This is a genomic window from Shewanella sp. 125m-7 (assembly GCF_052977045.1).
In genome coordinates this window covers 57,672-115,342 of sequence record NZ_JBRILQ010000012.1, presented here as the reverse complement: position 1 = coordinate 115,342, position 57,671 = coordinate 57,672, and the positions used below count along the sequence as shown (strand labels likewise).

Annotated in this window: 57 protein-coding genes and 1 riboswitch (2 of these 58 cut by a window edge); of the genes, 13 read left to right on the top strand and 44 right to left on the bottom strand. The window is 45.6% G+C overall.

The window, feature by feature from the left end:
• A protein-coding gene (locus ACVBIL_RS08240; RefSeq protein WP_447166493.1) for a sensor histidine kinase crosses the window boundary here: on the bottom strand, positions 1–1,073 show its 5' portion. 1,066 nt of this gene lie to the left of the window's left edge; only the first 1,073 of its 2,139 coding nucleotides appear in the window; it begins with the start codon at positions 1,071–1,073; its stop codon lies beyond the left edge, outside the window.
• A 21-nt stretch (positions 1,074–1,094) separates the two neighbouring features.
• The gene (locus ACVBIL_RS08235; RefSeq protein ID WP_447166498.1) at positions 1,095–2,477 is read right to left on the bottom strand and encodes a sigma-54-dependent transcriptional regulator; all 1,383 of its coding nucleotides are present in this window, start codon (positions 2,475–2,477) and stop codon (positions 1,095–1,097) included.
• Between the two features lie 279 nt (positions 2,478–2,756).
• On the opposite strand from ACVBIL_RS08235, the gene ACVBIL_RS08230 reads away from it, so the two are divergent.
• The 6 genes from ACVBIL_RS08230 to moaA (ACVBIL_RS08205) are packed head-to-tail and all read left to right on the top strand — an operon-like array spanning position 2,757 to position 8,508.
• A complete protein-coding gene (locus tag ACVBIL_RS08230) occupies positions 2,757–3,569 on the top strand; it encodes a substrate-binding domain-containing protein (RefSeq protein WP_447166492.1) in 813 nt (270 codons plus the stop codon).
• Positions 3,566–4,273, top strand: coding sequence for an ABC transporter permease (locus ACVBIL_RS08225; RefSeq protein ID WP_447166491.1), 708 nt, complete (start codon positions 3,566–3,568; stop codon positions 4,271–4,273). Before ACVBIL_RS08230 ends, ACVBIL_RS08225 begins: the two co-directional genes overlap by 4 nt.
• A 3-nt stretch (positions 4,274–4,276) precedes the next feature.
• Positions 4,277–5,038: an ABC transporter ATP-binding protein gene (locus tag ACVBIL_RS08220; RefSeq protein ID WP_447166490.1), complete on the top strand. Its 762-nt coding sequence runs from the start codon at positions 4,277–4,279 to the stop codon at positions 5,036–5,038.
• Positions 5,039–5,090: 52 nt separating this feature from the next.
• Positions 5,091–5,693, top strand: coding sequence for a molybdenum cofactor guanylyltransferase MobA (mobA, locus tag ACVBIL_RS08215; protein ID WP_447166489.1), 603 nt, complete (start codon positions 5,091–5,093; stop codon positions 5,691–5,693).
• Between the two features lie 8 nt (positions 5,694–5,701).
• Positions 5,702–7,501 (top strand): bifunctional molybdopterin-guanine dinucleotide biosynthesis adaptor protein MobB/molybdopterin molybdotransferase MoeA, encoded by a 1,800-nt coding sequence (locus ACVBIL_RS08210; RefSeq protein WP_447166488.1) that lies wholly within the window; start codon positions 5,702–5,704, stop codon positions 7,499–7,501.
• 20 nt (positions 7,502–7,521) lie between these two features.
• Positions 7,522–8,508, top strand: coding sequence for a GTP 3',8-cyclase MoaA (moaA, locus tag ACVBIL_RS08205; RefSeq protein WP_447166487.1), 987 nt, complete (start codon positions 7,522–7,524; stop codon positions 8,506–8,508).
• Between the two features lie 185 nt (positions 8,509–8,693).
• Here moaA (ACVBIL_RS08205) and ACVBIL_RS08200 read toward each other — a convergent pair whose 3' ends face one another.
• Both ACVBIL_RS08200 and ACVBIL_RS08195 read right to left on the bottom strand, forming a co-directional pair.
• Complete coding sequence (locus tag ACVBIL_RS08200) at positions 8,694–9,941, bottom strand: DUF3644 domain-containing protein (protein WP_447166486.1); 1,248 nt, start codon at positions 9,939–9,941, stop codon at positions 8,694–8,696.
• 228 nt (positions 9,942–10,169) lie between these two features.
• Entirely contained in the window at positions 10,170–10,298 is a 129-nt protein-coding gene (locus ACVBIL_RS08195) for a hypothetical protein (RefSeq protein ID WP_447166485.1), read from the bottom strand.
• Positions 10,299–10,846: 548 nt separating this feature from the next.
• On the opposite strand from ACVBIL_RS08195, the gene ACVBIL_RS08190 reads away from it, so the two are divergent.
• Positions 10,847–11,299, top strand: a complete 453-nt coding sequence (locus ACVBIL_RS08190) for a hypothetical protein (RefSeq protein ID WP_447166484.1) — start codon at positions 10,847–10,849, stop codon at positions 11,297–11,299.
• Between the two features lie 71 nt (positions 11,300–11,370).
• Positions 11,371–12,186: a bifunctional DNA-formamidopyrimidine glycosylase/DNA-(apurinic or apyrimidinic site) lyase gene (gene mutM, locus ACVBIL_RS08185; RefSeq protein ID WP_447166483.1), complete on the top strand. Its 816-nt coding sequence runs from the start codon at positions 11,371–11,373 to the stop codon at positions 12,184–12,186.
• 453 nt (positions 12,187–12,639) lie between these two features.
• On the opposite strand, the gene ACVBIL_RS08180 is transcribed toward mutM, so the two are convergent.
• The 18 genes from ACVBIL_RS08180 to moaA (ACVBIL_RS08095) form a co-directional block, all read right to left on the bottom strand.
• Entirely contained in the window at positions 12,640–14,361 is a 1,722-nt protein-coding gene (locus tag ACVBIL_RS08180; protein WP_447166497.1) for an ArnT family glycosyltransferase, read from the bottom strand.
• Positions 14,362–14,382: 21 nt separating this feature from the next.
• Complete coding sequence (locus ACVBIL_RS08175) at positions 14,383–15,048, bottom strand: TVP38/TMEM64 family protein (protein ID WP_447166482.1); 666 nt, start codon at positions 15,046–15,048, stop codon at positions 14,383–14,385.
• A gap of 2 nt (positions 15,049–15,050) precedes the next feature.
• Entirely contained in the window at positions 15,051–15,782 is a 732-nt protein-coding gene (locus ACVBIL_RS08170; protein WP_447166481.1) for a glycosyltransferase family 2 protein, read from the bottom strand.
• 345 nt (positions 15,783–16,127) lie between these two features.
• A complete protein-coding gene (locus ACVBIL_RS08165; RefSeq protein ID WP_447166480.1) occupies positions 16,128–17,624 on the bottom strand; it encodes a capsule assembly Wzi family protein in 1,497 nt (498 codons plus the stop codon).
• 6 nt (positions 17,625–17,630) lie between these two features.
• Positions 17,631–18,110 carry a pantetheine-phosphate adenylyltransferase gene (gene coaD / locus ACVBIL_RS08160; RefSeq protein WP_447166479.1) on the bottom strand — a complete coding sequence of 160 codons (480 nt, stop codon included), beginning with the start codon at positions 18,108–18,110 and terminating at the stop codon, positions 17,631–17,633.
• Positions 18,111–18,315: 205 nt separating this feature from the next.
• A complete protein-coding gene (locus ACVBIL_RS08155; protein WP_447166478.1) occupies positions 18,316–18,996 on the bottom strand; it encodes a TIGR01621 family pseudouridine synthase in 681 nt (226 codons plus the stop codon).
• 46 nt (positions 18,997–19,042) lie between these two features.
• On the bottom strand, positions 19,043–20,266 hold the full coding sequence (locus ACVBIL_RS08150) for a sensor histidine kinase (protein WP_447166496.1): 1,224 nt from the start codon (positions 20,264–20,266) through the stop codon (positions 19,043–19,045).
• An 82-nt stretch (positions 20,267–20,348) separates the two neighbouring features.
• A complete protein-coding gene (locus ACVBIL_RS08145) occupies positions 20,349–21,026 on the bottom strand; it encodes a response regulator transcription factor (RefSeq protein WP_028766736.1) in 678 nt (225 codons plus the stop codon).
• Positions 21,027–21,029: 3 nt separating this feature from the next.
• The gene (locus tag ACVBIL_RS08140) at positions 21,030–21,551 is read right to left on the bottom strand and encodes a PepSY domain-containing protein (protein ID WP_447166477.1); all 522 of its coding nucleotides are present in this window, start codon (positions 21,549–21,551) and stop codon (positions 21,030–21,032) included.
• Positions 21,552–21,595: 44 nt separating this feature from the next.
• Entirely contained in the window at positions 21,596–21,946 is a 351-nt protein-coding gene (locus ACVBIL_RS08135; protein ID WP_447166476.1) for a YgiW/YdeI family stress tolerance OB fold protein, read from the bottom strand.
• 130 nt (positions 21,947–22,076) lie between these two features.
• Positions 22,077–23,183: an ABC transporter ATP-binding protein gene (locus ACVBIL_RS08130; protein ID WP_447166475.1), complete on the bottom strand. Its 1,107-nt coding sequence runs from the start codon at positions 23,181–23,183 to the stop codon at positions 22,077–22,079.
• Positions 23,164–23,844: a molybdate ABC transporter permease subunit gene (gene modB / locus ACVBIL_RS08125; RefSeq protein WP_012157302.1), complete on the bottom strand. Its 681-nt coding sequence runs from the start codon at positions 23,842–23,844 to the stop codon at positions 23,164–23,166. Before modB ends, ACVBIL_RS08130 begins: the two co-directional genes overlap by 20 nt.
• On the bottom strand, positions 23,844–24,623 hold the full coding sequence (modA, locus tag ACVBIL_RS08120; RefSeq protein WP_447166474.1) for a molybdate ABC transporter substrate-binding protein: 780 nt from the start codon (positions 24,621–24,623) through the stop codon (positions 23,844–23,846). The genes modB and modA overlap by 1 nt, the downstream gene beginning before the upstream one ends.
• Before the next feature lie 42 nt (positions 24,624–24,665).
• Positions 24,666–25,112 carry a molybdopterin synthase catalytic subunit MoaE gene (gene moaE, locus ACVBIL_RS08115; RefSeq protein WP_447166473.1) on the bottom strand — a complete coding sequence of 149 codons (447 nt, stop codon included), beginning with the start codon at positions 25,110–25,112 and terminating at the stop codon, positions 24,666–24,668.
• A gap of 1 nt (position 25,113) precedes the next feature.
• Positions 25,114–25,365: a molybdopterin synthase sulfur carrier subunit gene (moaD, locus tag ACVBIL_RS08110; protein WP_447166472.1), complete on the bottom strand. Its 252-nt coding sequence runs from the start codon at positions 25,363–25,365 to the stop codon at positions 25,114–25,116.
• 6 nt (positions 25,366–25,371) lie between these two features.
• On the bottom strand, positions 25,372–25,848 hold the full coding sequence (gene moaC, locus ACVBIL_RS08105; RefSeq protein ID WP_447166471.1) for a cyclic pyranopterin monophosphate synthase MoaC: 477 nt from the start codon (positions 25,846–25,848) through the stop codon (positions 25,372–25,374).
• A gap of 78 nt (positions 25,849–25,926) precedes the next feature.
• The gene (moaB, locus tag ACVBIL_RS08100; protein ID WP_447166470.1) at positions 25,927–26,451 is read right to left on the bottom strand and encodes a molybdenum cofactor biosynthesis protein B; all 525 of its coding nucleotides are present in this window, start codon (positions 26,449–26,451) and stop codon (positions 25,927–25,929) included.
• 81 nt (positions 26,452–26,532) lie between these two features.
• Positions 26,533–27,513, bottom strand: coding sequence for a GTP 3',8-cyclase MoaA (gene moaA / locus ACVBIL_RS08095; protein WP_447166469.1), 981 nt, complete (start codon positions 27,511–27,513; stop codon positions 26,533–26,535).
• A riboswitch (molybdenum cofactor riboswitch) is annotated at positions 27,501–27,637 on the bottom strand. (Overlaps the previous gene by 13 nt.)
• Before the next feature lie 254 nt (positions 27,638–27,891).
• On the opposite strand from moaA (ACVBIL_RS08095), the gene ACVBIL_RS08090 reads away from it, so the two are divergent.
• Entirely contained in the window at positions 27,892–29,541 is a 1,650-nt protein-coding gene (locus ACVBIL_RS08090; protein WP_447166468.1) for an electron transfer flavoprotein-ubiquinone oxidoreductase, read from the top strand.
• Positions 29,542–29,659: 118 nt separating this feature from the next.
• Here ACVBIL_RS08090 and ACVBIL_RS08085 read toward each other — a convergent pair whose 3' ends face one another.
• The 4 genes from ACVBIL_RS08085 to ACVBIL_RS08070 form a co-directional block, all read right to left on the bottom strand.
• Complete coding sequence (locus tag ACVBIL_RS08085) at positions 29,660–30,010, bottom strand: DUF4870 domain-containing protein (RefSeq protein ID WP_447166467.1); 351 nt, start codon at positions 30,008–30,010, stop codon at positions 29,660–29,662.
• A 51-nt stretch (positions 30,011–30,061) separates the two neighbouring features.
• Positions 30,062–30,760, bottom strand: coding sequence for an MOSC domain-containing protein (locus ACVBIL_RS08080; RefSeq protein WP_447166466.1), 699 nt, complete (start codon positions 30,758–30,760; stop codon positions 30,062–30,064).
• A gap of 134 nt (positions 30,761–30,894) precedes the next feature.
• A complete protein-coding gene (locus tag ACVBIL_RS08075; RefSeq protein WP_447166465.1) occupies positions 30,895–32,352 on the bottom strand; it encodes a sensor domain-containing diguanylate cyclase in 1,458 nt (485 codons plus the stop codon).
• A gap of 296 nt (positions 32,353–32,648) precedes the next feature.
• A complete protein-coding gene (locus tag ACVBIL_RS08070; RefSeq protein WP_447166464.1) occupies positions 32,649–33,491 on the bottom strand; it encodes a PfkB family carbohydrate kinase in 843 nt (280 codons plus the stop codon).
• Between the two features lie 327 nt (positions 33,492–33,818).
• Between ACVBIL_RS08070 and ACVBIL_RS08065 the strand changes: the two genes are divergently transcribed.
• Positions 33,819–34,004 (top strand): hypothetical protein, encoded by a 186-nt coding sequence (locus ACVBIL_RS08065; RefSeq protein WP_447166463.1) that lies wholly within the window; start codon positions 33,819–33,821, stop codon positions 34,002–34,004.
• A 34-nt stretch (positions 34,005–34,038) separates the two neighbouring features.
• Here ACVBIL_RS08065 and ACVBIL_RS08060 read toward each other — a convergent pair whose 3' ends face one another.
• The 13 genes from ACVBIL_RS08060 to ACVBIL_RS08000 all read right to left on the bottom strand — a co-directional run bounded on the left by ACVBIL_RS08060 (position 34,039) and on the right by ACVBIL_RS08000 (position 49,802).
• Complete coding sequence (locus tag ACVBIL_RS08060) at positions 34,039–35,367, bottom strand: coproporphyrinogen III oxidase family protein (RefSeq protein ID WP_447166462.1); 1,329 nt, start codon at positions 35,365–35,367, stop codon at positions 34,039–34,041.
• Positions 35,368–35,626: 259 nt separating this feature from the next.
• Positions 35,627–36,610, bottom strand: a complete 984-nt coding sequence (locus ACVBIL_RS08055) for a formate dehydrogenase subunit gamma (RefSeq protein ID WP_447166461.1) — start codon at positions 36,608–36,610, stop codon at positions 35,627–35,629.
• Positions 36,611–36,690: 80 nt separating this feature from the next.
• Positions 36,691–37,260, bottom strand: a complete 570-nt coding sequence (fdh3B, locus tag ACVBIL_RS08050) for a formate dehydrogenase FDH3 subunit beta (RefSeq protein ID WP_447166460.1) — start codon at positions 37,258–37,260, stop codon at positions 36,691–36,693.
• A gap of 29 nt (positions 37,261–37,289) precedes the next feature.
• Positions 37,290–40,145, bottom strand: a complete 2,856-nt coding sequence (locus ACVBIL_RS08045; protein ID WP_447166459.1) for a formate dehydrogenase subunit alpha — start codon at positions 40,143–40,145, stop codon at positions 37,290–37,292.
• Positions 40,146–40,163: 18 nt separating this feature from the next.
• Positions 40,164–40,361 (bottom strand): twin-arginine translocation signal domain-containing protein, encoded by a 198-nt coding sequence (locus ACVBIL_RS08040; RefSeq protein ID WP_447166458.1) that lies wholly within the window; start codon positions 40,359–40,361, stop codon positions 40,164–40,166.
• An 892-nt stretch (positions 40,362–41,253) separates the two neighbouring features.
• Entirely contained in the window at positions 41,254–42,261 is a 1,008-nt protein-coding gene (locus ACVBIL_RS08035; RefSeq protein ID WP_447166457.1) for a formate dehydrogenase subunit gamma, read from the bottom strand.
• A gap of 53 nt (positions 42,262–42,314) precedes the next feature.
• A complete protein-coding gene (gene fdh3B / locus ACVBIL_RS08030) occupies positions 42,315–42,902 on the bottom strand; it encodes a formate dehydrogenase FDH3 subunit beta (RefSeq protein ID WP_447166456.1) in 588 nt (195 codons plus the stop codon).
• A gap of 26 nt (positions 42,903–42,928) precedes the next feature.
• A complete protein-coding gene (locus ACVBIL_RS08025) occupies positions 42,929–45,778 on the bottom strand; it encodes a formate dehydrogenase subunit alpha (RefSeq protein WP_447166455.1) in 2,850 nt (949 codons plus the stop codon).
• A 15-nt stretch (positions 45,779–45,793) separates the two neighbouring features.
• Positions 45,794–45,994, bottom strand: a complete 201-nt coding sequence (locus tag ACVBIL_RS08020) for a twin-arginine translocation signal domain-containing protein (RefSeq protein ID WP_447166454.1) — start codon at positions 45,992–45,994, stop codon at positions 45,794–45,796.
• Between the two features lie 178 nt (positions 45,995–46,172).
• Entirely contained in the window at positions 46,173–46,847 is a 675-nt protein-coding gene (locus ACVBIL_RS08015; RefSeq protein WP_447166453.1) for a TorD/DmsD family molecular chaperone, read from the bottom strand.
• A gap of 10 nt (positions 46,848–46,857) precedes the next feature.
• Entirely contained in the window at positions 46,858–48,537 is a 1,680-nt protein-coding gene (locus ACVBIL_RS08010) for a 4Fe-4S binding protein (protein ID WP_447166452.1), read from the bottom strand.
• Between the two features lie 150 nt (positions 48,538–48,687).
• The gene (locus tag ACVBIL_RS08005) at positions 48,688–49,338 is read right to left on the bottom strand and encodes a DUF3306 domain-containing protein (RefSeq protein WP_447166451.1); all 651 of its coding nucleotides are present in this window, start codon (positions 49,336–49,338) and stop codon (positions 48,688–48,690) included.
• Positions 49,335–49,802, bottom strand: coding sequence for a DUF3305 domain-containing protein (locus tag ACVBIL_RS08000; protein ID WP_447166450.1), 468 nt, complete (start codon positions 49,800–49,802; stop codon positions 49,335–49,337). Before ACVBIL_RS08000 ends, ACVBIL_RS08005 begins: the two co-directional genes overlap by 4 nt.
• Before the next feature lie 283 nt (positions 49,803–50,085).
• On the opposite strand from ACVBIL_RS08000, the gene ACVBIL_RS07995 reads away from it, so the two are divergent.
• Positions 50,086–50,928, top strand: a complete 843-nt coding sequence (locus ACVBIL_RS07995) for a formate dehydrogenase accessory sulfurtransferase FdhD (RefSeq protein ID WP_447166449.1) — start codon at positions 50,086–50,088, stop codon at positions 50,926–50,928.
• A 47-nt stretch (positions 50,929–50,975) separates the two neighbouring features.
• A complete protein-coding gene (locus ACVBIL_RS07990; protein ID WP_447159102.1) occupies positions 50,976–51,881 on the top strand; it encodes a substrate-binding domain-containing protein in 906 nt (301 codons plus the stop codon).
• A gap of 16 nt (positions 51,882–51,897) precedes the next feature.
• Here the strand turns inward: ACVBIL_RS07990 and ACVBIL_RS07985 are convergent, their stop codons facing one another.
• The 3 genes from ACVBIL_RS07985 to ACVBIL_RS07975 form a co-directional block, all read right to left on the bottom strand.
• Positions 51,898–52,269 carry a nuclear transport factor 2 family protein gene (locus ACVBIL_RS07985; protein WP_447166448.1) on the bottom strand — a complete coding sequence of 124 codons (372 nt, stop codon included), beginning with the start codon at positions 52,267–52,269 and terminating at the stop codon, positions 51,898–51,900.
• 134 nt (positions 52,270–52,403) lie between these two features.
• Positions 52,404–53,555 (bottom strand): 23S rRNA (adenine(1618)-N(6))-methyltransferase RlmF, encoded by a 1,152-nt coding sequence (rlmF, locus tag ACVBIL_RS07980; RefSeq protein ID WP_447166447.1) that lies wholly within the window; start codon positions 53,553–53,555, stop codon positions 52,404–52,406.
• Positions 53,556–53,609: 54 nt separating this feature from the next.
• Positions 53,610–54,011, bottom strand: a complete 402-nt coding sequence (locus tag ACVBIL_RS07975; RefSeq protein WP_447166446.1) for a flagellar basal body-associated protein FliL — start codon at positions 54,009–54,011, stop codon at positions 53,610–53,612.
• A gap of 152 nt (positions 54,012–54,163) precedes the next feature.
• Here ACVBIL_RS07975 and ACVBIL_RS07970 point away from each other — a divergent pair, with 152 nt between their 5' ends.
• Complete coding sequence (locus ACVBIL_RS07970; protein WP_447166445.1) at positions 54,164–54,727, top strand: chorismate--pyruvate lyase family protein; 564 nt, start codon at positions 54,164–54,166, stop codon at positions 54,725–54,727.
• 57 nt (positions 54,728–54,784) lie between these two features.
• On the opposite strand, the gene ACVBIL_RS07965 is transcribed toward ACVBIL_RS07970, so the two are convergent.
• Both ACVBIL_RS07965 and ACVBIL_RS07960 read right to left on the bottom strand, forming a co-directional pair.
• Positions 54,785–57,595, bottom strand: a complete 2,811-nt coding sequence (locus ACVBIL_RS07965; protein ID WP_447166444.1) for an immune inhibitor A domain-containing protein — start codon at positions 57,593–57,595, stop codon at positions 54,785–54,787.
• Between the two features lies 1 nt (position 57,596).
• Positions 57,597–57,671: the final stretch of a hypothetical protein gene (locus ACVBIL_RS07960; protein ID WP_447166443.1), read on the bottom strand. It continues 228 nt past the right edge of the window; the window shows 75 of its 303 coding nt (coding positions 229–303); its start codon lies beyond the right edge, outside the window — the gene reads right to left on this strand; it ends in the stop codon at positions 57,597–57,599.

Below are 57,671 nucleotides of genomic sequence, written 5' to 3'. Positions count from 1 at the left end.
AGCCAACCCGATACCAGCAATACCAACATCAAGATGGTGCCCAATTCGATAATGTTCAGCAGGTAATTATGGATAAACGGCGACTCAGAAAATCCGGTATAGATCATACCAATACGTTTGCCATTGATATCTTTAAGTGGCGCATAGGCCGAAATAAACCAATCATTAAACACAAAGGCTCTATCGACCCAGAGTAGGCCCTGATTCAGCACTTTTTCGCGCACTTCAGATGACACCAAACTACCGAGCGCACGGCCCTGTTGATCATCCCCTTGCGGGAAGAAATGCAAAGGTACGTTAGTACTGATACGAATATTGTCGAGAAAGATGGTCACGGTACCGATTGAACGTTCCGGCAGAGTGCCCTTGTCGTACACTAGGTCGCGAATATGATCGACGATGCGAGTATCACGATTAAGCATGATGCCGCCATCGAGATACCAAGCCACGTTACCATTGATATCGGCAACAGGCAGCAAACTACGACTTAACAGACCCCGCTTCTCTTCATGCTTACTCGGCTCTTGTGCCCGCAAGGTCTTCATCACAGGAATAATGGCGCGTTCGGCAAGCTCAGGATCGATACGTGCCAAACGGCTTGGCTCAAGCACCATTAACCCAGAGAAGGGGGCTACGCCTTCGATATGCGGCAACATCTGTCTTAGATCGGGGTCGGCTGCGGCTTCAGACACGCTAAGTAGTCGCAAAAAGTCTAAATTAAGATCTTTTTTGGCTTGGTCCAAACCTTGTTGCAGCAGATTGCGTTGCAGATTGGAGTCATTACCGATTTGGCGAAAATCATTCTGAAACTGCCAAGATTCCATCACCAGTTCAAGCTGTTTTTCTTGATTATCCTGAACGGTAACAAGGGTGCTGTTGGCCACGGTCAAATCAGCTTTGACCTTCATAAACAGCTGCTTACCTGTGTAGCTTATATTCCAATATATGGTAATAAAAACCAAACTGACTAAGGTCAGCAAGATTGGCAACAAGGTTAAAATCAAGATGCGATAACGCACCTTAGCCTGCATTTGTTGCCAAGTCACACCAAACATATTAGAAAAAAACGACACCTATACTCCCCTTAGCGTTTTCTAGTCTTCTTTGGCGGCGTCACCGCCAAACCACTCTTTATATTTTCTATCTAGTGTTTTACGTGACACACCAAGGTCCCGCGCTGCCGCTGACTTGTTACCGCCGTGTGCGTCAACCACTCGGGTGACATGGTCACGCTCAACATCTTTTAGCGCCCATTGTAATGGATAACCCGATTCGACCACCATTTCGGCTTTTGGCTGAACCTTCCAGTACTCGGCTGGCGGCTTGCCTAACAAGATGCAACGCTCAATCATATTTCGCAGTTCGCGAATATTACCTGGCCATTCGTGTTGTTGCAGCTTTAATAAGTCTTCATGACTCCAAACGACCTCTTTAACCCCCAGCTCTGCAGCTAACTGGCAGGTAAAGTGATGCGTAAGCTCAACGATGTCTTCTGGGCGCTCACGCAGTGGCGGGATCACAATATCCAGCACGTTGAGGCGATAGTACAAGTCACGTCTAAAGTTGCCCGCTTCCACTTCTTCTGAAAGCTTACGATTGGTTGCGGCTAATACGCGCACATCGATGTTAATTTCTTTTTCACTGCCGACAGGTCGAATAGTACGCTGCTCAAGCACACGCAATAATGCGGTTTGCATCTTAAGCGGCATTTCACCAATTTCGTCGAGGAAGATAGTACCACCTGAGGCAAAGCTAAATAAGCCTTCTCTGTTTCCTTTCGCGCCAGTAAAAGCACCGGCAGAGTGCCCAAATAGCTCACTTTCTAACAGTTCAGGGGCTATAGCGCCACAGTTAACCGGAACAAATGGACCTTGGCGGCCACTGAGAATATGTAGCTGTCTGGCCACCAGCTCTTTACCTGTGCCAGACTCGCCTTCAATTAATACCACCGCATTGGTTGGCGCTACGCGCTCAATAACATGCTTAACCTCTGTCATCGCATCGCTTTGGCCAATAATGGTCGAAGACTGATTAAAAGACACCTCACGGCGCAGCATTAGATTTTCACGCTTAAGCAGACGTCGTTCAATACAGCGGTCAACCGCTTTCATCATCTGTTCTAAATGAAACGGTTTCATGATGAAGTCAGACGCACCCGCACGCAGCGCTTTAATAGCCACATCCATATCGGCGTAACCCGTCATAAAGATGATGTCTGAGCGTCTTTCTTGATCGTTAAGCGCCTCATGCCATTCAATACCCGAGCGGCCAGGCAGACGAATATCAACAATTAACAGATCGAAATGACAACGTGAACGCAGTTGCTCAGCATCTTCGACGCTAGAGGCTGTTTCAACTAAGGCAAACTTCTTCGCAAGCGCTTTCTTTAAAAAGCTGCGCATGCCGGGTTCGTCATCAACAATCAATACAGATACAGCGGAAGGAAGTGGCTTCATATTATTCATTCTCTGTCCCATCTTGTCTGTCTGAGGGACATTTTGACTCATTATGCAACAAGTCTATCATCTAACCAGTCTAAATAGGTCACTATGAACCATGTAATCGCGACCTTGGGACATAATGTCTGCGTTTTTTTTACCATTGATGGGATGTAGATCGCACAAGTGTTACAAATGTGAGCTCAAATAATACAATTTAAGCATGGCATCAAACTTGCTTTTCTATGGAGTGAATTCGATTTCAACCAGGCACTCAGGTATCGAGAGAGGCCTATTTTATTTTCCCAAGGAGTAAAAATGCTAAACCTTAAACGCGTTATTGGTCTTGCGGTTACCGCTGCGCTATTTGTTGGTATGCCAGCTCAAGCCAACGAAGTCATCAAGCTTGCGACAACAACGAGTACTGAAAACTCGGGGCTACTTAAAAATCTACTACCAAAATTTGAAGCTGAAACAGGCTATCAGGTACAAGTTATCGCAACAGGTACGGGAAAGGCACTTAAACTTGCTCGCCAAGGTGACGTTGATGTTGTGATGACTCATGCTCCAGGTGCTGAAGCTAAGTTTGTTGAAGAAGGTTACGGCCGCCTACCACGCGGCATTATGGAAAACGATTTCGTGGTTCTTGGACCAAAGAACGACCCGGCTCAAATCCGCTCAAGCAAAACAGCTGAAGACGCATTTGCTAAAATCGAAAAATCGGGTGTACCTTTTATTTCACGTGGTGACAATTCAGGCACCAACATGAAAGAATTACTAATCTGGGAAAACGCAAAAATCACTCCTGATTTCAAAGGCTACACTGCAGTTGGTCAAGGTATGGGCAAAACCCTACTAATGGCTAGTGAATTAGAAGCTTATACACTGTCTGACCGTGGCACTTTTGTCGCTTATTCAGGTAAAATAGACCTAGCAGTAGATTTTGATGGCGGTGCAGCACTTGCTAACCCATACCAAATCATACTTATCAGTGAAACCAAGTACCCGACACTAAACCATAAGGGTGCCAAGGCATTGAGCGACTGGCTGATCGGCGCTGAAGCGCAAGGCATGATCAACGATTATAAAGTTCAGGGAGAGCAATTGTTCAAGGCAACATATAGCGAATGAATGAAGGCTGGTTAGCCCTTATACAGCAGGCATTAAGCCTGCTGTTTTCAATGGACCCTGAAGTGTGGTCCATTATAGCAGTATCTTTTTCAGTATCATTTGCGGCGCTAGCGATCACGCTATTGCCTTCGATGATATTGGGCTTTCTGCTGGCCTTTGCACGCTTCCCCGGCCGCTGGTTAGTCACCAATCTGATTCAAACTCTGCAATCGATCCCTACCGTTGTAATAGGCCTGTTAGTTTATTTACTGCTGACACGTATGGGGCCTCTTGGGGATCTCAAATGGCTGTTCACTCAAAAAGGCATGATTTTAGGCCAGATGCTAATCTGTGCTCCCGTCCTTGTTGCCATGAGCCAGGCCGCTTTTACCAGTGTCGATCGCCGCGCTTGGGAAACCTCGCGAACATTGGGCGCTCCCGCACTTAACGCGATATGGGCTGTCTGCAGAGAACTTAAAGTTCCACTATTATTAGCTATTGTAGCCGCATTTAGTCGTATTTTGACTGAAATAGGCTGCTCAATGATGGTGGGGGGCAACATTGCAGGCGTCACACGTAACATTCCCACTGCGATTGCACTGGAAACCAGTAAAGGTGATTTTGCACAAGCGATTGCACTAGGGATTGTACTACTGGTCCTAGCACTCATTTTAAACTTTGCACTTGGTACATTAAGAGGCAAAGCTGAGCCGAGGAGTCATTAAAAAATGGCGACTACAATGGCAACAGCCAATACCAGCGCTACAGCAAAGATCATTGCACAAAATCTTAAGATGTGTTTTGAAGACAAGCACCTATTTAGCGCTGACAAATTGGTTTTTGAACAAAACCGAGTCATTCATCTGCAAGGCGATAATGGCTGTGGTAAAACCACATTAATGAAGTTGCTCGCAGGTTTTATCCCACCAACATCTGGCAGCATTCACGCTGAAGGGTTTGCTATTGCCCCATGGTGGCGTAGCGGTTCGATTACTGGTAAGGCGATTTATTTGCACCAGCACCCTTACCTGTTTGAAGGCTCAGTGCTGTACAACCTGACTTATCCATTACGGTTTTTAAGTACAGATAAAGCACTTATCAAAGCCCGCACAGAACACGCTATCGATAGGGCGCAACTACGTCACTTGTTAACCCAAGCCGCCTCCAGCCTATCAGGCGGAGAAAAGCAGCGTCTAGCCATTGCTAGAGCCTGGATTGTCCAGCCGAAACTATTAATGCTAGATGAACCGACGTCCAATATGGATAAACATTCTCAGCAATTAGTTTTACAGATGATCAGCGACTTGAAACAACAAGGCACTGGCATGCTAATTAGTAGCCATCAGACTTGTATGTTAACTAAAGTATGCGATCATGCCTGGCTGGTTAGCGATAAAACAATTACCACTGACAGCATCGATGTATTAAAGAGCAGTAATGATGATGCTCATACCGATGCGTCAATGACGTTAACTATTTCGGTTGGATAACGGGATTACCAAATTTTGGTAAAAGACTGCAATAAACAAAAAGGTAACAGTGATGGCGGTAAAAGTTGATGCAGTAATCCTTGCTGGCGGTATGGCCAGACGCATGGGTGGCAATGACAAGGGTTTAGTCGAGCTAGACAATCAGCCGATGATTAAACATGCAATTGATCGGATACAACCTCAGGTTAAGGAGATCCTGATCAACGCAAATCGTAACCAAAACCGTTATTCTGAGTTCGGTTTTAAGGTGATCAGCGACCAAGATAGCGGCTACTTAGGCCCATTAGCAGGCATGATCACCGCGATGAGCAATACAGACGCGCAATATTTATTAGTCGTTCCTTGCGATTGCCCACTGTTACCAAAAGATTTAGTCGCTAGAATGCTAGCGAAATTAACGGCTGAAGATGCCGAACTCGCTGTGGCGAGTGACGGTAAACGCGAGCAACCTGTCGTCATGCTGCTCAAGCCAAGTTTACGCGCATCCATGAAAGCATTTTTAGATGCTGGCGAACGCAAAATCGATTTTTGGTACGCCAAGCATCACTATGTGGTCGCTGAGTTTGCAGATCAGCCTAATGCGTTTGTAAACGTAAACACACCAGAACAAAAACAGCAGCTTGGCGATGCCATAGCGAATGAAAAAAATCACTAGAGGTGTAAATGAGCATACCTTTTACTAATCCGTTATCGATTCCTGTACTCGGATTCTGTGCTTATAGCGGTACAGGCAAGACCACATTATTAACGCAATTAATCCCAGAGCTTAATCGCCGAGGTGTGCGACTCGCAGTCATTAAGCATGCTCATCATAATTTCGATGTCGATATTCCTGGTAAAGACAGCTATGAGATGCGTAAAGCCGGTGCCAAACAGATGTTAGTCGCCTCTCATGTGCGCTGGGCATTAATGACCGAAGACGCCAAAGATGGTGATCCTGAGCTGCCACATTTGCTGAAACAGATTGAAGCCGACAAGGTCGATATCGTCCTAGTTGAAGGTTTTAAAAAGCTCGAACTTCCTAAAATTGAACTGCACCGCGCCGCTCATGGCAAACCGTTTATCCACACTCATGATGACAATATTCAAGCCATTGCTTGCTGTGATGATACCGAGATCCCAAGCGAGCTTCGCCGTTTAGATATCAATAACATTGATCAAATCGCTGATTATGTCAGTGAGTACATTGCCGCATGGAAGCCATGCCCGGTTGATTTGCCAATGACGCCAACCTGTGGCTGCGAGTTAGATAACAGCAGCACGCTGTCAGTTCGACAAGGTATCGATAAGATTTTATCTTACGTTAAGCCGGTAACCGCAACAGAAGCGGTTGAGCTTGATGAACTAGAGAACCGTATCCTTGCAAGCGACGCCATTTCACCTGTCGATGTGCCACAGCACACCAACTCAGCAATGGACGGTTACGCCTTTAAACTGAGTGATGACAGCAGCGCAGCGTACAAGATGGTTGGCGAAGTGATGGCTGGCCACGCTTACAATGGCACGATTGCCGCCGGTGAAGCCGTGCGCATTATGACAGGCGCACCATTGCCAGCAGGAGCAGACACGATTCAGCTACGCGAGCTTGCCAACGAGCAAGATGGCGAAGTGCGTTTTGAAGGTGAAATGAGCCTAGGCCAACACGTACGCCAAGCGGGTGAAGACATTGCTCAAGGTGCAACGGCCCTTGCAGCCCACACTCGCTTGCACGCCGCAGAGCAAGGTTTATTAGCCTCATTAGGTTTTGGTGAGTTACCGGTATTTAAGCGCCCTAAAGTTGCGGTATTCTCAACGGGTGATGAAGTATGCCAGCCGGGCGAGCCATTAAAAGCCAACTGCATTTTCGATTCTAACCGCTACACCATTAAATCGATGGCAAAGAAGCTAGGTTGTGAAGTCATTGATTTAGGCATTATTCAAGATTCAGAAGCGGCATTGGCTCAGGTGCTAAAAGATGGCGCAGCACAAGCTGATATCGTCATTAGCTCAGGCGGCGTATCCGTTGGTGACGCCGATTATATTAAGACGGTACTTGAACAAGTAGGACAGATTAACTTCTGGCGTATCAATATGCGTCCGGGTCGCCCGTTAGCATTTGGTCAAATTGATGACTCGCTATTCTTCGGCTTACCGGGCAATCCAGTTGCCGTAATGGTGTCGTTCCTGCAGTTTGTACAACCCGCAATTCGTAAGCTTGCAGGCGAGCAAAACTGGGCACCAACTATGGTACCCGCAATCACTGATAAACCACTACGTAGCCGTACCGGTCGTACAGAGTTTACCCGCGGTATCTATCACTTAGGTGCTGACGGCAAGTTACATGTAACCACAACAGGTGCACAGGGCTCAGGGATGCTTAGCTCTATGGTAAAAGGGAACTGTCTCATCGTGATTGGTGAAAAAGATGACCAGTTAAATCCAGGTGACACAGTTTACATTCAACCTTTTGCCGACCTCCTTTAAGAGGCCATGTAGGTAGTAGTATGAGTTTAATCGTTGACACTTTTGGTCGCACGGTAGAATACCTGCGGCTATCAGTCACAGACCGCTGCGATTTTCGCTGCGTGTACTGCATGAGTGAAGATCCGTGCTTTTTAGGCCGGGAACATGTACTCACCCTAGAAGAATTAGCTTGGGTCGCCCAAGCTTTTACTGAGCTAGGCGTTAAGAAGATCCGTTTAACTGGCGGTGAGCCGTTAGTGCGCACCGACTGCGATCAGTTAGTGAAGCTATTAGGTAAGCTACCAGGGCTTGAAGAGTTGTCGATGACAACCAACGGCTCGCGTTTAACCCGCTTCGCGCAAGAGATGCATGATTCCGGCTTAAACCGACTCAATATTAGTCTCGACACCTTAAAGCCCGATCTATTTACGACGTTAACCCGTAACGGTAAAGTCGACCGGGTGATCAAAGGTATCGACGCCGCCATCGCTGCAGGCTTTAAAAAGATTAAGATCAACGCGGTGATATTGCGTGGTCAAAACGATGATGAAGTCTTAGATTTGATTGAGTTTTGCCGCGAACGTGACTTAGATATCGCCTTCATCGAAGAGATGCCGCTTGGCGTGATTGATGAGCGCAAGCGCAGCCGCCATTGCAGCAGTAAAGAAATTCAAGACATCATCAGCGAGCGTTACCCATTAATCGCCTCAAACAGGCGTACCGGTGGCCCAGCACGTTATTTCACTCTGCCCGGCAGTGACATTCATGTGGGCTTTATCTCGCCACACAGCAACAACTTCTGCCACGAATGTAACCGCGTCCGCGTCACGGTAGAGGGCAAACTGCTACTCTGCTTAGGCAATGAAAACTCGGTAGATTTGAAAGCGATTGTGCGCGAGTTCCCCGGTGATATCGAAAAGCTAAAGACAGCGATTCTAGACGGCATTCAACACAAGCCCAAGGAACACCATTTTGACCCCAACGGCGAAACCCAAATACTGCGGTTTATGAATGCAACGGGCGGTTAACTGTTGCTTGAACAGTTAGTTTTCGCTTGTTGGTGGTTTGTTTAGCTGAAGTGTTTGACTGTTAGCTTGTGCTACATACACAAAACCCGACGTAATGTCGGGTTTTCTGTTTTATCAAAACGCAGTATAAGGTAATGAATAATTCACGGTTGATATCCAACCTTTCAAATCCCTATAGGCTGTCCCTAATTAGCCTTTCTTACTTTTGCTAATACCTCCGGCTTTTTCAATTCTGTAGCCAAAAAGGAAACCCATTGCTTTGTATACAAATAACCATCAAATCCCTCTATAAAAGATGCATATTCACCTTTAAATGCTGGTGCATTATCCCGAGGGCGAGCTTCAAAGTATTTCCAGCATTTGGTATGAAGTAGCATATTAAAAGAAGGGATTTTTTCACGAACAAGAACCATTACTTTTGATGGCTTAAGTTTGTAAGGGTTTTCAATTCCTTTAATGAAAGCTACCCCCTGCTCATAATTTTGTAGCTCTTCTTCGGTTAGCTTATTTACATTTATAAACTCGACTGCAATATCAGATGACTTTGCATGATTACCCAGCTTTGGAACTAACATAACGCGAATGCGATATTGCTGACTCTCTACTATATCCTCTTCTAAATCAGCACGGTAGGTTTCCATGTAATGGCGAATAACCTTATAGTTTTCCTTCTGAAGCTGTTTCATTGCATCTATTTGAGCTTGTTCTGAAATACGACTTAATTGCATTGCAATAGCGAGGTTTGTGCATAAAGCATGAGTATCACCAAACTCTTCAGCCAAAATATTTTCAAAATTAATAAGGGCAGCTTGGCATTCACCCGCAACAGCAAGATCTATGGCAGGAAGGCTGCGGTGTTCAATCTTATTTCTTAACCCTATTAGGAACTGAAGATTGTACTTTTCCGGACGCTCTATACCATTCCAATATTGGTTACAGCACTCCAATAACTCCCACGCTTTTTCTTCACCGTCAATGATAACTGGTTGTCCATCTTTTAGATGAAAGTAGTTAATGCCTTTCTTTTCGAAAATTGCATGAAAAAGCGCAGTATAAGCAATAACAATATTTACGATATAACCGTAAGTTTTAAACTCTGTATAAGGATTGTTGTATGTAGAGACTGCAAGTAAGGCGAACTCTCTAGCTTTGTGCAGTAGCATACCTTTAACTGATTGATCTGCTACTTGTTGTAACTTTTGACTATGAACAGCCCTAAACTCTTCTTTACTTAAAAACTTAACTCCTGCTGTTAGGTAATGAGAGCCATCCTTTTGAACATATTGGTGCCAACGCTTTGATGGATATGTACCACAAGTCTGCTTTGTCCAACCAGTTACCTTAGCTAACTCGTCAATCGTAAACGACTCTCCCTCAGTTTCTTTTGAGGACAAAAACTCGTAAGCTAAATCTACCTTGTCATATCTACTCAATCCACATACTCCCAAACGATAAAAAGCTAACTAACAGTACTTTAAATTTATTTTCGTGCACCTCACTTTTTCCACTCGAATATAAACTATTGTTTTAAAAGTTGATATCAAACCATTTCAAGTATTTTTTATGTAGCTTACCTGTGCTTAATAAAGGAATGACAGCAGCTCAACTGGGACTATCAATGGCCACATATCGTCATTGCTCTCGGCCAGAATTTGATGCAACTAATTGCCTGCGGCAGGCGTATGTGCAGATACTGCCGTGACACGCTGCAAGTCCATCCCTGGAGGCTCGACCATGACATCCATGTCATGGATGGTCACGGCCGCATCTACACTGGGTTCGAAAAGCACAACCTTTCAACCTCTGCGTTAGACCTATAAAAATACAAAGAAAAAGAAAAGACCAACAACGACTCAAAGGTTACAGAAAACACCAATTTCCCCATCGAAGTTGCCGAAATACGCAGATGAAAATGCCGTAGAACCATCATGGATGATGGTTCAGGCTCAGCGGGACATGGATGTCCCATCTGAGCCGTTAGGCGATTTTTATTGGAGCATGAGGCCCGTATCTAATGCATGTAACTTCGTCGGGGCGTCATGGTGGATGCAAGGAGGATAAGGACGATCAGTCCTCCTTGCCCGAGTGTGAGCTGGAAGCTCACGACCTTTATCAAACGAAGTTTGATGCATTACCAATGTGGAGCGAAGCGCCACGACTTAAGTTGTTAGACGCAGTCTAACTTAAAAGTCAGGCGCAGCCTCATAAGAACCAATTGTTAGACGAAGTCTAACCCCAAAGCCCAAGCGCCAGCTTGAAACCAAGCATTTGTGGTTACACCAACTTGCAGATACACTTATCAGATACCCTAGACAAAACAAAAAGCTGAATTCCCAACATGGCTTTCTCTCGAAAAAAGTGGAACACCATTATCATTCTTGCCTCAGTACTGATGATTTCAGTGCTGACCGTTATCGACGATAACAGCAAGATAACCCCACTACAGACCCAAGCACTATTTGATAAAGCCGCGCCATTATCGCAACTACAATATGGCGATCTTTGGTTGCAAAAACGCCAGTCTGGCTGGCAATGCAGTAGTGAAGTGCTTAACTGCCTCGAATGGGCTAATGCCTGGGATCAAGTGCATATTTCTGCCCTCACCGATAAACCAGAAACCTCTGGGGAGCCCATTGAACTGGTGATCCAGGTCGATGACCTGGTTGATGCACAACTGTGGATATTGTTTAGGGATCAAGGCTTATTAAAATCGCCAGCAGGAAATTGGTATCAGATCCCACCGAGTTTACGTGAAAGCTTAAGCCCGATTATTCGCGCTCAAACAAATTAGTCTTGGTCTTGGGCTAAGGCACGACTCAAACCATCATTAGGCCATCAATAAGATAATAAAAGAGATAACAAATGCCGGAACTCCCCGAAGTTGAAGTCACCCGTCAAGGCATATCGCCTTACCTTATTGGTAATGAAGTGACTGACTTAATCATCCGTAACCCTTCACTTAGATGGCCAGTCCCCGACATTGCTAAGCAGATTATCGGCCAGACCATTCGTAATGTGCGCCGCCGTGCTAAGTATCTGCTGATAGATACAGATGCTGGCACAACCATAGTGCATTTAGGCATGTCGGGCAGCTTACGCATACTGCCCGCCTCTACCCCTGTCGAAAAGCATGACCATATCGATCTGGTACTTGCCAGCGGCAAAGCGCTACGCTTTAATGACCCAAGGCGCTTTGGTGCCTGGCTCTGGTGTGAACTGCCTGAACAAGCTCACCCGTTATTATCAAAACTGGGCCCTGAGCCACTCACTGATGCCTTTAATGCCCCCTACCTACTTGCAGCCTTGACCAATAAGAAAAAGGCCATAAAACTGTGTTTAATGGACAATCATATCGTGGTCGGGGTAGGCAACATTTACGCTAACGAGGCACTGTTTGCCGCTGGCATTCATCCACAGACTGAAGCGGGCAAAGTGGATGCCGAGCGCATTGAGATTTTAGTCAGTGAAGTAAAACAGATTCTGGCTGGGGCGATTAAGCAAGGGGGCACCACTTTGAAGGACTTTACTAATGCCGATGGTAAACCGGGATATTTTGCGCAAAAACTGCATGTTTATGGCCGTGGCGGCAAGACCTGCACTCAGTGTGGGCATATGCTGAGTGAAATAAAGCTTGGCCAGCGAGCGACTGTTTTCTGTAGCCTTTGCCAAAAGCTTTAAAAGAAGGTACGAGAGCGTTCGCAAGCTCACTTCTAGGACCTAGGTTCTAGGACGGGCTGCGCCCTGCGAGGAAAAGGAAAAGCAAAAGCCAATGCAAAAGCCAAAACACTACCTTTGCCCTTGCTTAGCTTTTACGGCTTTTCCATCTTGACTTGTACCGTCTTAGCTTTTCCTAGGACCTTTTTTAAACCGTCTTAGCCTTTCCGTAGGTCGGCATTTATGCCGACAAATCCTATATAAACCAGAATTGATGGGCTAAAGCCCAACCTACATATAGAGAACATACTTTCCCGGCTTTTCCGTCTTCGCTTGTATCGTCTCAGCTTTTCCTAGAACCTAGGAACTAAGCTCTAAATCCTAAGGCCTTATTTAAACCGTCTCAGCCTTTCCTAGGACCTAGGACCGAAGCTCTAAATCCTAGAACCTGCCTTTCCTAGGACCTAGAACCTAAAATCAATCCATCCAGCGCCCTGGCGTCGGGGTTACATACTGATAACGTCTATCTGGCTCGGCGCATGTCGGTAGCATGTTGTCTTTGCTTAACAATACCCAATCATCACGATGAGCGACGCCCATACTTTTCGCACCAGTAAAATCAAAACAATTAAGCTGTTGATGATCGCCGACTAAGATAAAGCGCTTGTCACCTTCATGCATCCACTGCCATGCATTTCGCTCTTGCTGCTCAAGCGGGGCAAGGTAGCTAAAGTGGGTGATATCAACAGGAGAGAACAAGATAAACTGCTCTTTAAATTTAACTAAGCCAAGTTGACCATCTGGGCCTATCGCCTTAGCAGCGTTAGCCATTAAGGCCTGCGGCGTACGCATAGGCTCTAAAATGCTATAACCCCATGTGCTCATCACAATCCATGTCAGCGCTAGACTGATCCCCATTCTCACCATGGCTTGTGAGCGGCGCAGCGTAATGAGCACCGCAAACCAGATAAAACCAACCGTCAGCAATAGGTATCCCATATGCGTTAAGTCAGCCGAATAATCGGCCATCGCCTTAACAACGACGGAATGATGAATTAGCGCCAAAATACCCGCTGTGGTAAACACTAAGCCAAGCAACCAAAGTAAGCCTGTTAGGCCCCACTCAAACCAACGCTTAAGCTCGGTACCTGTAATAATCGCCGATAAGGCGAGTGCGAGCATTGGCAGTGCAGGCAAGATATACACGCCTCGCTTACCCGGACTGATACTGAAGAACACGATGACTAGCACTACCCATACCAACAATATGGCAATGGTAGGCTCGGCTTTAACCTTGGCGACAAAGCGTTGCCAGTGAGCCACTATCAATAGCGGCAACGGGAACCACATTACAGGTATCACACTCATCAAGAAGTAATACCAAGGCTCAATATGGTGCCAAGCATTAACGTATCGCTCACCGGTTTGCTTAAACAAAATATTGTTTTGATATTGAATTAGCTCTGGTGTGCCTTGGCTTTGAACAATCAGCACCATAGGCACCAGCCAACAGGCAATCACCGCCAGCATGGCCAATGGCCCCGCTAGGCACCACCATTTAAGGCGGCCTTTAAACAGATCTTTTTGGATTAGCGCGTAAGCGATAATCGGGATCAGCATCAGCAGTGGCAAGAAGCCCACGCCTTTGGTGATCACCCCTAGCCCCATAAAGGCCCAGCCAGCAAAATACCAGCGCCAATGGGGCCCCGTCATAAAGTGACGCAGCAAACCATAACAGCCTAAGGTGATCCAACACATCACCATGGCATCAATCTGCGCATTTTTACTCTGGATTAAAAACTGCGGTGCCAACATCAACAACAAGGCGGCATTACGGCCGACACGCACATTCCACAGTCTTGACCCTAGGTCATAAACCAAAAATAGCGTTAGAAAACCCGCTAAGGCATTTGGCAATAAGAAGGCGACTTTTAAGCTGCCGGTTAAGCCATAAAATAGTGCGATAGCCCACATAAATACTGGCGGTTTATCGGGGTAAAACTCCCCTCCGCGCTGGGGGAAAAACCACTGCCCAGAATCCACCATCTCTCTGGCCACTTCGGCAAAACGGGGTTCATCAGCTGGCCAAGGAGAACGCCAGCCAATACCTACCAGTAAAATCACCGCTGCAAACAGCAGCAGCATGCTCAATACTTGATAATAGTCGTCACTATTGAATCGTTGTTGTAGCGATTTCAATATCATGTTTAGTAAACCTTATTATTCATCGGTAACAATCTCGCCCACCTGTTTGCGCAAACGCGTTTTATACAGGTATGCACCTATCAGGGAGGAGAAAACAAACAGCACAATGCTAATGATCAAGTTGTTATGATCTGACAGGCCAATACCTGCGCCAGCAAAGCTGAAGATAAGCATCTGTGGGAGATAACCTATACCGCTACCGGCAAAGAACTTCCACGCACTCACATGCGTCGTGCCAGCTAAGAGGTTGGTTAAAGCGTTACTGCCAATAGGCAGCAGACGGATCATCAGCACCTTTAACAAGGTACGATGAATAATCAGTCTCTCGAAACGAAATAGCTTATCTTTAAAGCGTTTTTTAAGACTGCTTCTGAAGGTGTATCTGGCAAAATAGAAGGTAATCACACAACCCAGCAATGCCGACAGGGTTGCCAGTAGCGCGCCATAAACGCCGCCTAAAGCAAACCCCAAGACAAAGGCGATGACTTGTCGTGGGCCACCAACACTGGTGAATGCCGCCCCCATGAGAAACAGTACCGCCAAGGCGCTGTTACCGTTCTGTTCAACATAGTTGCCTACCCAGTTGCTATCGGTTAAGTGCTCAAATAGACCTTGCTGGGCTGCAAACATCAACAATAGCAATATTGTGATGACCAATAATGTTTTAGCTAAGCGCTTCATCGTTACTTGACCTGTGTGGTCTCAGTTTTGACCACATTGGGTAAACGCGTTCTGCGGTTAAGCCACATCACACCCATGATATCAACAATGCCCACCCACACTCGGTTCCATGCGGTGTACTTTGACTCACCTTCCATGCGGTCTCTGTGATTGACTACCGAGACTTTTATCTCACCGCCATGACGACGAATAAGCGCAGGTATATAACGGTGCATATGATCGAAATATGGCAGCTTTAAAAAGCTGGCTTTTGGAAAGACTTTTAAGCCACAGCCGGTGTCTGGTACGCCGTCACCGAGTAGAGCATCGCGAATTTTATTAGCGACGCGCGACTGAAAACGTTTCCAAGCGGTATCTTTACGATGTTTACGGTAGCCAGCGATACAAAAATCACTGTGGGTCATGGTTGGAATAAGATCTAACATGGCTGGGATATCGGCAGGGTCATTTTGGCCATCGGCATCTAAGGTGGCAATGATGTCACCGCTGGCGTTTTGTACTCCAGTATGTAGCGCGGTACTTTGGCCAGTACTTTTTTGATGACGAATCGCCTTAGTCGCACAACCGAGTCGCTCACCAGTGCGCAGCAACTCACCAAAGGTATCATCGCTACTGCCGTCATCCACCACAATCACTTCAAAAGGCGTTTTATCTTTTAGGGCTCGATGGATCTCTTCGACTAAAGGGCCGATATTAGCTTGCTCGTCTTTTGCTGGGATAACGACTGAAATCAAAATATTTACTCCAAAAAAGTTGTTAGAGCTAATGATAAGCTCTGCTCAATCTTTGACTGAAACCACGACCAAAGGGGTGTATTCACTATCGGCGAGCACTGGGGAATTCTGGTTTTCCTCTATGATCCTCACCAAACCTCTCTATACAGAAACGGATTAAGCTTCTGCTGTAACCTACAGAAAAAGATAAAAATGTAAAAATAAAAACGTACTTTAAACCACTATTATGAATTTTCAGTTAGTGGACTTAATAGAGATCAGCACAAGCACTTTCTACCTATTACCCATCCCATCTATTTCGATACAAAAAAGCCAGCACCTAGGGGGCTGGCTCTACTAGATTATCTAGAATTTGTACTCGTATGTGCTAAATACGGTGGCATTGGTTTCGTTGTCTTGCACCTCAAACTCTGATTGAGACACAGTGCCACCCACACTCATCATGCCATGCCAAAATGGCATCCGATAACTCAGCTCCAACATCAACAAGTCCTCTTTGTGAGGTTGTGGCGCCCATGAACTGGCGTTTGCACCATCTTTATTTAGCTGGGCGTAACGTAGCAGTGAGGTGAAACCTTTGCTATTGGCAAACTGACCAATTAAGCCTAAAACGTACACATTGGCGTCACTGTCATAGGTACTACCTAACGCGCGGCCATAATAACGTGAACCACTTTTATAAGTTGAATGTTCATAGAAACAGTTAAAGGCATTTTCATCTTCACCGCAGAACACCATAGTATCTGTGTACTCGAGGAACAACTTATACTGCTGACCATCTAAGTTAAAACGCGTATCGGCACCGAACATTGAACCACAATCTACGATATCCCATGGTGCAGAGCTTTTAGCATCTTCACAGGTTCTTTCGTAATACACACCAAACGGCACATTGTACCAAGTATCGCTAAAGCGGATGTCGTAACCCGCCATCTGGTTGCCGTAGTTGCTACAGCCCACTTCATCGACGTTATCTGCACGGCAATCGCGCTGACCCGTTATCGATTTAAAGGCGCTATCCCAAGTACACTCTTGACCATCACCACAAAATTGAGTGGTCCACGACAGCCCCATTTCAAGTTGTCTAAAGGGGCGGATTGAGCCACGAAAATTCCATAAAAGCGCATTAGGAGCATACCGCTCCTCTTCAAAGCGGCTAATACCAGCGGTAAAGGTCCAAGGTCCAATCCAAGACAGCCAAGGGGTCTCAAAAGCTTGTGGATTATTACGACTCAGCATGAGTGATGGCATTGGCCTCGCGTTATTAGACTTATGCAGCGCCGAGTCAAATCCCGGCCCCCACCACTGCTCAACAGCGCCAAAGGTAAACATCCAGTTACCCAGTGCCATCGCAAGATAGGAGTCATCGAAACGAAACTCTTCGTCATCACTCGGTTTATAATTGGCTGACGCCGATAACTTATAAGCAAATCGCTCGCCTACGTACTCGTATGATGCACCCAGCTCACCTTGCTCACGATAATCTGAGCCAAAGTGTTGAAACCGCGCTGGGTCGCTTGCTGCCGCAAGCTTTATACTGGTATTACCGCGATTATCGACGGCATTACGGTAGTAATAATTCACCCGCGAATAGGCATCGATTAATGCTGGTGTCAGCATTGATGGCTCTGCTTTGGCAAGATCTGCACCAATACCTGACCACATTAGCGGATAGGTATTAACAGGAACCGTAATCACACCCGCATCGGCTAGCGCTTGAATATCGGCTCTAAGGTAGATATCTGAGGTGTCGACCCAAGGTGCTGCTGCGCTAACACTTGAGTAAATCAGCGCGAATACTGCTAAAAACTGAATAGTAGACGTTTTAATAAATTTAAGCATGGACAACTATTTAGCCTTAACGGTTAATGCATTTGCGACTTCAGGGTGAACAAACTGGCTCACATCGCCACCATGAAGAGCGACCTCTTTGACTAGGGTCGATGAAATAAATGAGTTTTCTTCTGCCGGAGTTAGAAACACGCTTTCAAGATCAGGACTCAAACGACGATTCATATTGGCTAGTTGGAATTCATACTCGAAGTCTGATACTGCGCGTAATCCTCTGACCAACACGCTAGCATTTTGCTCCTTTGCGAAATCCACCAATAAGCCACTAAAGCCGACAACTTCGACGTTATCGAGATGAGCCGTGACGGTTTTTAATAACTCGACACGTTCTGCAAGGGTAAATCTTGGCTGTTTAGAGGGGTTAGCCGCAATGCCAATAATAACGCACTCAAATAAATTAGCTGCACGCTCAATGAGATCGGCATGACCATTGGTAACCGGGTCAAATGTTCCTGGATATATGGCTCGCTTATGCACGTTTAAATCTACCCTTAGTATTGTCACTCAGTAATATGAACGACCACAAAATTCATAGCCCGATTATAATGGCTTTTTAGGGCCACTATCCTACTCGTTATCAGCTTAATTGTGAATGCAAAAGCCAATATAAGCAGCATTACTTACCTAAATCTCACATTCAAATCCATACAGTGAAACATCAATACAAACTCGCTAACGGCGATTAGCCCTTTTTAAGCTTAGGCCAAGTCAATTGGTGGGGTTGCTGCCAGATGGTAAGTTGTTGGCTAACGGCAGGATCTTGGAAGTGTTCTCCCGTTGCGGGCGCAACAGTATATTCATACTGTTTACCCTGAAAATTAAAGTGCAGACTGTAAGCATGCAGATAGCCTCTATCAGCTTCTGCGCCGCCATATAGCGTATCACCTAAAATCGGCACGCCAATACTCGCGAGAGCAACCCTGAGTTGGTGCGTTTTACCGCTATGGGGCTTGAGTAGATATAAACGATCGCCCTCTGCAATAGAGTGAGAAAAAAACTGGGTAATCGCAGGGTTATCAGTCGTGCGTAGCAGTTTATGCATGCTACGGCGAGACTTAGCCATATCACCAATCACCCAGCCTTGCTTCTTCTTAGGCTTACCCTTTGCTAGCGCTAAATAGTACTTCTGCACTAGATGCGCCGAAAACATGCGGGTAAATTCAGCCGCTGCAGCGCTGGATTTAGCCAGAATAATAAGCCCAGAGGTCAGGGTGTCGAGTCGATGTACGGCGTAGAGCTTTATTCCCAGATCGGCCTCAGCCTGAGCAACCACTCCGGCGCTACCATCTTGGCTATGAAAATGCACTTCAGCCGACTTATTAATAACGAGAAAGTCGCGCTCATCGGCAATGACTTGGTACATAGATAGGGGTTTCCACAGTTCAGCAGTAGCTTGGCTAACGCAAAGCTTAAAAAGTGATAATAACCTTTAGGCCAGGCTGATTATCGGTTAGGACTATTTTAGCATTATGACGCGACAGAATCGCCTTCACCATAGATAAACCTAAGCCCGTGCCTTTGTGATGACGACTTGGATCTAAGCGTACTAAACGCTCAAATACTTTCTCACGGGAAGCCTCGGGGATCCCGGGTCCATTATCTTGAATAGAGATAACATTACGGTTCTGCGAGATGCTAATTTCAGCGCCTTCGCCGGAGTACTTAATCGCATTATCGACTAGGTTAAACAGCGCCTGAAACAACAGATACTTGTCGCCACTGACCAAAAACTCTTCACCCGTAGTAAGCGTTAACGATTGACCATTAAATTCAGCCATCACATCGGCCATTTCAAACAGATCTTGGCTGATATTGATTAAGCTGACATCTTGTAGCTCAAGCGTTTGCTGCCCCTCTTCGATGCGCGTCAACGACAACATGGCATCGAAGGTCGCCAAACAATGATCGAGTTCTTCAGTAATAATCGCGCAACTTTCAGTTAATTCTTCTTGCGGCTTACTCGGCAACTGCTCAAGCCCAATACGTAGGTGAGATAAAGGGGTTCGCAGATCATGGGCAATATTATCGGTGACGCCACGCACTGCAGCTAGATTCTTCTCTAGTGCATCGAGCACACCATTAAATTGGCGTGCCAACATATCAAACTCATCTTGACGCCAGCTCACTGGTAACCGGGTTGAATATTGCCCCTGCTCAATTCGCTTACTCAAGCGGTTGTACTGTACTAGGCGACGCAAAATGGCTTTAGAAAATAGATAGCCAAGCGCCAATGTTAGCACCAGCGTCAGCATCAGTGCGGTAATGGCGGCATTGGTAAACTTATCGATTAACGCGCCGAGCTGGTCAACACGGGTCGCAATAAGCATCGGGCCATAGTGAGTCATCACCATGCCACCGGTTAAGATATGTAGTTTTTCAGGCCCACCTGTAAATACCGGAAACTCTCGGTTCTCGGGAAGCATAGGCATGTCTTTGGGGATCATACTGAGCGAGCCAACCAGATCAGTGGAGTCACGCCAAACAATCAGGGCAACTTTTGGATCGGCACCGCGCACCTGACTCGCAAAACTGCGTCTATCAAGTGTTAAAGCCATCTGTTCGTAGCGAGTCTTTTCTGCGTCTAGATGTAGGTCCAGTTGATGTTCTTGCTCGTTGATCAGCTGGCGATACATGCCCAGTAACAAGGTGCCAATAATGACCGTTACTAGGGCAGAAAAAATGATGGTAATGCGCCAGGCACTACTCTGGTAGGGCTTAATGCCCTTGACGTAACCGATATCCAGCACCTCGAACCGTTTCGATCAATTCGCCATGGCCAAGCTCTTCAAACTTACGTCTTAGCTTAGCAATATGCACATCGATAACATTGGTACGTGGATCGAAATGATAATCCCACACAGCTTCAAACAATAGCGTGCGACTGATCACTTGGTTTACATGCTCCATTAGGTACTTAAGTAGCTGGAACTCTTTCGGCTGCAGTAAGATCTCTTGCCCATCTAAAGTCACTTTACGTGTCAGTAGTTCGATAGTCAGTGGGCCTACATTCAAGTCAGTAATCGTCGGCTGCGACTCACCACGTTGCATCAACTTCTCTGCACGAACCAAGAGCTCAGAAAAAGCAAAAGGCTTGGTCATGTAGTCATCGCCACCTGCACGCAAACCTTTAACTCGCTCATCGACATGGCTAAGCGCAGACAAAATCAACACAGGTGTTTGACTGCCCGTCGCGCGCAGCGCTGCTAACAGCTTTAGCCCATCGAGCTGTGGCAACATACGATCTAAAATGATCAAGTCATACTTCATACTGGTCGCCAGCAATAAGCCTTGGTGGCCGTCTGTTGCTGTTTCTATATTGTGCCCTTGCTCAACAAATCCCTTTACGACATATTCGATGGTAGTCGCGTCATCTTCAACCATGAGTATTTTCATGTTTTAGTCCCATTTGAGCAGTGGTAATAATTGTTTATTTTCAATATCGAAGGCTAACTGACGTTTACCCTCAATATCAAGGATTTCTAATTCTATATAACTGATCCCTAAATCGTTGTCGACTTCAGCTTTGACAATATAACCGCTGGTTTCTTTACCGACTAGGGTTAGCATATCTGACAGCGATAAACCATTTTGCTGTAGCATGAGCACACCCGCAAGCTCGTCGCTATCATCTTTTTTAATACGTCCGACTTCGCGCTCTTTTAAGCTGCCGTCTATCGCTCGATATTCATATTCTGTAATGGTGTTAGCTTGGGCATCGATTATCTTAAATTCATAAACTAATTCACCATTTTCGATATCGGCTTCAAATTCAGAGATCACTCCCTCATGTTGCTGCTCAAGCTTCTGCATTATCTCTGTAGGCAAGGGATAATTCCCCGTAGACATCAATGAATACAAGCCCTGACCGGCAAACGAACTACCAGAAACTAACAATAAACCAATTAGCCAGCGAGCCATGGCTCCTCCGAAAAATAAAACGCTAAACCACTTTCAATAAAGGATTATTCAGAAATCAGACGTATGCTGTCAATTTCTATTTCGATACCGCTCCACTCGTCATCGACTTCGCCAACAAGTTTTACTTTCGAGTCGCTTGAAACTTCTATATCACGCAAAAGCTTATTATCAATTTCAACTTCTACGTTACCGCTGTCATCACGGAAAAGGTACTTTTCATCGCCTAAGCTTTGCACTAAATAGCCTGTCAGCTCTACAGGAGTATTATCTTTTGCTGTCGCGGTTTCAGAAGCGGTTTTGATCTGATTAACTGGACCAGGGCCTGTGTATGCAGCCATAGCAGGAAGCGTTAACACTGCAGACAACATGATTAAACCGGTTAATTTTTTAGACATAAAATAATACTCCTCTCAATGTAGGAGTACATAGTACGTCACTCGATGTAACATCAAGATGGAGCAAAGATTAAACTTTGATCATATGCAACTTGCCGAAATAAAGTCCGCTAAATTGCCTGAAAACAAATTACTTTTCCAATATGTGGATTAACTCAGACTTTAACGCCACCGTCGTTTTGGAGCCTACGGTAAGAGCGAGTTTTTGCGCTAAATGCAATGGCACTTCGGCATGAATTTTATGCTGTACGCCAACAACGCTCGCCAACATTCTTACGCTCTCTCCCATCACCAACATAGACTCAACTGTAATATCGAGTTTATTGAAGCTGCGGCACAAACGGCCTTTTTTAATAGAGTTGAAACGTACACCTTGATTGGGGATCACCCAGCGTACCTTAGTGCCCACATCTAAGCTGTCGAAATAGGTACTGGCAATCAGATGTTCACCAAACTTAAGCCAAGTGATCTGTCGCTCTTCTTCTTGCGCTATCACATAGGCATCGAAGATATTGCGTAGGCCCATCTGCTTGGCCACCGCCTCATCTCGCGGACGTGTTAGCACTTCTCTCGGCCGGCCTTGCTGCAACATTTTTCCCTGGCTAATCAAAATCATGCTGTCAGCTAATAACATGGCCTCATTCAAATCATGGGTGACCATAATCACGGGGATCGCTAACTGCTCTTTAAGCCTCGCGAGCTCCAGATAGAGACGCTCACGGGTTTCTCTGTCTACTGCTGAGAAAGGCTCATCGAGTAGTAATACTGACGGCTCGCGTGCCAATGCGCGAGCTAGTGCCACCCTTTGGCGTTGTCCGCCAGAAAGGTGCGCAGGCAGTCTGTCAGGCAGGCCATGTAAATTTACTCGCTCAAGCCAATCTTTTGCCCGCGCTTCACGCTCGGCTTTAGGAATATGATCCAGTGCTGCTATCACGTTTTCAAGTGCAGTTAAATTTGGAAATAAGCCAAAGTGTTGCGGTACATAACCTAAATGCCGTTGCTGCGGCGTCAATTGTACGCTGTGTTTTTTACTAAACCATGGTTTGTCACCGTAACGAATTTCACCGTCTTCAGGCTGCGATAAACCCGCGATCATCCTAAGAAGAGTCGACTTACCGCCCCCAGAAGGGCCGACAACCGCAAGCACTTCACCCGCCTTGCAGCTAAACTCGGCATCTAATTTAATCTGTTTGGTTTGTTTGATTCGGCAATATAGATCAGCGACGATTTGCGACATGTTGTCCTCCAACACGACGCGACAGACTGGTCGTTAACGCCAGTACCGTAACCGCAAACAGCAGTAATACCAGTGACATATTGCCCGCGCTGGCAAAATCAAATGCCTGCACACTGTCATAGATAGAAATAGCAATGGTCTTGGTTTCACCGGCAATATTGCCGCCCATCATCAGCACCACGCCAAATTCACCTAGCACATGAGAAAAACACAATACTATCGCGGTCAATACACCCGGCCACACCATTGGTAGCTCAATTTTAAACAATACTTTTAAGCGGCTCATACCACAGCAAGCCGCAGCATCGCGTACATCTTCAGGTACAGCCTCAAAGGCGCGCTGAATAGGCTGAATCGCAAAGGGGATATTGACTAGAATTGAGGCGACCACCAGCCCTGAAAAATGAAATACTAGCTGATGCCCAAGCAGTTGCTCTAGCATTCTTCCGAGCCAAGACTCACTGCCTAGTCCCACCAGCAGATAGTAGCCGATAACGGTTGGTGGCAACACCAGTGGCACCATGACAAGCGCCTCGACCCAAGATTTACCGGGAAAGTGCCGATAAGCCAAAAAACGTCCCGCTAAAATCGCCAACGGGATCAAAATAAGCACAGTGACACTACTGAGCTTGATTGATAGCAACAGTGCTTCCCAATCCATTAATTCATCGCTCTGCCAAAACCATAGTCTGCAAATACAGCCTGAGCCGACTCCGACTGAAGATAGCTATAAAATACCTTAGCCGTTTCACCAGCCTTAAGGGTTAACACCATGCGTTGCTTTAGTGGCGTATAGTATTTTTGTGGGATCACCACATAATTAGCACGCGCTTTAAAAGGCTTTGCTACTGCTAATGATAACGCCACTAAGCCGCCTTGAGTCGCACCACTCACGGCAAATTGCGCAGCTTGAGAAACATTTTCACCAAAGACTAAGTTCGGTTGAATCGCTTGCCAAAGATCAAGATTTTGCAGCACTTCTTTTGCCCGTTCGCCATAAGGTGCGTGGTCGGGGTTAGCAATCGCAAAACGTTTTAACTGCTTCGCATCCAGCATTTGCTTAACCCCCTCTAAGTTAGCGTCAAGCGGTAACGGAGAAGATTTTGGGGCTGCAATTGCAAGTTGACCTATCGCATAAACCACGCCGTCATCTCGCGTCTGTTTAGCCTGAGTCAGTTGGGTGATATAACGTTCGTCGGCAGAGAGAAATAGCTCAAAGGGGGCACCATGCCTAATCTGCGCCACAAAGTTACCGGACGAGCCATAGGAGATCCTGACTTTACGGCCAGTCTCTTGGGTAAATTGTTTAGCGATATCATCAAGCGCAAACTTAATGCTCGACGCTGCCGCGATAACCGGGATATCTTGCGCCGCCTGCGCACCTTTGCTCATTGCCAAAAAGGGCAGCAATAGTGCAATCAACATAAGCCTAAACTTCATTGAGCCAATCTCCTTGAGTCGCTAATCACGCCAATTAACGGGTTATTTATCCCACATTTTTGCGGCTTGCTCATCTGCGTCACGAGCTTCGACCCAATTAGCGCCTTTATCACCGGCTTCTAACTTCCAAAACGGTGCTTTAGTCTTAAGAAAATCAATTAAGAACTCACAAGCAGCAAAAGCAGCCTTGCGATGGGCGCTGGTTACGCCGATAAAGACGATTTGCTCACCCAGCGCCATAGCCCCTACGCGATGGATAATGGTGACATTGTTCAATGGCCACCGCTCACGTGCCTCGGCTTCGATCTGATTCAGCACCGCTTCGGTCATGCCAGGGTAATGCTCTAATGTCAGGTCGGTAACCGCGCTGCCATCGTTAAAATCTCGCACTTTACCGACAAAGGTCACCACCGCGCCATCGCTATTGTCTTGGCTGATTAACTGGTATTCCTCTGGAACGTTAAAGTCTAGGGTCTGAACACGGATCATATTAACCTCCGGTTACAGGTGGGAAGAACGCCACTTCATCACCATCTACAATCTCGGTGTCCCACTGGCTAATCGTTTGGTTTACTGCAACCAGTAACTTGTCTGATGCCAACACCTTGGCCCACTTCTCATCGGTAGCGGCTAAGGTTGCACGTAGGCCTTCAGCGGTTTGTGTGTGTTCACCGGCTTCAACTTTTACGCCAGCGGTGCCAAGTAGCTCTCTAACTTGTGCAAAAAATAATACGTTAATCATCTTGATTTATACCTTAAAGTGCCCAGACTTACCGCCACGTTTCTCAGTCAAACGTACCTGAGAAATCACCATATCTTTTTGCACTGCTTTACACATATCGTAGATAGTCAAAGCGGCAACCGAAGCGGCCGTTAACGCTTCCATCTCAACGCCGGTTTTACCCGAAAGCTTACAAAGGCTGCGGATCCACACACGGTTGTGCTCAGGTTGCGCTTCTAGCTCAACTTCAACCTTGGTCAGCATTAACGGGTGGCATAGCGGGATTAAATCAGATGTTTTCTTTGCCGCTTGGATGCCCGCAATACGCGCAGTCGCAAACACGTCACCTTTATGGTGGCTGCCGCTCATGATCATCTCTAGCGTTTCGCTTGCCATTTCAATATAGGCTTCTGCTCGTGCTTCACGCTCGGTAACTAACTTGTCTGTCACATCTACCATGTGAGCATTACCATCGGCATTAATATGGGTAAAAGCATTAGTCATTGGGGTTACGCCTTTTATAAAATTGGGGTCATAAAATATGAATGAAAAAAGTACCGTAAAACAAGGCTCTGACGAGACTTATTCGGTTATTTTTTTCACGTGCATCACAAAGTTACAAGGACGATGTGTTGCATCAAGTTGTTCTTTAATCAGCTTATTCCAGCCAGTCTTACAAGCCCCTGTGGAGCCTGGAAGACAAAAAATAGCGGTCTTATTCGCAATACCGCCTAACGCACGCGACTGCACGGTTGATGTGCCAAGTTCGGTATAAGTGATATGACGGAATAGTTCGCCAAAACCTTCGATATCGCGATCAAATAGCGGCTTTACCGCTTCTGGCGTGTTATCTCTATCGGTGAAGCCGGTACCACCCGTGGTGATAATGACCTGCACATTATCAGCGGCAATCCATTGAGAGAGCACTGAACGAATTTGGTATTTATCATCTTTAATGATCTGACGCTCAACCAAATTGTGGCCAGCCTCAAGCAAGGCGCTTTCAAGAAAAGCACCCGAGGTATCAGATTCAAAATTTCGAGTATCAGATAAGGTTAAAACAGCAATATTTAATGCCGTAAATTGGCTTTGAGTGCAGTGTCCCATTATGGTCTCTTATTTATCCGAGTCTAACGACAATTATACCTAGCTTCTGACGCAACTTAGTTGCGTCAGATCAGAATTTAATTAGCCGCCGATAGAAGCTAGGTGCTGAGTCACACCTGTGATGCCGTCATGTAAGAAGTGGGTCTCTTTTTTCTGTGCAAGCTGGCCATGTAAGCGCTCAATCAATTCAGCTTGTTGATCTGGTGTTTGCAACAGATCCCGCAGATCGACGCCATTTTCAGTGAACAAGCAAAGGTGTAATTTACCTTTGGCCGAAACACGTAAGCGGTTGCAGCTGGCACAGAAGTTTTTCGCGTACGGCATGATAAGCCCGATGCGACCTTGATAATCTTGATGACTGAAATTTTGCGCTGGGCCATCGTCGACCGCTGGCGTATCAAACTGCCAGCCTGCCTGTTCTAACTGTAACTTAATATCGTTACCCGCAAGATGATGCGCCTTGAAGTAGTCGTGGCCTAAACCCGTTTCCATCAACTCGATAAAGCGCAGATCGATAGGCGTATTTTTAATCCAGTGTAAAAAGCGCGGTAAGTCTTTATCATTAAGACCTTTAAGCAGTACCGCATTAATCTTTACTCTCTCGAACCCGGCTTCTAAGGCTGCATCAACACCGCGCATCACTTCATCAAATTTATTCTCACCGGTGATTTGGTAGAACATTTTCGGATCTAAACTATCGACCGAGATATTGATGCGTCTAAGCCCAGCGTCATACCACTCTTGCGCATGCTTAGCTAAACGATAACCGTTAGTCGTGGTCGCAATGGTGTTGATCTTATCGTTATCTTTAATGATACGGATAATGTCGGTGAAATCCTTTCGTAAAGAAGGCTCACCACCCGTAATACGAATTTTCTGAGTGCCGACCTCTGAGAAAGCTGAGACTAGATGTTCGATTTCATTGAGATCGAGAAATTTAGGCTTACCATCTGGGCGGTAGCCATCGGGGAGGCAATAGGTGCACTTAAAGTTACATACGTCAGTCACTGACATACGCAGATAATGAAACCGTCGACCAAAGTTGTCTTGTAGTTGGGACATGATCACCTTTCCAAGTAAGGGGAGGTGAGATCATTTCTTTTCTCACCCCGGTGGCGTTATTGCCACGGCTAAAAACCCGTATCTGTTTCGACGTAGGGAAAGAAGCTCGGAGAACCGTCAACCTTGATTATAGGCGTATTTCTGTGACAAACCATACCCCCAGAACCATAATTGTCGGTCCAAAGCACCGAATGCAAAGTTTTTGTGACACTAGTCACGCGCCATAGCGGTCAAAATATATGCGCCGTTATCGTAGAAATACTGTGCCCTTGATCGATTTTGAGGTAAGGTGAACTAAAACATTAAAACACCCGTTTATAGTGTGGTTGATTCAATTCGCACTATTGTCATCGGGGATAAAGAGGGAAGGGTGATCTGATGGAACGCGAATCGATGGAATTCGATGTTGTGATCGTGGGGGCGGGTCCTTCAGGATTAGCAGCTGCATGTCGTTTAATGCAAATATCTCAAGATAGTGGCCAAGAGCTCACCGTCTGTGTGGTTGAAAAAGGCTCTGAAGTTGGCGCACACATTCTATCCGGTGCGGTGTTCGAGCCTAATGTACTCGATGAGTTGTTTGACGATTGGCGAGATAAGAATGCCCCGCTACACACGGCGGTTACCCATGATGAAATTCATATGCTCAGCTCGGCAATCGATGCGCGTACCATGCCAAATGCCCTAGTGCCTAAAACCATGCACAACCAAGGAAACTATATTATCAGCGTGGGTAACCTATGCCGCTGGTTAGCAGAGCGCGCCGAGGAGTTAGGCGTCGAAGTCTTTCCCGGTTTCCCTGCAAGCGAGTTATTATTTAACGAAGATGCTAGCGTTAAAGGCATTCAAATCGGCGACATGGGCGTGGGCGAGGATGGCCAACCTAAAGACAGTTATGAACCTGGTATGGAGCTACACGCTAAATATACCGTCTTTGGTGAAGGTTGCCGCGGTCACTTAGGCAAACAACTTATCGATAAGTATCACCTCGATAATGGTAAAACCCCGCAACACTATGGTTTAGGTTTTAAAGAGATATGGACCGTACCCAGCGAGCAGCATGAACTCGGTAAGGTTGTACATACTGGCGGCTGGCCATTAACTGAAGGCGCCTCAGGCGGCGGCTTTATGTATCATATGGAAGACAACCAAGTTGCCGTTGGTTTGATTATCGACCTTAACTACAAGAACCCTCATCTAAGCCCGTTCGATGAATTCCAGCGCTATAAGACACACCCCGTTATCGCTAAAACCCTCACTGGTGGTGAACGTATCGCTTATGGTGCAAGAGCCATCACAAAAGGTGGCCTAAACTCGTTGCCAAAGCTCACTTTTCCAGGCGGTATGATTATCGGCTGTGATGCTGGCACGCTTAACTTTGCCAAGATCAAAGGCACGCATACCGCAATGAAGAGCGGAATTTTAGCTGCAGAAACATTAGCACAGGCGATGATGGCCGGGGTTGAAGCGGGTAAAGACCTCGATTGCTTACAAGACAGATTTGATGAAAGTTGGCTAAAAGAGGAGCTATATGCTTCACGTAATTTTGGCCCTGCTATGCATAAGTTTGGTACCTATCTGGGCGGAGCATTCAACTATATCGACCAGAACTGGTTCGGTGGTAAGCTGCCTATTACATTACGTGATGAAAAGCCTGATTACGCCCAGATGGCTGAATCGAGTGCTTACAACAAGATCGATTACCCTAAGCCTGATGGCAAGTTGAGTTTTGACAAGCTCTCTTCTGTTTACCTATCTAATACCTTTCATGAGGAAGATCAGCCGTGCCATCTACGCTTGAAAGATGCACGCATTCCTATTGAGGTTAACTTAGTTAAATTTGATGAACCAGCGCTGCGCTATTGCCCTGCCGGAGTGTATGAGATTATCGAAGAAGCTGGTGAGAGGAAGTTTGTTATCAACGGTCAAAACTGTATTCACTGTAAGACCTGCGACATTAAAGACCCAAGCCAAAATATTACTTGGGTTACGCCTGAGGGTGGCGGTGGACCAAACTACCCCAACATGTAGTAGCGCTCCGCCAAGTAAAGAACCCAACAAAAATGCCTATCGAATATTGTCGATAGGCATTTTTATTTTCAACCCTAAACCACCTACTTCGGAAGGTGGGTTCTTTACTTTAGCTGCGCTAAAAAACTCGCGGCTTAATGAAGTTAATCGTTAGCGGGTATTTATAACTCACGCCTTCACTCGCTTTAATCGCGGCGATAATCGTCACTATCACATCAAAGATGGCTAAAATACCAAATAGAAAAAAGCCAATACCGACGAACATGAGTATGCCGCTGACAATAAAATAGATAATGACGCTAATTTTAAAGTTAAGGCAGTTTCTGCCGCAACTTTCCACAAAGGCATATTCGTCACGCTTCATCAGCCAAATAACCAATGGCCCTAAAATACTGCCAAAAGGGATCAGGTAACCCGAAAAGCTCGCAAGGTGCACCAATACTCCCATATTCTTTTCGTCTCGGGTCATACATTCACTCCTTGAAGTCACTTGTGTCACTTGTGTCACTTAGTTGTCCCCTTATCGGGTTTGCGGGCCATATAGACGCATCTGCCAATCTTCTATGGCCATATTCTCTATGCGGCGTTGCAGGCTATTGACCCAAGCAACGGCTAACCCTTCGCAATCAGCTAAACGTTGATATTGTTCGGCATTAAATTCAGGCAGGAAATAGATATGCATCGCCTCGGCGACACTGATATCGGTCAGGCGCTCAAGCAACAAGACGGTATCTGTCACGTAGATAGTGCCAGGCTTAAGTACTCGGTAAAACCAACCGCAACGTCCGCTTTGCTGCATTGCTAGCGCAAATTCTTTATGACCAAACTGTAGATTGAGCTTAAAGCAGGGAGAGCGTGGTTGAGTCACTTGTAGTTCAACTTCACCTATTTTGATGATATCGCCGATATGCACTTGGGTCTCATCTAGCCCTACCGTACTAATATTCTCACCCATGGCTGGCGCATCTTTAAAGCTAGTCATCATATCCCAGCGACGATACTGACCATAATGCTCACGAGGAAAATGATGTAGCACCCGATCCAATCCACCGTGATGTTTAGGGTCGGCTTGCGCATCTCCGACAACGGCTTGAATACCCACTCGTAACTCTGTGGCGCGACACTTGTGATTAATCCCGGAGCTCACGCCTGCGAGATCCACTATTGCTTCGCCATGGTATATGCCTGAGATCTGCTCGACTAATATTTGAGGTGCCATCGATATCCACTCTATTGAAAAACGTAAACTATCCTAATATCGCTATTGTTAATAAGCGCAGCAACTTTATCAAGCTGCAGATACAGTTGATGCCAAACTTATTCCACAATACCTGCCGCCACGCTAATACGACACTAATAAGACAATACCACTCGATTACGACCTTGCTCTTTGGCTTGATAGAGTGCGATATCGACACGATTGATCAGATCTTCAGCCTGTTCCGATGCGCGGTGCTGGGCAGCCCCACTACTCACTGTGACATTAATTTCACAACCATTGACGCGTAATTGTCGCTCAGCCACCTGCTGTCTTATCTTTTCAGCCAGCTCACCACTCTGACTTAAACTGCAGTTAGGCAGCAATATTAAAAACTCCTCTCCGCCCCAACGGCATAACAAGTCATCCTCTTTTAGCTGACTTTTCAGCATATGGCTAACGGTTTGGATGACCAAGTCACCAATATTATGTCCGTAAGAATCATTGACCAGTTTGAAGTGATCGATATCGATGAGTAATAGCGACATGGGTCGATTATCAAGAACGGATCGTGTTAATGAGTTAGCAAAATGTTCTTCGAAGGCCTGGCGGTTGGCCGCGCCAGTGAGCTTGTCGGTTGATGCCATCGATTCTAATTTACGCTGATACTTCCCCAAGGTCATATTAGCGATGATCAGCACCCCAAGAGTCACCAACAAACTTAAACCTATATTGACCCAAAAAGTGGTTAACAGCTTTTGCTCACCCCGCGCCTCATTCTGCTCCACAATTAAGTGCCACTTAAATTCTGGCACCAAACGGCTATTTAGGAAGATAGTATTGCCAGCCTTTTGATACGAAAACGAGGTGCTAGGGCTAGCAAGTATTCTGATTGCGAGCTTTTCAAGCCCTGGGCTGGTTTGCAACGTCGCAGCGCCATCATACTGCTGACTGTGCAGGGTAATCACGCCTTGCCTATCGGTAAAATACACGCTGCGGTTATAACGAGTCTGATAGAGCTCAATTAGACGTTTTACACTTTCAACGGCTAAACCAACCCCGGTCACACCAATAAAGTTACCTTCAAAGTCAAACACCTTATAGTTAACGTAGATAACAGTTCGATTCTGATCTGCCGAATCTTGATCAATATTAACTTCAAAGTTTTCATCTTCAGGTAGAGAACGAACTCTAAAATACCAAGCATCGTCAGGATCGATATCTTTAATCTGTTTAAGTACTCCACTGGAGTGGTAATACTTACGTGAGGCTTCGGAGACAAAAAAACTGGTGACGGTGCCGTATTTTTCCTGGATCTCTTTCAAATAGCGAATGAGTTTCTCTGGATGCTTTTCTTGATTAATGGTCCAGTCTCTGACAAAAGTGTCTTGCGCCATCAATGAAGAAATAAAAATAGGTCTAAGCAGATCTTGCTGAATTTCCGAGTAAATATTGTCACTGGTCAGTGGCAGGTTATTCTCTTTAATCTGTTCACTTAGTGAATCGTGGGCGACTTGATAACTGATCCCACTGGTCACCACGAAGGCCGCTAGCAGCAATAAAGAGAGAATCCATATAAAACGCTTTTTATCATTCCAAACTCGATTGCCCATACTCCATCCTCACTCAACATCAGTGAACTGCTGCAGCCCTAAGCCCAGCAGTTGTTAAACTTTTGTGAATGGTAACTGAAAAGAAAAGTACTCGCATCGACTTTTAATCTATTACTGCAATTTAAATACAATAAATAAAAAGCCTCGCTAAAGGAGCGAGGCTAAATATACTGCTTAGGAGTGGAAGTTTGCATTCAGAGTGTATCTGCAAAGTATCCTAGACGTAGAAGATGACACGAATAGAGCATAGACATTGCATCGATATGACTTCGCTATAAATTAACTAAAATAAAAGACTACTCCGGCGATAAATGTTGTTTCAAGCCCTTGCCTGGGATAGAGCTGTTACACGTCACCGCAAATCCAGACCAAACGGCAGCTTCCTGCATTGACTCCATCATTGTTTGTTGACTGACTAAGCCATGAATAAGCCCGGCCGCATAAGCGTCCCCTGCCCCCGTAGTATCGACCACTTGGCACGGTACAGCTGCAACTTGAACGGGGGCTAATTCGCTGTAGAGAGTCGCTCCGTTCTCGCCATCGGTAACCACAAAGTATCGTAACTGTTCGCCCGCAATTGTTTTAGCGAACACCCATGGGTCGCCGTCGCAGCGCCCCTGCATATCACTCAACGACGCTATCAGCACATGACAGGGCCGCGCCCGCTCATCTTTGGCTAACTGAGCCACCACCCAGCAATGAGCCATTGCCGTCTTGGCCCAGCTCGCAGCGCCCTCAGTTGAGGAGTTGATATAAAGGGCATCTATATTTTGCCAATTGGGCGGTAGTGGCAGCTCGAACTTAGGTCGTTCAGGCCGAATAATGGTGCGCTCGCCATCAGGGGTCATCATCAACAACATCTCGCAAGTATTACCTGCTCGGCGCTGGATCTGACTACAGTTAATCCCTTGGGTACTCGCCTCGGCTAATAGCCAGTCACCAACCTTATCACGGCCAACCTCAGTCACTAAGGATACCTGATGCCCAGCCCAGACTAGCCCTATACCTGTATTGGCACCGCCGCCACCTAAGCGCTGACCACCATCTTTATAATGAAATCTGCCACCGGTTTTAATGGCATGGTTGAGCAAAAAAATACGATCACAATTGAGGTTTGCTACCAGTAATATATTCGCCATAGCTTTTCGATAAGGAAGATAATGACTCTGATAGTAAGAGATTTATCCGCGGGTTCCAAGTCGTAGGCTAAACATGTGTCATAAAGGGCTATTTATTACATTTATTACCATCTATGTAAGCGATCTCTCAAGCCTATGTAAGCCCTCGTAAGCACTGCTTTCTCTTTATGTCTCACACATAACGGCTAACAGTATGAAAGTTAACCAAACAAATGAAAGACTCGGCAAAGTCTCACCATGATTAGATTTAGCTATTCAATAATGTAATAGCAAAATTAAGATTAACGAAAGTAATATATAGCAAAGCATCTAAGTAGGAATGATTGAATGGACTCAATTATTGGTGTAAACGAGCAAATGGAGTTTGGGGCAACGCCAGAGGCCCAGCTTACTCGATATCAAGCGTGTTTAGTGGAATTCGAACAGCTGCAATATACCGATGAGTACGTGTTGCAGGTCAAAGAAGATATCAAAAAACTACAGGCGATGATCGCAAAAAAGGGTGAACCCTAACGCGATCACCCTTCTAAATTTATAAGCTACAATATTACATGTCGCAGGCTTTAAGCGGCTTGCGTAGCTGAGCACGGACGTTATCCATGCCTGAATAGAACTCTTTCATCATCAGTAGTCCCATCATCTTACCGTTATCGGTCACAATCAGCTTATCAGGGTCTGTTGGGTCATTCTTAATTGCGCCGATAGCCTTCATCGATGCCATCTCTTTGAACAAGGCAGTATCGAGATTTACACCGAAAGTTTCACGGAAATACTTACGTGATAATCGACCCGAGAACATCCCCAATAAGAAACGATACTGCATGACTTCCTTACGGCCATAATTTTTCTGCTGATCAACACCCATACGACCACCAGCAATGCGTTCTTGGTAATTTCTTAGAGAGAATGTATTCACATAAAGCGTATCATTTAAGAAACTAAATGAACCTGAACCGACACCTAGATACTCATCATAATCGATAACGTATTCATCAAAGCCTTCGTTATTCGCCTTACCAAACGCCCAAGCTGATAACTGGTTATATTGACCATTCAAGCTATTCAGGATTTGACGATACTGACGTGCCATATCCCCATGTGGCGCGGCTAACTTACCTTTGACGCTCTTACGCGTTTGGTGAGTAATCATCAGCGGATAAGTCGTAATTTGGCGAGGGTCCAAACGAGAGGCCATATCCAAGTCATGCTGGATCACCTCATCGGTCTGGCCACGGAAGCCAAAAATAAGATCGACGTTAATGATCGGAAACAGCTCTTTGGCTGCCATGATCTTATCGAAGGTCTCTTGTCCAGAACCGAACTTATCAAGACGGTCTGTCATCGCTAGAATATCATCATTAAAGCTCTGCACGCCTATCGACATACGATCCACTAAGCCTTCTAGCTGTTTAAAGCCTGGGCTATCTAAGTGCTGTGGATCAGACTCGCACGACACCTCTTTGATGCTTGGGAATAGTTTTTTAGCGTGTTCAATTGTACGGGCCAACTCGTCTTCTAATACGGTTGTTGTGCCGCCACCGATATACATAGACTCGAAGTCATAGCCTAATGCTTTAACCATATCCATCTCTTTACGCAAAGAGATAAAATAAGCGCGCGCCTTATCCTCTTTAAATAGGAAGCGGTGGAAGGTACAGAATGAACATAGGGTATGACAAAAAGGGATATGGGCATAAAGCATGTACTTCTTGCCTTCAATTGGATTTGGCATCATTTCAGCCGAAACCGTGTCTAATCTTAAATTGCGATCAACATAAAACTGCATGACTTTTTCCATACCGCTAATCATCCAGTTAGGCGTAGTGATGTTGGCGTTATACGGTTGAGCAGTTTCAGGCAAAATAATTGAAGACATAAAAATTCCTATAAAATAGTGCTAATTACAAAAGAATTGAAAATATGGGAATGAACTAGCGGAAAGCAAAATTAGCACTTTAATTAAGCATAAAACGTGATTTGGTTATAACTTAACGTTTCCTACCAATGAAATGTAGTTTTTTTTGTTAAGCAGATCATAGTTTAGTGTTTGCGCATAAAACGTACAGCAGACCCCTGATATAAAAACACCCCAGCTACAAGTAGCTGGGGTGTTTAGGCGTTAAGTGTAAAGAGGATTACTCTTTGTACTTAAGCGTACCGTTCTCTTTGATCTCATCGAACCAAAGATTGTGGTGTTGGCTTGCCCAAGTTTCGTCACAGTAACCAGAAACCATACACTCCATACCACCTTCAGACATAACCGTTGCCATGAAGATATGCACGATTGAGAAAGCAGTAATGATGATAGCACTGACAGAGTGAAGCACTAACGCAATTAGGCTTAATGTACGGCTAGGCTCGAACAAGTTCGGGAATAGCAATAACATACCAGAAGCAGAAATCAGCAGGCCAAAGGCAGCGAATGCCCAGAACCATAACTTCTCACCCGCGTTAGCAAAACCTGCGTCAGGATGCTTACCTTTAAATGGACCGAAGTTGATGTAACCACCAACAACCATCATCCATTTAATGTCGTACATCTTAGGCATCTGGTTCTTAGCCCATAACGTTACCATTAGCGCCCAACCCAACATGAATGGGATCGCCATGATGTCGTGGACTTGCTTAGCAGCGTTTACCATACCAGCCCATAGGCCTTCACCTATGTACGGCTGAACGAAGTAACGACCAGCAAGTAGCATTAAGCCTGTCAGAATCAATAGCAGACAAGGGATCGCACCTAGCCAGTGAATTGATACGTCAAACTTAGACCAGCGGTAAACCAGCTTGCCTGAGTAACCACCGTGAAGCTTAGAAATGCCATTCACTTTGATAAACAGAACAAAAATAATGATCATGCCGAAAAGGGCAGCCATTAACGCTGGAGCAAGAATATCACTACGCAATTCAAGCACACGTAGGTCATACGTGTTGATTGCTTGACCGTGGAACTCACTTGTTGATGTTGTACGGCCTTCTTCGCCAGCTTTTAGCTGAGCCCAAATTTGACCGTTGTTAACTTCAATAGTGTCGCCCACTTTGTCAGTAGCATGAGCGAAAACAGAGACACTGAAAAACAGTGCAATTGCTACGCCTATGTGTTTTAACCATTTGTTCATAATACGTCCTCTTTTACCACAGGGTGGCTCAAGAAAATGAGCCACCTAGGGTACGTTGGATGTTAGTCAACCTAAGTTGATTAACCCCAAACTGCGTTTTTAGAACCACGGTATGCAACACGCTCACGGAAGATTGCAGAAACAACTTCTGCGTCACCCGCTAGTAGCGACTTAGTAGCACACAGTTCAGCACACATAGGTAGCTTGCCTTCAGCAATACGGTTTGCACCGTACTTCTGACGCTCTGCATCAGAGAAGTTCTCTTCTGGGCCACCGGCACAGAAAGTACACTTGTCCATCTTACCGCGAGCACCGAAAGCGCCGCCTTGAGGGAACTGAGGTGCACCAAATGGGCAAGCGTATAGGCAGTAACCACAACCGATACAAGTATCTTTGTCGTGAAGTACGATGCCATCTTCAGTCTTGTAGAAACAGTTTGCAGGGCAAACAGCCATACAAGGTGCATCGCTACAGTGCATACATGCTACTGAGATAGACGCTTCGCCTCTCTCACCATCATTGATAGTCACTACGCGACGACGTTGAATTCCCCACTCTAGAGCAGAGTCGTTTTCGTTCTTACATGCTGTGACACAACCGTTACACTCGATGCAGCGCTTGGTATCACATAAAAATTTCATTGTAGCCATTCTGGCAATTCTCCTAGCTAATTCTGCTATTACGCTTTAGTGATCTGACACAGCGTTGCCTTGGTTTCCTGCATCTGAGTCACAGGGTCATAACCATAAGTCATTGCAGTGTTAGCTGATTCACCAATAACGTAAGGAACAGTACCTTCTGGATAGTTAGGCGCTAAGCTTTCACCTTCCATGACACCCGCAAAGTGGTAAGGCATCCAAGTTACACCAGGCTTAACGCGTGGAGTGACCATAGCCTTGATCTTAATACGACCACCTTCAGCACCTTCTAGCCATACTGTGTCACCGTCTTGAATGTTACGGTCAGCAGCATCAGCAGGACTAATTTCAACAAACATCTCTTGTTGAAGTTCAGCCAACCATGGGTTTGAACGCGACTCTTCACCACCACCTTCATACTCAACTAGACGACCAGAAGTCAGACCTAGTGGGTACTTATCTGTGTTGTCCACCTCTTGGATTGACTTGTACAGAGTTGGTAAACGATGAACTTGCATATCGTCATAAGTTGGGTACTTAGACACAAGATCACGACGAGGCGTGTATAACGGCTCACGGTGAACAGGTACTTGGTCTGGGAAGGTCCAAACGATACAACGTGCTTTAGCGTTACCGAATGGAATACAACCGTGCTTCATCGCAACGCGTTGGATACCACCAGAGATATCAGTCTTCCAGTTCTTACCATCGGCATGCTTCTTCTCTTCAGCCGTTAGGTCGTCCCACCAGCCAAGTTGCTTAAGCATGTCAGCTGTGAACTCTGGATAACCGTCTTGGATTTCAGCGCCTTTAGAGAAGCTACCGTCAGCCAAGATGTTCTCGCCTTTATACTCAACACCGTAACGAGCGCGGAAGTTACCACCGCCCTGTAGAACGTGTTTGCTTGTGTCATACAGGATCTGTGTACCAGGATGCTTCTGCTCTGGCGTACCCCAACATGGCCAAGGTAGACCGTAAGTCTCGCCTTTAGCAGGACCGCCCGCAGCTTCAAGTGTCTTGTTGCTGAAGGTTCCCCAGTTCATGGTGTGCTCTTTAATACGCTCTGGGCTTTGACCAGACATACCAATCGTCCACATACCGCGGTTAATTTCGCGAGTAATGTCTTCGATAACAAGAACGTCGTTGGCATCTTTAGCGATACGCTTAGTATATTCGTCTGCAAAACCAAGTTTTTGAGAAAGACGGTACATAATCTCAAGGTCGGTCTTAGATTCGAATAATGGCTCGATAACCTTTTCGCGCCACTGCTGGCTACGGCCAGAGTTAGATACTGAACCTTCAGTTTCAAACTGAGTTGCAGCAGGCAATAGGTAAACACCATTCTTACGACGGTGCATAACACCCGCCATAGTTGGGAACGGATCCACAACAACGACAGTGTCCATTTGATCGAGTGCATCACGTACGTCGCGCTGACGCGTTTCAGTGTTAACTGATTGACCCCAGAAGAATGCCATACGAATACGGTCTTTCTGAGCTAGCTTCTCAGGTGTTTCTAGAACACCGTCATGCCAACGTGAACAAGGAATACCAGGTGTGTTCATCGGAACGCGACCTAGGTATGAGTTTTGGTCGAAACGAGCCTTAACCCAATCGTAGTCCAGGTCCCAAACGTTAGTCCAGTGCTTCCAAGCACCTGTCGCTAGACCGTAATAACCTGGAAGGTTATCGAACAATAGACCTAAGTCGGTCGCACCCTGTACGTTATCGTGGCCACGGAAGATGTTAGTACCACCACCAGACACACCCATGTTACCAAGGGCTAGCTGAAGGATACAGTATGCACGAGTGTTCGCGTTACCCACGTGATGCTGAGTACCACCCATACACCAAACTACAGTGCCTGGACGGTTGTCGGCCATAAGCTTAGCAGCTTGATAAACATCAGCTTCGCTAACACCAGTAACATGCTCAACCTCTTTAGGTGGGAACTTCTTCGCTTCTGCACGAATAGACTCCATCTCGAACACACGCTCTTTGATGAATGTCTTATCTTCCCAACCATTTTCAAAGATGTGCCAAAGCATACCGTAGATGAATGGAATATCAGTACCTGGACGAATTGCACAGTGTAGGTCTGAGTGAGCTGCTGTGCGAGAGAAACGTGGATCAACCACGATAATCTTAGCGTTGTTCTTCTCTTTAGCGATCAAGATATGCTGCATTGCAACAGGATGCGCTTCAGCCGGGTTTGCCCCGATGAAGAAGATTGCATTTGCATTCTGGATATCGTTGAAAGAGTTAGTTTGCGCACCGTAACCCCAAGTGTTAGCAACACCGGCTACCGTGGTAGAGTGACAAATACGTGCTGAGTGGTCGACGTTGTTCGTGCCCCACATAGCCGCAAATTTACGGTACATGTAGCAGCCTTCGTTCGAGAACTTAGCGCTACCCATAAAGTAAACAGAGTCTGGACCAGATTCTTTACGAATGGTCTGCATCTGGTCGCCAACTTCGTTGAAAGCTTGCTCCCAAGATAGTTTCTTCCACTTGCCATCAACAAGCTTCATTGGGTACTTAAGACGCTTTTCACCGTGACCATGTTCACGTAGTGCAGCACCTTTAGCACAGTGACCGCCCGCGTTGAATGGGTGATCGAAAGCTGGCTCTTGACCTGTCCATACGCCATTTTGAACTTCAGCGTATAAACCACAACCTACCGCACACGCACTACATACAGTACGTTTGATTTCAGTTGGTACATCATGTGGGATATCTTTGGCTTCTGCTTTGCGCATCATGCCTGTACCCAACAAAGAAGCTGCTGCAATACCACCAGAGGTGATACCTGCTTGCTTCATAAATTGACGACGGCTGATACCTAGAGTTTTTTTCTCTACAGTAGGTGCCGCGTTGGATTTGCGAGTTAACTTCATCGCTTAAATTCTCCTAAACTAGCCGCGTAAGCTATTGTAATAATTGCGGATATGCGCAGTTTCATGATAGCCATTGTCATTGTTTGTGCTGACTTTACTTTCACTTGCTTGAGCAACACTGATGCCGGTAGCGGCGATAGCAACACTTGCAGTGCCACCAATGGTCAGTGCTTTCAGCAAAGATCTGCGGTTCAGATCAGGCTGTTGCTTCTTCATTCTTACTCCTGGTAGAAAGGAATACTCTGGTTATAAAAACTTAAGATACTTTTAAAAATCACACTGCACACACTTCAACTGAATCATTTGTAAACAAAGTGTTAGCTTTGTAAAAAGTGTTTACTTATTAAAGGTATCCATTCAAATCACCCGCGTAATATAAAGAATTTTATGTCAGGAAAAATTGATCTGAATCTGGTTAAATTTCTACTTTTGGCCAAATTTTACCGAAAGTGTTAAGTAGCGCATATTTACAGAAGTGTAGACGGTATATAGCACTAAAAATTTACGCTTTACGAGTTGAGGTTGATTAACAAATAATTAGCAACTACAACACCTTAAATTCAATCTATAAGCTTAATAGCAACTATTACCATTTATTCCATCTAATGCCTACTATTTAGACAAATGTAGTTATTTCAGGAGTCAAAACATTAGCGCGAGAAGCTATGGAGAGGAGCCACAAATCTGTCTGTACACAAAACGTTAATATATCTTAACGACTGCAGTAAAAACGTTACCTTTCAAAACAGTCGGTTTGTATATATTCGTTCGCTTTACTATTTAGTTTATGAAGGGAAACCTGCGTCAGAGGGAAGCGATTTCAATCGCTCTTACTTTAACGAGCCTAATACTGATCACTATAGCAAGCGATCGACTTAGAGTGCTTTTAGGCGAACTAATTTAAGGCGGGTGAACGATACTAATCAGTAAAAGAAGTTGATCGACTCAAAATGTTTTTGGCACACTAATTCAAGGCGAATAGATGACATTAGGATTGGCCTCTTATGAGTCAAGTGGCACGCAAAGAATCCTCATTACAGACGCGTTTTAGCCAAAAAAAATACCCCGACTAGGTCGAGGCATTTTTCATATGATAATGAAACAAGCGTTAGTCTTTATAAACGATACTATTGCTATCTTTCATTTCATCGTGCCATACATTGTGATGTTGGATTGCCCAGTTTTCATCGCAATAACCCGATACCATACACTCCATACCGCCTTCACTTAATACCGTCGCCATCCAAATATGTACGATAGTAAATGCGATAATGATAATCGCGCTTATGGAATGGATTAGCAATGCAGCCATCGAGGCTTCACGTGGTAGATCTAAACCCGGTAATACAAGCATTAAACCAGATGCGGCAATAAATAAACCGAATATCGTTAAGCTCCAGAACCACATTTTCTCACCGGCGTTAGCAAATCCACTGTCAGGATGCTTACCTTTAAATGGGCCAAAGTTGATGTAACCACCAACGACTAAGAACCATTTTAAGTCATACATCTTGAAAGTTTGCATCGGCATCCACTTAACAACACACAGGATCCAAGACACGATAAATATCGGTCCAACCCAATCATGTATTGTCTTACTACCGTAGATCAGTCCAGCCCACAGGCCTTCACCGATATAAGGTTGTAATACGTGTTTGCCCAGCATGATATTTAGACCCGTGAAAATTAGCGCCAAACAAGAGGTCGCTAATACCCAGTGGATCCACAGATCTGCTTTAGACCAACGTAGCACCATTTTTCCTGAAAAGCCTTTGCTCAATTTAGAGGGGCCATTCACTAGGTAGAAAAATAGAAATGCAGCAAAAACGCCAACAACTGTAATCCCCATTATTGGGGTTAAGTACTTATTACGAACGATTTCGCCTTCATTACCGACAACGTTAATTAAAACACCAGCCTCAACATTGTTTGCAGTGGTATAACCCGACTCGCCCGACTTAACAGCACGCCAAAGATCCACGTCATTGGTAGCAACTTGCTGCTGATTCGTTTGACCATCCGCAGCCATTACTGAAGCGCTAAGCCCCAATCCCATTGAAAGCACCAATGGAATTACTAGCAGTGCAAATAGGCTGCGCAGTGATTTCATAAACATATTCACTCCTTTATTGGACCGCAAGCCAAGACTTGCGGTCCTATTCAGCCAGACTAGCCAGTTGTTGGTTTATAACCCCAAAGCGCTTCTGGTGCGCCGCGTGCGGCAGAACGTTCACGGAATATGTTAGAAATGACTAATGCATCTCCAGCAAGTAGTGACTTAGTTGCACACAGCTCTGCACATAAAGGCAGCTTGCCTTCTGCAATACGGTTTGCACCGTATAACTTACGTTCCTCTTCCGAGAAATCAGGCGCTGGACCGCCAGCACAGAAAGTACATTTGTCCATCTTACCGCGACTACCAAATGCATTTTTCTGAGGGAACTGAGGTGCTCCAAAAGGACATGCATAGAGGCAGTAACCACAACCAATACAGGTTTCTTTGTTATGCAATACGATGCCTTCATCAGTACGATAAAAGCAATCTGCAGGACAAACTGCCATACAAGGTGCATCGGTACAGTGCATACACGCCACTGAAATGGATGCTTCACCTGGCTCACCATCATTTAGCGTAACCACGCGACGACGTTGAATTCCCCAGCCAATAGCTGAAGAATTGGCGTTTTTACATGCTGTGACGCAACCGTTACACTCGATGCAGCGTTTGGTATCACATAAAAATTTCATGTTTGCCATAATGGCTTATCTCCTCATCAAGTTAATTAGGCTTTGCTGACCTGACACAAGCTCGCTTTCGTCTCTTGCATCTGTGTCACAACATCATAACCATAGGTCATTACGGTATTAGCAGCTTCGCCAATAACATAAGGAACCGTTCCTTCGGGGTAGTTCTTTGCTAGGCTGACACCTTCAAATACACCCGCGAAGTGATATGGCATGAAACATTCACCCGGTACAACTCGTGGAATGACCATGGCCTTAACGGTGATTTTTGCACCTTCAGGACTATGAACGAACACGTTATCACCATCACGAATACCGCGATCGGCAGCATCAACAGGGTTGATCTCGATAAACATCTCTTGCTGAAGTTCAGCAAGCCATGGATTCGAACGTGTCTCTTCACCACCACCTTCGTACTCGACTAAACGGCCTGTCGTAATAACAAGTGGGAAATCTTTAGCGAAGTCCTTCTCCTGAATAGTTTTATACAGGGTAGGAAGACGTGCAACCATACGATCTTCGTAGGTTGGGTACTTAGCAACCAAATCACGACGAGGCGTATATAACGGCTCACGGTGTAATGGAATGTCATCAGGGAAGTTCCACACGACACAACGCGCTTTCGCATTACCGTAAGGAATACAGCCATGCTTAATCGCGACTCGCTGAATACCACCAGAAATATCTGTCTTCCAGTTCTTACCTTCCGCCGCAACTTTCTCTTCAGCTGTCAGGTCATCCCACCAGCCAAGCTGCTTGAGCATCTTGTCGGTAAACTCAGGATAACCATCTTTGATTTCACTGCCCTTAGAGTAAGAGCCTTCAGCCAAGATGTTCACGCCGTCATGTTCAACACCATAACGGGCACGGAAATTACCACCACCATTCATCACTTCGCGGCCAGTACGATACAGGATCTGGGTACCAGGGTGCTTAAACTCAGGCGTGCCCCAACATGGCCAAGGTAGACCATAAGTCTCACCTTTAGCTGGACCACCTGGTGCTTCAAGCGATTTAATATCGAAGGTGCCCCAGTTTTCTTGGTGCATCTTCAAACGTTCAGGGCTTTGACCTGTGTAACCAATAGTCCACATACCCTTGTTGAATTCGCGTGTCATATCTTCAATCAACGGCTCGTCACCATTGACCTTGATATGTTTACAGAACTCTTTCTCGATACCCCATTTCTTGGCTAGCTTGTACATGATTACATGGTCAGGCTTAGACTCAAATAATGGCTCAATGACTTTGGTACGCCATTGTAGAGAACGGTTAGACGCAGATACAGAACCGTAGGTTTCAAACTGAGTACATGCTGGTAGCAGATAAACACCATCGGTACGTTCATGCATAACACCCGCCATCGTTGGGAATGGATCCACAACAACAACTGTTTTCATCTTGTTGAGTGCTTCACGCACTTCACGACCACGGGTTTCAGTGTTAACTGACTGCCCCCAGAAGAATGCCATATGGATGTTATCTTTTTGAGCAATCTTAGACTTATCTTCAAGTACACCATCATGCCAACGTGAACATGGAATACCTGTAGAGGTCATAGGATCTTGACCTAAACGAGGCTCTTGATCGAAGCGGCCTTTAACCCACTCATAATCTAAGTCCCAAACGTTACACCAGTGCTTCCAAGAACCCGTCTTAAGACCGTAGTAACCCGGTAGCGTATCGAACAGTAGACCAAAGTCAGTTGCACCCTGTACGTTATCGTGGCCACGGAAGATGTTAGTACCACCACCTGATATACCCATGTTACCTAGGGCTAGCTGCAGGATACAGTATACACGTGTGTTGGCATTACCGACGTGGTGCTGAGTACCACCCATACACCAAACGATAGTACCCGGCTTAGTTTCAGCAAGTAACTTAGCGACGCGACGCATCTGTTCTTCGGTTGCGCCAACAATATTTGCCACTTCAGCAGGATGATACTTCTTCACTTCTTCGCGAATACGTTCCATGCCGTAAACACGTTGGTCGATAAAGGTATGATCTTCCCAACCGTTTTCGAAGATGTGCCATAACAAACCATAAATGAAAGGAATATCCGTACCAGGACGAATATGCACGAACTCATCAGACTTAGCTGCAGTTCGGGTGAAACGAGGGTCGACAACAATAATTTTTGCGCCGCGCTCTTTACCAATCAAAATATGTTGCATAGCAACAGGGTGAGCTTCACAAGGGTTTGAGCCGATGAACATCATCGCCTTAGCATTGCGAATGTCGTTGAAAGAGTTGGTTTGCGCACCATAGCCCCAAGTGTTTGCAACACCAGCTACAGTGGTAGAGTGACAAATACGTGCAGAGTGGTCGACATTGTTAGTGCCCCACATTGCCGCAAATTTGCGGTACATATAAGCTTGTTCGTTAGAGAACTTTGCACTACCCATGAAAAATACTGAGTCTGGACCCGATTCTTTACGAATATCCAGTGCGTGCTGGCCTACTTCTTCAATCGCTTGATCCCATGAAAGACGCTTCCACTTACCGCCTTCTAACTTCATTGGATACTTAAGACGCTTTTCACCATGACCATGTTCACGCAACGCTGCACCTTTGGCACAGTGTCCACCCGCATTAAATGGGTGATCGAATGCTGGCTCTTGAGTTGTCCATACACCGTTTTGAACGCCGGCATAAACGCCGCAGCCTACAGAGCAATGGGAACAGATGGTACGTTTGGTTTCGGTGGGGACGTCATGGGGGATAAATTTAGCTTCTGCTTTGCGCATCATTCCTGCGCCAAGCATAGATGCCGCTGCAATACCACCTGTCGCGAGGCTCGCGGACTTGAGGAATTGGCGACGGTTTAGACCTAGAACTGCCTTCTTACTTGTGACAGCTTGGTCTGTTTTGCGGTTTAATCGCATCACACTCTCCTTTAATTAGTTACTGCGCAATGTGTCGTAATAACTACGAACATGGTCAGACTCTTGATAACCGCTGCCTTTTTTCGCAATAGGTGCGGTATCAGGTTGTGCGGCAAGAGCTTGTCCACTTGCAGTTGCAACTGCGCCAGCCGCACTGCCGATAGCCAATGCCTTTAGCAGTTGACGACGGCCCATGTCGGAAGCTTGCTTCTTCATAGTGTCTCCTTAGATATACTAAAATTAAGATAAATTGCTTATGTTTAAACGCTCTATCCAGTTCTTGTTAGACTCTTGTTGAGAAGAGTCCCAGTTTTTGTCTATGTCAGCTCAAGCTCGATGGCTCATTAGCTATCAGCATTGAGCTGACATAAATCCAAAGCTCTACCGATAGCGATTAAGACGCTAGCTCATTGGTAGAAGGCTCAATCTTTTCAGAAGATTCTGCTTCACTGCCTGGGCAGTTAACCGGAATATTCAAACTTAACTGTTCAAACTCTTTCGCTTCGATAACGAAAAATGCCTTAGCTAGCTGAGCAACGGTTGCATAAAATGCAGCACTTGGCGCTTTGGCTAAGTTATCGCAGAAACGCTCTATCCAGCTGCCCATGTGGCGTTGGTAGAACGCTAACTGACGGTAACCAGGCGCTTCTAAAATCAAGGTACCCATCACTTCGCAAAGTGCAGCCACATGATCTTCAGGCTCTTTAACGTCTTCTTCACGTTCAAAACCAAGTTGCATCAGGTCATTACGGAGTAGCGCTAATGGCTTATCCATCAGAGAGCCGGTCATGAACCAGCTACCATAAGGTAGAATTTCACCACAGCCCACACCGAGGAATACGCTAAAATACTCATCTTCAAGCTGTTCTGAACTAAATTGCTGAGCAGCCAATTTAAGTCCAACCCAAGCCTTAGTCATGTCGCTATCGTCATCAGCATCAATTTCTAAACCTGCTAAAAACTCAAGCAGTTCAGGGCTAGGTTGACGACGTAATAGCGCAGCAAATAACTGATAAATATCGGCTCTTAACTGATCGTTTTCTGAAACTTCTCTTACTAATTCGGTCATGGCTAAACTCTTATCGCAGTTGCTTTTCAGGATCTTGAAGAATGTCTTCAAACATGTCTTTTACTCGACAGTCACCACACATTTTTAAACGTTCTGTGTTGGCACTGAAGGCACTGTGGGTTCCTACCACTTCTAACATCCGCTTCACCATGGATTGTGTTGCGAACGCTTTGCCGCAAGTAATACATTCGAAGGGAGCTTCCTCATGCAGGGTTTGACGCTCCTGACGCGCAGCTTTATCGAAATTAACCTGAGACGTTAAGCTGATAACCTTCTCAGGACAAGCGGATTCACACAATCCACACTGCACACAATCTTGCTCAACAAAATGAAGTGATGGTAGATCACCACCATCTGTTAACGCCATTGTTGGACAGATCGCCACACAAGACATACACAAGGTACAGTTCTCGGTATTAACACTCACTTGACCATAAGGAAGATTGCTTTGAGACAAACAGGTGTCGACAGATGCAGCTTGCTCATTGAGATGATCGATTGCGTTATAAATCGTTTCACGCTTAGTGGTTGCCGCAAACTCTGCAGGTACAATCACAGGCCAGCTAGCGCTAGTCATAAGCAGCTCAGAAAGCTCTTTTGCGCCAGCTTCCGCGAGATGAGCCTCAGTGATAAGGCTAATACGCTGTGGTTGGCCCATTTCATCCAAGATATCGTTTGCCAACGACAGCTCGCCATCAAGCATTTGCGTTAATGTTGGTGCCGTAACATCCGTTTGCAAAATCAATATTTGGCGTGCGCCCCAGGCTAAAGCTGAGAACCAATGATCCATGCTGGCAACGGTGATCTCTTCCATCTCAACAGGAATGATTTCACCAGAGAGTGCCGCTGTTATTGCCTCAGCGCCTTTCCCCATATCATGGAATAAGATCACTGGAGCAACTTGTGCTTGAGCACGGAAATTGGTCACTAACTTATTCAGATAAGTGTGCATAGCTTGCGGTGTTGGCAAGTCATAGCTAATTGCCCCTGTTGGGCAAGCGTTAGTGCAGCTACCTGCACCGTGGCATAAGTAAGGATCAATTTCGATCATCTTCCCTACGCTAGTAATCGCATCGGCGGGACAGAAGTTCAAACAACGAGTACAGCCTTCATTGCCGTGACGGTAATGGGCACAAATATCACTGTTAATTTTAACGTAGCGTGGCTTATCGAATTGGCCAACCAACTCTGGAAGCTGCTCAAGAGCTTCATCGAGCTTAGCTTGGTCTTGACCGACATAGAAATAGCCAGGAGGTAACATCTCAAGGTTGATGCAAGGGCTCATGCTCAAATCAAGAATCAGGTCGAAGTGTGCTTTACGAATCGCGACTGTGCTTAGTTCAGCACTGCCGTTGTCGTGCTCAACCTTGACTTGGAACTGACCTAAGAAACCTTTGATTTCGATCAACTTGTTGTAATAACTCTCTACGTTTTCAGCAGCAGTCATTACTTTTTCAAGGTGGTCTTCATCTTGGCAGGTAATTGGCTCGTTAGCCAAAATAGCGCACTGGCCCATGCTGGACAATTTGTCTGCCGCTAGGCGAGCCAAATCTTCTGGGCCGATGACCAGAACATTACCTTCGGTGGTGTAGCTAACGGTCGGAGGGATCAGGTTTTGGATCACCTGTGTCCCAGCAAGGACCTTTTGTCGAACCTCTTTGAGTCCAACTTGCGTTTCACTATTGCTCACATTGCGTTCCTGAACAGTTCTTTGGCTGTTTCTGTATAATGAGTGTCGCTGTTTGCTCATCGCGCTTTTTATTAGCGCCAGCGTTTATTACTCTCTAATACAGCAATTCACATACCAAATTTGTGGAAATAAAAACACTCTATAGTGACGTTAAACAACTTTGTTGGTCGTAATATCACTGGTTTCTGGTTCATTTTGGGACAAGTCATTTTGCTGACCGTCCAAAATGTCCGATACAGGACCTGTATCATTAAGGTGTTCATTCTGGTCGGGATTTCCAGCTGCAATCATCTCATCTGATGCAACTTCAACGCCGTCTTTGGTTTCCTTCTCATCGTCTTCATCTTTGACGATATGGCGGAATACTTTCTTAAATAGCTCAGCAGACACCTCAGGTGTTAGCTTAGGCTGATTGCTGTAATCAAGCGCATATTCTAGTAAGCCATCAATCTCACTGTAATGTGGCTGCTTCCAAAGCGCCTTTAATGCTGCCGATTTAGCCGCAGGGTCAACATTTGCCCCCATAAAGCTGGCAAAACTGCCACCCACTTCAATTTTTTCAGGATCCGGTAGATCTGCAGCCGTTAATATTTTGTCTGCTGGAGTATCGGTTGCTGTTGCGTCATTGGCTGGTGTTGAGTCTGGTTCTGCAGATAACTCGGCCTCAGCTTGCTGTTGTGCCGCGAGTGCCTGTTCATCAGCTTGCTTTTGAGCAGCGGCTTCAGCGGCTGCAACCTCTGCTTCGCCTTCAATCTCTACTTGTTGTTTACGCAGATTCCAACGCGATAAAAACCCACTCATGATCGGTTAGCCATATGATCAGTACTTGGACCTTGATTCTTACGACGATCAACATGCTTACGACGGTGAGCGCAAATTTCAACTTCACCGTGGCGGGTAATAAAGGCTTCAATCCAACAGGCAATAGCCTTTGGCATTGGAATATTCAATACTGGAGTATCGGCCTCTAAACAGCCTGCTGCAACATTTTGCTCAGCAGAGATCATTACAGGGATCCAGTCACCTTCGACTGTTTCATCACAGACGATGAATAGCATGGCGTTATCCATATCGATATTGATACGGTAACTGCCACGCTCATCTTTGTGCAGCTCTAGTAGGATGAGGTAAGCACCTTCAGGTGCGGCGTGGGTCGCAGGAAGCATTTGATCGACTTCCCACTGTACTGAGGTCCATCTTCCGACTTGCTTCTCAATCTTCTTAAGAGAAACGTACATTGGCCATTGGCTTTCGGTATGTTGCATTCAGTCTCCGTCTTGCCTGAGGTGGCTGCTGATATAGCAGTCCCACTAATAAATACTCCCTTAAGTTAAAGCAATATGTGTGCCATACAATATCAATTCAATAGTTTGAACTAGATCAACTATTCCAAGCAAAGACTAGGACATTTTGTCTAAATAGCAATTATGAATAGGACATAAAAGGGCGACCCGAGTCGGAGAAATGTGATCTACTACTAACTTTAACTCCCTATACATTTAGGTATAGATATTGCTTAGTACTAAGCGCAATTATTTCCTTTAACAGATGATGGGTCATATGACAGCATACAAAAGCAATCCAAAGTTAATTAAAACCAGCACTGAAGTTCCTCTTACGATTGCTGTAACCGCCATTAATGAGAATGGCGAGAAAGTGGATAAGTTTATTGCTTGCGAACGCCCTCTCACTGTCTATCTAAACTGGCGGCCAATAGTGACCTTAATGACACTCGGCGCTCGTGCAGAAGCACTGTCACTCGGCTATCTTAAAAACCAAGGCTTTATATCAGATATCAATAAGTTAGAATCTGTCATTGTTGATTGGGATGTCAGTTCTGCTGCCGTTATTACCAGTGAAAAAATAGAAAATCTAGATGAGAAACTGTCTGAAAAAACAGTAACGACCGGCTGTGGTCAAGGCACTGTTTACGGCGACTTTATGACGGGCCTTGATGACATCGAACTCCCCACTCCACAACTAAAACAAAGCATGATTTATAGCTTGCTAAAAAATATCAGCGCTTACAACGAAACCTATAAAAATGCCGGTGCGGTGCACGGTTGCGGCTTATGCCACCAAGATCAAATTGTTGGTTTCGTTGAAGATGTTGGCCGTCACAATGCGGTTGACACCTTGGCCGGTGAAATGTGGTTAAACCAAGATAAGGGTAACGATAAGCTGTTTTATACTACCGGCCGCTTAACCTCAGAGATGGTGATTAAAGTGGCCAAAATGGGCATTCCGGTGGTGTTATCACGCAGTGGCGCAACACAGATGGGATTAGAGCTGGCACAGAAACTTGGTATTACTATGATAGCCCGAGCAAAAGGTCGTCATTTCCTCATTTATAACGGCGCTGAAAATGTTGAATTCGATGCTATTTCTTAAGCTGTTCGGCCAGATAACACCCGTAAATTACGCTACAAGGATTAAAAATGACTGAGCCGACTGACCTGATCTATATGAGTGCCAAACAGGTATCTGAGTACCTAGATCTCAATGAGAAGAAAGTCTACTCAATGGCTAACGACCGCATTCTTCCCGCGACTAAAATCACGGGTAAATGGCTATTTCCAAAGATCTTAATCGATAGATGGGTGATGGATTCATGCCACAGCGGCATGCTATCTGATCGTATGCATATCACAGGTAGCGATGACCCGCTCCTGTCTATGCTGGTCGCTAGAATGATGTCACAGGTGGGTAAAACTGAGCTCATCAGTTACAGCTCTACAGGTTCACGTTTAGGTTTAGACTTACTTTCCCGCGGTTATGCCGACGTATGTACGCTGCACTGGGGCAGTGTTGAAGAGCGCAGTGTTCGCCACCCGGCTTTGCTACAGGGTTACGCTAACCATCAGCAATGGGTCATGGTGCATGGCTATACTCGCAAGCAGGGCTTAATGATGCGCCCCGATATGCATCACCGCTGTCAGGAGTTGGACAAAGTGTCCCAGCAGTCTTGGCGCTGGGTTGCTCGTCAAGCTGGAGCTGGTAGCCAGCAACACCTTGAACAATGGCTAATGAAACAAGGCGCTTCATTTGAAGAGCTAAACTCGAGCATTGTTGCTCAAAGTGAGCGTGAATTAGCAGGCTATATTGCCCGTAACAACGCCGATATCGGCTTTGGATGTCAATCTGTAGCGCTAGAAAGTGGTTTGAGTTTTGTGCCGTTAGTAACAGAGTCTTTTGACTTTGTTATGCCACAGGGGATCTATTTTAGACGCCAGTTACAGCGTCTATTTAATTTGCTGGCAGAGCCACAAACACAACAACTTGCCGCCACCTTAGGTGGCTACGATTTAACGGATTGTGGAAAATTACTCTGGAACGGGCAGTAACCTTATAGATATGCCGCTAAAAAGGTCGACATTGAGTTCCTTGGTGGAATGCCAATTGCCACAAGTCTTGGTGCTTTCGCCAAATGGAGCTACGAATAGAAAAGCTGATGACGTTGTCATCGGCTTTTTTTAATTTAGCGCGATAGGTGACTTGGCAAATATCCTCAGATAGTTCTCTAATTGCAAATTGACTGGCTTCAATCATGGGTACCCGCTCATCTGGCAACCTTGCTAAGATCTCATCTTTACCAAAGCTACAACCTGTAGCGGAAAATTCAGTAAAGTCGTCACTAATCAGCCGCTCTAGCTCTGCGCGCGAACTGCGCACCTCAGGTTTCTGCAGGTACAATTCCAGCTCTACAAGTAAGTTTTCCAGTTTAAAGTTCACGATAGTATCCGATTATCCCAAAAGAGAAAGGCTATTCTTAGTCTAGGATAAGTTTCGGATTTTTTGAAATAGCTCAAAAGCTTATTTGGTTTTGAGCCTATCTCTATTAAGCTAAAATACACTGTTCGCAGCGCTTAAGCGTCGCGGTATTGCTGCCATAGCGCCCGTTGAGCAGGCTTAAGAAACGTCCAAGCTAGCACTCGGGTAATTTTATTACCTTGATGCATCTCAATCTCTTTCACCTCTATCGCTTGCGCTTTTGCCAATAAGCTTTTTGCAGGTTTGAGGTTTTCTTTTTTAGACACTAACGTGGTAAACCACAGACATTGAGTGGCAAAATCACGACTCTCATTAATCATCATTTGCAAGAACTGCTGCTCACCACCATCACACCATAGCTCAGCTTTTTGACCACCAAAATTAAGTACCGAAGTCGAGCTATTCGATGTTGTTTTAGCCCCTTGCTTGGCGGTTCCCTTTGCCGCTTGGTTAGCCGCTAGATTTTGCAATTTACGCGACGTGCCTGCACTTGCTTCTGCAAGTGACGCATGAAACGGTGGGTTACACAGGGTAATATCAAAGCGCTCATTCGCCCCAATGATGCCAGCAAAAACCTGCTTAGGGTTAGCTTGTAACCTCGCACTAAACTTATTAGTAATCGTTGGGTTAGCCGCAAAAATACGCTGCGCGTTGCTAATTGATAACGGGTCAACGTCGCTCCCGACAAAGTCCCAGCCATAAGACTGAATGCCCAGTAGTGGATAGATAACATTGGCCCCAGTGCCAATGTCTAACGCACGAATTTTAGCCCCTTTGGCTAGCTGTTTTTTACCTGCTGTATTCACTGCCAAAAGATCAGCCACATAGTGAATATAATCGGCGCGACCAGGAATTGGCGGGCACAAGAACCCCGGTGGAATATCCCAATGCTCCACGCCATAATGCAGCTTTAATAGCGCTGCGTTCAACATTTTTACCGCTTGTGGTTCGGCAAAGTCTATCGATAAATTGCCATAAGGGTTTGGTCTAACAAATGAGGTTAACTTTGGAAATGCGGCAATCAATGCCGTAAAGTCATAGCCATTATTATGCAGATTTCTTGGGTGTAAGCTTTTACTCGGCAGCACTTTAGTTGGCTGGTTTTGCACATGAGATTGGCCGGCAGCTTTTGCCTGTCCTTTAGCTAAAGGCTGCTTAGCCTTTAGGCCAGCTTTCGCGGCGAATGGACGTTTAGGTGCAGAAGCGCTACTCGACTTCTTGGCTGGAGTTTTGGATTTATGAGTCATGATTTAATGCATCAGCACCTAAAGCAAGCAAATACCCATGTATCTGCATTGAATTTAATCGTATAAGTATTTAGTAAACAATAAGTTGACTACTAGAGGCTTTCCCGTTTCCTGCTCTAAAAGCTGGTTCACTTTTTCATAGCATTGACGACGGATCTCTTCTTTACCTGTTAAGGATTTCACTTTGTCTTCGGTTTGGTTTCCCAAAATTTCGACAATCGCCGCTCTTAATAACGGATCGTGTCTTTCCAAACTCACTAGCTGTTCCGGGCTTTTTACCATCAGCTCAACGCTGAGTCGGACATAACCAAGCTTTTTTCTATTAGAGATATAGTTAGTAACGATTTCAGGTTCAAAACCGTAATAAGCGTAGTCTTCCAGCGGCTTGGGGTCTGCAGCAAATGCACTAAAACTACTGCATAACACCACAAGCAACACGGCTAATACTTTATTCATCTTCACACATACTCCCTAGTCGATATTGATGAGATTTACTCTCATTCCATGTTCTTGCGTACCAAGCTAACCACTCTGAGTCGACAACCTCTACCTGCAACGGCATTGACATGCTAGACTGCTTCGGTTTGCTGTATTGTACCGAGAATTTGATGACTGTGACTAGGTTAAGCTTCCCCTATGGTGAATCAATCCAATGGTTTTCGCCACAACAAATCACCAATTTACCTGCACCACCTTTTAAGGACTGGCTGTTAAGCACTTGTAGCTTAACTAAAAAATTAAAAAAACACTGCACACATTTCGAAGTCAAAATTCTTGGGGAAGACACGGTATCTCCGCCACCTGAAGAGTCACTTTGTAGTACCAACATGTGGGTTAGAGAGGTTCTACTCATTTTAGATGGTACACCATGGATCTTCGCTAGGACCCTAATTCCCGGACGCCTACTAGAGAAGAAGCAACAAGACTTTTTAGGGCTAGGTAATAGACCTCTAGGCGAGCTGCTATATTCAGCCGATGAATTTACTCCGGGTAGAATTGAAGTGGCCCATTTTGAAGCTTGCAGCAAAATTGCCAAGCTAGCAGAATCACTGCAACAAGACGTAAGCGAAGAGTTATGGGGACGTCGTCGCTATTTCCAATATGAGACCGAGCAATTGGTGGTTAGTGAAGTTTTTTTACCCGCCGCTCAGAAAGCCATTGCTAAGCTTTAGCCTGTAATAAAAAAACGCCCTAACAAGGGCGCTTTTGTCGTCAGCCAATTGTGTAAACTAATGCCGACGACGATATATACCAAACAAACCAAGCGTCATCAGCGACACCCAGCCTAAACTTCCCCCTCCAGATGAACCACCAGCGTCAGCGATAACGGCTGCCACCACAGTCACAGAGGCTGTTTGAGCAGCTGTTTGCCCCATGCTATCGGTAACGGTCAGTGTCACACTGTAAATGCCTGCTGAACCATAGGTATAGCTCGGAGACTCTGCAGAGCTAGTATTACCATCGCCAAAATCCCAGCGATAACTTAATGCCCCATTGCCGCCTGTCGATTGATTGATGAAGTTCACTAATAAGTTAGACGTGGTTTGAGTAAAGCCCACCTCTAGCGCCGATCCCACAACAAGGTTAGTGTTATTGGTAAAACTTGAGCCATTTCCATCTGTCACAGTCAACGAGACCAAGTAATTCCCATCGGTACTATAGGTGTAACTTGGAGCAATCTGACTGCTAGTGCCGTCTGTAGTACCAAAATCCCAAGCATAAGTGTAATTACCATCACCACCTGTCACATTCGCCGAAAAGCTGGCTTCTCGGCCTTGTAAACTATAACTAATAGTTGCACTTAGCTCCTGTGAGTCAGGGAGTGTCTGGCTGGCATATCTAAACTGCACCATCGCATTGCTGCTATTGCTAGCCTGAGTCATAACCTCAATGGTTAAACCAACTTCAGGCAAAATAGTGCCTGACTCCTTTTGCAATGGCGCACTGTAATCATTGGTATCATCAAATAGCTTAGCCGCACTTAAGTGCTCATCATTAGCATAGCTCGACTGGTTAAACAGACTAAAAGCCGCATCTCTCACTTGAGTACTAGAATCATTACTGCCGATTAAGTTTTGATCGGCATCGATTACGCTAATCAAGCTATATCCAGGATGACTATTCACTTCATTGTTGCTGTACTCTTGGTTTTCAAACCAGATCACAACGCCAGGATCATAAGATTTAGACTTTAGGCCTTTATCAATGCCTTGCTGGCTACGCAATTGCACAATGTAACGTCGATCTTTACCAGGACGTTTACTGCCAACTCGCACAAACCCCGCATAGGCAATATCCGTCTCTAGCTCTGCCCCATCAAACAATACCGTTTCGGTATTATCAAGCATAATGCCAATGTCATCGATCACTATGCCGTAATCACCTACAGCCGGGTCGGTAACATAACGAATCGAAATACGGACATTGCGGCCAGCATAAGGGCTCAAATCGAATTGAAGGTTAACCCAAGCATCAGCACCTTCGGATCCCGCCAAGTCACTCGACTTACCAGTAATGATGTTACGTTCATTGTTTATTAAGTTACTCGCTTTAGTGTAATCACCCATAATCGCGACGCCATCAACCATTATCTGAGCATAATCATAATCTTGCTCAATACTCCAATGCGCCTGCATCGTTAACGTAAGCGGTGTTGCCATCGGTAATTCCACATCGAACGACATGGCATGATTAATCATATCACCTTGATCTGAGTAGTACTGATTAACCCCTGTATACGGCTCTTTAAAGTCGACATCCACAGGCGGAATGGGGATCGAGATTTGGTTAACTTGCTCATGGTTTACGGCTTCAGCAAGGTTAATATCTATTCCTGAAGCCGAAATTGAATCAAGCGGTACACTTTGCTCTGTCACCCAGTTACCGCCATAAATACTTTGCAAGTATGTACGCGCATAAGGACTAAAGCCGGTAGGTAAAGAGCCCGCAAGTTCACCAGCCCAACTTCCTCCGGCCATTAGCGACCAAAAACCAACTGGAGCACCTTTACCTAATTGAGTGGTGTCGTATTCATCTGGCAGGCCTAAATCATGACCAAACTCATGTACGCAAACGCCCAGCGCAGCATCAATCGGTTGAATAGTGTAGCCGGATAAATTAATTCCAGCTCCGGGTATCGCGTAACGTCCACCATCAACAAACGATCTATGGGACCAAATTGCATCCGCCCCCAAGAAACCACCACCCGCCTCTTCACCAATGCTCGAATGGAAAATCATCACATGGTCGATAATGCCATCGGCTTCATTTGTTACACCGTTATTGTTTAAGTCAAAAGGATCTTCGATATCATAGCGAGCTAATTCAGCATCACTCATACCAGCAACCGCAGCAGTAACAGCTTCTTTGACTAAATCAGACACCGCGATGTCGTTATCATTGTCGTCGGGATCATTAGCGCCATAAACGGCCGCATTGTTAGCCGATCGATACCAACCTTTGACGTCACCCGTGAAGAAAAAACTGCCTCCAGATTCAGCCTGATAGTATTGATACCCCGTCATCAAGGTTTGCCCTTGTGGCCCGTCATAGCCATTAGGTGAAAATAGTAATGAACGGTAATGTTCCACTGAATAATCGTTATAGAACATCTGGGTATCACCGCTACTCAAGCCGTTGTCGTCATGAGGTAAATCGGGGAAATCAATAAGCACTGTGAGCACTTTAACGGTTTTCTGACTAATACTTTTTACCTGAGAAGCCGACAGACTAGCCTGCTTAGCACTGCGTTTAACCTTTTCTAATCGCTTTGTTTGCAGCTTTGCCTGCATAAGCGGGATTTTTTTCGCCCCATAGGCTCTTTTAGTAAATGCCGTTATCGCCTGCTGCTTTTCAGCTTCAGATGCATTAGCCGATAGCTCTCCACGCTTAACCAACCAATATAACACCTGCTCTTTATTGATAATGTTGGCATCGGCACTTGTCCCTGAAGCCACGGGTACTGCTAGAGCGATAGGAGAGAATGAAATTAATGCCGTAAAAAATGCTGCGAACAATTTGGCGTTAAGAAGTTTATTCATACTACTGACTTCCTTTTTTACAATCTTGGAATGCTTTCTGGCGCTTGCGGATATACTCATTGGTGACTAATTCAGC

Excerpts from the sequence above, each read along its gene's own strand:
- ACVBIL_RS08000 (WP_447166450.1), bottom strand. The coding sequence starts at position 49,802 with ATGCAACATACCGAAAGCCAATGGCCAATGTACGTTTCTCTTAAGAAG.
- ACVBIL_RS08060 (WP_447166462.1), bottom strand. The coding sequence starts at position 35,367 with ATGTCTTCAATTATTTTGCCTGAAACTGCTCAACCGTATAACGCCAAC.
- fdh3B (WP_447166460.1), bottom strand. The coding sequence starts at position 37,260 with ATGGCTACAATGAAATTTTTATGTGATACCAAGCGCTGCATCGAGTGT.
- ACVBIL_RS08175 (WP_447166482.1), bottom strand. The coding sequence starts at position 15,048 with ATGAAGCGCTTAGCTAAAACATTATTGGTCATCACAATATTGCTATTG.
- ACVBIL_RS08190 (WP_447166484.1), top strand. The coding sequence starts at position 10,847 with ATGGCTTTCTCTCGAAAAAAGTGGAACACCATTATCATTCTTGCCTCA.
- ACVBIL_RS08210 (WP_447166488.1), top strand. The coding sequence starts at position 5,702 with ATGAGCATACCTTTTACTAATCCGTTATCGATTCCTGTACTCGGATTC.
- ACVBIL_RS08040 (WP_447166458.1), bottom strand. The coding sequence starts at position 40,361 with ATGAAGAAGCAACAGCCTGATCTGAACCGCAGATCTTTGCTGAAAGCA.
- ACVBIL_RS07995 (WP_447166449.1), top strand. The coding sequence starts at position 50,086 with ATGATGGGTCATATGACAGCATACAAAAGCAATCCAAAGTTAATTAAA.
- ACVBIL_RS08145 (WP_028766736.1), bottom strand. The coding sequence starts at position 21,026 with ATGAAAATACTCATGGTTGAAGATGACGCGACTACCATCGAATATGTC.
- ACVBIL_RS08075 (WP_447166465.1), bottom strand. The coding sequence starts at position 32,352 with ATGGGCAATCGAGTTTGGAATGATAAAAAGCGTTTTATATGGATTCTC.
- ACVBIL_RS08020 (WP_447166454.1), bottom strand. The coding sequence starts at position 45,994 with ATGAAGAAGCAAGCTTCCGACATGGGCCGTCGTCAACTGCTAAAGGCA.
- ACVBIL_RS08035 (WP_447166457.1), bottom strand. The coding sequence starts at position 42,261 with ATGTTTATGAAATCACTGCGCAGCCTATTTGCACTGCTAGTAATTCCA.
- ACVBIL_RS08065 (WP_447166463.1), top strand. The coding sequence starts at position 33,819 with ATGGACTCAATTATTGGTGTAAACGAGCAAATGGAGTTTGGGGCAACG.
- ACVBIL_RS08090 (WP_447166468.1), top strand. The coding sequence starts at position 27,892 with ATGGAACGCGAATCGATGGAATTCGATGTTGTGATCGTGGGGGCGGGT.
- mutM (WP_447166483.1), top strand. The coding sequence starts at position 11,371 with ATGCCGGAACTCCCCGAAGTTGAAGTCACCCGTCAAGGCATATCGCCT.
- ACVBIL_RS08130 (WP_447166475.1), bottom strand. The coding sequence starts at position 23,183 with ATGTCGCAAATCGTCGCTGATCTATATTGCCGAATCAAACAAACCAAA.
- moaB (WP_447166470.1), bottom strand. The coding sequence starts at position 26,451 with ATGGGACACTGCACTCAAAGCCAATTTACGGCATTAAATATTGCTGTT.
- ACVBIL_RS08235 (WP_447166498.1), bottom strand. The coding sequence starts at position 2,477 with ATGGGACAGAGAATGAATAATATGAAGCCACTTCCTTCCGCTGTATCT.
- moaC (WP_447166471.1), bottom strand. The coding sequence starts at position 25,848 with ATGACTAATGCTTTTACCCATATTAATGCCGATGGTAATGCTCACATG.
- ACVBIL_RS08230 (WP_447166492.1), top strand. The coding sequence starts at position 2,757 with ATGCTAAACCTTAAACGCGTTATTGGTCTTGCGGTTACCGCTGCGCTA.
- moaA (WP_447166487.1), top strand. The coding sequence starts at position 7,522 with ATGAGTTTAATCGTTGACACTTTTGGTCGCACGGTAGAATACCTGCGG.
- ACVBIL_RS07970 (WP_447166445.1), top strand. The coding sequence starts at position 54,164 with ATGACTGTGACTAGGTTAAGCTTCCCCTATGGTGAATCAATCCAATGG.
- moaE (WP_447166473.1), bottom strand. The coding sequence starts at position 25,112 with ATGATCCGTGTTCAGACCCTAGACTTTAACGTTCCAGAGGAATACCAG.
- rlmF (WP_447166447.1), bottom strand. The coding sequence starts at position 53,555 with ATGACTCATAAATCCAAAACTCCAGCCAAGAAGTCGAGTAGCGCTTCT.
- fdh3B (WP_447166456.1), bottom strand. The coding sequence starts at position 42,902 with ATGGCAAACATGAAATTTTTATGTGATACCAAACGCTGCATCGAGTGT.
- moaA (WP_447166469.1), bottom strand. The coding sequence starts at position 27,513 with ATGTCCCAACTACAAGACAACTTTGGTCGACGGTTTCATTATCTGCGT.
- ACVBIL_RS08045 (WP_447166459.1), bottom strand. The coding sequence starts at position 40,145 with ATGAAGTTAACTCGCAAATCCAACGCGGCACCTACTGTAGAGAAAAAA.
- ACVBIL_RS08080 (WP_447166466.1), bottom strand. The coding sequence starts at position 30,760 with ATGGCACCTCAAATATTAGTCGAGCAGATCTCAGGCATATACCATGGC.
- modA (WP_447166474.1), bottom strand. The coding sequence starts at position 24,623 with ATGAAGTTTAGGCTTATGTTGATTGCACTATTGCTGCCCTTTTTGGCA.
- ACVBIL_RS08225 (WP_447166491.1), top strand. The coding sequence starts at position 3,566 with ATGAATGAAGGCTGGTTAGCCCTTATACAGCAGGCATTAAGCCTGCTG.
- ACVBIL_RS08015 (WP_447166453.1), bottom strand. The coding sequence starts at position 46,847 with ATGACCGAATTAGTAAGAGAAGTTTCAGAAAACGATCAGTTAAGAGCC.
- ACVBIL_RS08070 (WP_447166464.1), bottom strand. The coding sequence starts at position 33,491 with ATGGCGAATATATTACTGGTAGCAAACCTCAATTGTGATCGTATTTTT.
- ACVBIL_RS08005 (WP_447166451.1), bottom strand. The coding sequence starts at position 49,338 with ATGAGTGGGTTTTTATCGCGTTGGAATCTGCGTAAACAACAAGTAGAG.
- moaD (WP_447166472.1), bottom strand. The coding sequence starts at position 25,365 with ATGATTAACGTATTATTTTTTGCACAAGTTAGAGAGCTACTTGGCACC.
- ACVBIL_RS08055 (WP_447166461.1), bottom strand. The coding sequence starts at position 36,610 with ATGAACAAATGGTTAAAACACATAGGCGTAGCAATTGCACTGTTTTTC.
- ACVBIL_RS08140 (WP_447166477.1), bottom strand. The coding sequence starts at position 21,551 with ATGGCTCGCTGGCTAATTGGTTTATTGTTAGTTTCTGGTAGTTCGTTT.
- ACVBIL_RS07975 (WP_447166446.1), bottom strand. The coding sequence starts at position 54,011 with ATGAATAAAGTATTAGCCGTGTTGCTTGTGGTGTTATGCAGTAGTTTT.
- ACVBIL_RS08085 (WP_447166467.1), bottom strand. The coding sequence starts at position 30,010 with ATGACCCGAGACGAAAAGAATATGGGAGTATTGGTGCACCTTGCGAGC.
- ACVBIL_RS08025 (WP_447166455.1), bottom strand. The coding sequence starts at position 45,778 with ATGCGATTAAACCGCAAAACAGACCAAGCTGTCACAAGTAAGAAGGCA.
- ACVBIL_RS07965 (WP_447166444.1), bottom strand. The coding sequence starts at position 57,595 with ATGAATAAACTTCTTAACGCCAAATTGTTCGCAGCATTTTTTACGGCA.
- ACVBIL_RS08135 (WP_447166476.1), bottom strand. The coding sequence starts at position 21,946 with ATGTCTAAAAAATTAACCGGTTTAATCATGTTGTCTGCAGTGTTAACG.
- ACVBIL_RS08220 (WP_447166490.1), top strand. The coding sequence starts at position 4,277 with ATGGCGACTACAATGGCAACAGCCAATACCAGCGCTACAGCAAAGATC.
- mobA (WP_447166489.1), top strand. The coding sequence starts at position 5,091 with ATGGCGGTAAAAGTTGATGCAGTAATCCTTGCTGGCGGTATGGCCAGA.
- modB (WP_012157302.1), bottom strand. The coding sequence starts at position 23,844 with ATGGATTGGGAAGCACTGTTGCTATCAATCAAGCTCAGTAGTGTCACT.
- ACVBIL_RS07990 (WP_447159102.1), top strand. The coding sequence starts at position 50,976 with ATGACTGAGCCGACTGACCTGATCTATATGAGTGCCAAACAGGTATCT.
- ACVBIL_RS08150 (WP_447166496.1), bottom strand. The coding sequence starts at position 20,266 with ATGTATCGCCAGCTGATCAACGAGCAAGAACATCAACTGGACCTACAT.
- ACVBIL_RS08165 (WP_447166480.1), bottom strand. The coding sequence starts at position 17,624 with ATGCTTAAATTTATTAAAACGTCTACTATTCAGTTTTTAGCAGTATTC.
- ACVBIL_RS08155 (WP_447166478.1), bottom strand. The coding sequence starts at position 18,996 with ATGTACCAAGTCATTGCCGATGAGCGCGACTTTCTCGTTATTAATAAG.